This is a genomic window from Pseudomonas sp. ICMP 561, assembly GCF_002699985.1.
Taxonomy (GTDB): Bacteria; Pseudomonadota; Gammaproteobacteria; order Pseudomonadales; family Pseudomonadaceae; genus Aquipseudomonas; species Aquipseudomonas quasicaspiana.
In genome coordinates, this window is sequence record NZ_LKBT01000023.1 from 343520 (window position 1) to 401190 (window position 57671).

Here is a 57671-nt window from a genome sequence, read left to right on the forward strand (position 1 = left end):
CTGAAAGACCGCATCAAGCCCTCTCGCCAACAAGTTGCCTCCTACCTGACTCGGCGCCAATCGGTAGGAGCGAACTTGTTCGCGAGACGGTATATCTGAAAGACCGCATCAAGCCTTCTCGCCAACAAGTTGCCTCCTACCTGACTCAGCGCCAATTGGTAGGAGCGAACTTGTTCGCGAGACGATAGACCTGAATCACCGCAGCCAACACTCAACCGAAGTTCTGCTCAGAAACTCAACCGGTACGGACTCCACCAACCACACGCCATTGTCAGCCTGAAAAAACTGCATGCCTGCATTTCTCATGGCTTGGGTGTCTACGGTAAGCAGTACAGGTTTTCCATACCGCTTGCCTACCTCGACGGCAGTTTCTTGATGTTCCGACAGATGAACATGGTGTCTGCTGCCAGGGATCAGTCCTTGCGCCTCGATGGACGCCATGAAACGCTCGGCGGTGCCGTGATAAAGCACGGCGGGCGGCACCTTTTCGTCAAGTTGTAGCTGAACAAGTGCGGTGCTGTGACCTTGCGCAGCTCTTATACGCTGGCCGTCTTCGGAGACCGTGAAACGCTTCTTTTCATTGGTATTCACCACCTCGAGCAGCATCGGGTGATCAAACGTGTGACCGCGCTGTCCGGCGTTTTCTATCAGCTTTCCAATGTCTGCCCAGCCGTCGCGATCCAGCGTGAGCGCGATGGATTCAGGGCCGTGGCGCAGCACATAGCTGAGGAACTTGCTGAGGTCATCTCGTTGTTTTTTGTTCAAGGAAATGTCCTTATTCATGAGTGTTCAGGCGCGTTATTGTTCTTGGCGAAACGGGAACAGGCAAGCGCGTCTGTCTTTATTCCCCATTGGAATACGCCCATGAAAATCATGAATTTTATTTATCTCCATGAACCTCGTAGCGTGTCGTCTTCTGCATAAGGAGATGAACCCGTGAATAACCTGCGTTTGTATGTTGACTCGCAATTGACCAGCCCCTACGCCATGTCGGCTTTCGTAGTACTGCGCGAAAAGGGCATCGAATTCGAACTGATTCCTGTGGATCTGGAGGCGTCTGAAAATCAGTCAGCTGATTACGCCAGCCTTTCGCTAACGCAACGGGTACCAACACTGGTACATGGCAACTTTGGACTGTCCGAGTCGTCAGCGATCACCGAGTATCTGGAAGAGGTTTTCCCCGAGTCTCCGGTTATCCAAAAAATCCCAGGCAGCGTGCAAAAGCGCGGCAGGTTCAGGCATGGATTCGCAGTGACTTGATGCCCATTCGTCAGGAGCGCTCCACGCTGGTTGTGTTCTATGGCGTCAAGGCCGGCCCGTTATCGCCGGATGCCGAGTCCGCAACACGCAAGCTGTTCAGCGCAGCACAAGCACTGCTTGCCGACAGCCCAGAGTACTTGTTTGGCGAGTGGTCAATCGCCGATGTGGATCTGGCCGTGATGCTGAATCGGCTGATACTCAATGGCGACTCAGTGCCGCCAGCACTGGTGGAATATGCCCAGCGCCAATGGCAACGGCCGAGTGTGCAGGAATGGGTCGGTTTGCAGCGTCCGCCGTTGTAGCTGGGTGCCTGTGATGTCCGCTATTGCCAATAGCGGTCATCCGGCCTTGGCAAACGGCAAAAATATCTCAAACCTGGCGCCACCCAGCGTTGACGAGCCCACCGTAATATTCCCGCTCTGGCATTCAATGGCGCGTCGACTGATTGCCAGCCCCAACCCGAACCCGCCCGTGTCGCGATCACGGCTTCTGTCCATTCGGTAAAACGGCTCGAAGATGCGTTCCTGTTCGTGGGCGGGGATACCGATGCCGTCGTCCTCGACGCTGAACACCAAGCCGTTTTCAGGATGCCTGCGTGCACTCACTTTGACCTGCTTTTCACAGTATCGAATTGCATTGTTGATCAGGTTCTGGAGTGCGCGTGCGGTGAGGCGCGGGTCGAGTACGAACCGTTCGGGCGTAGTTTCAAATTGCAGAATCAGGCTGAAGTTCCGGCTTTCCTGCTCGTCGATAAACCCGCCCAGAACGCTGTCCAGATACGCCTGCACGGGCACCTCTTGCAGATCCGGAAGTTGATAGGGCGATTGCAGGCGAGTGTACGAGAGCAGCTCGTCAATCAACGAGTCCAGTTCCCGTACATGGCCGATCATTTGTTCAAGCCGCAGCTTTGTCGGCGGCTCCAGTGGGTCGGCCATGACCAGTGCCATGCCGAATTCCAGCCTCGATAAGGGCGTGCGCAGTTCATGGGAGACGGCATTCAGTAGCTCTTGCTGCTGATTGAGCAGGCCTTCGATGTCCTGAGCCATTTTGTCGAACACCTGGGCCAGGTCGCCGATGTTCGAGCGCGGTGATATTTGCGTGCGTTCAGCGAGGTTACCCTTGCCCAGCATCATCGCGGTGCGCTTGAGACGTTGCAGGTCGCGCCAGTGTGGTCGCACCCATATCAACATGCAGCCCAGCAGTGCCGCACCCACCAGAATATTCATCAGCCAGTAGATGATGTTGATATCGACCGGGGGATCCGGAGATACCAGCTTGATGACCTTATCACCGGGCAACAGCGTCAAGGCCGTGCCCCATTCGCCGTAATAGCCTCTGCGCACGGCGTTCTTGCCTTGCACGAGGTCGGCGCGCTCGCTGTCGTTCAGGCTCGCATCAGTCAGCGGGATGACCCTGAGCTGCAGAGGGGCAAAGTCTTCATGCAACTCGCGCTCGAGCGCGGGCCACTGGTCTTGCGGTGTGTGCATGAAACGCACCTGAATCAGCCGCAGCGTGCCTTTGATCTGCTGCTGGTTGTAGGTGACGGTGCGCTCATCAAACAGTTTCAGTACCAGTTCTGGCACGGTATACAGCGCTACGCCGTACGTCACCAGCATGATCAGGTAAAGCCGGGCGAGCATCTTGAACATGGCGATTGATCAACTGTGAAGGTCAGAAGGAGGACAGGGCGGTGAACGGGTTACTCATCCCATTCGGAACGGCTCAACAAGTAACCTTTGCCCCAGACGGTTTTGATCTTGCGCGGTTCGCCCGGAGCATCTTCAAATTTGCGCCGCAGTTTGGAAATCGCCACATCCACCGATCGGTCGACCCCGTTGAACTCGATGCCGCGCAGTTGCTGGATCAACTGATCCCGGCTCAGGACTTCACCTACGTGACGAGCTAGTACCAGGAGCAAGTTGTATTCACCTGACGATAATTCCACGTCTTGCTTGCGCCATTGCACCTGACGTTCAGTCTGGTCGATGAGCAATTGGCCGAGCACGATTTGCTGGCTGTTTTCACGAGGTGTGACGGCGGGTGTGCTGCGTCGCAACAGGGTGCGAATCCGGGCCAATAGCACCCGCGGCTCACAGGGCTTGGCAACGTAATCATCGGCACCGGTTTCAAGGCCGAGTATCTGATCGTCGCTTTGGTCGCGGGCGGTGAGCATGAGAATGGGCAAGCCGGGTTTTTCGTCGCGCAATTGCCTGCATACATGCAAGCCGTCCAGCCCAGGCAGCATCAGGTCGAGAATGACCAGGTCCGGGTTCAGCCGATGCATGCTTTCGAGCGCGCGGTCGCCACGGTTGATCACCGCCACGTTGTATTCGAAGCGCTGCAGGTAGCTGGCAATCAGCTCAGACAGCGCCGCGTCATCCTCGACAAGCATTATCCTGGTCATTCTTCGGGCCGTTTCGCAAAGTGAGCAGCATAACCACGGCATGCCGTATTGGTACGAAGCCTTAACACTTCTTCACATCTTTCCAACACTTGTTTACATGCGCCCTGGCGCGCGTCTTTAGCATGGCGTTATCTTCAGGGGAACGCCATCATGCCGTCTTTTTTTCGTCTCGATCCACGCCGTTTGCTGTTGTGTGCCGGTCTTGTTGCGCTGACCGGCTGTGGTGAGCCACCGGCCCAGCAGCAGATGCCACCGCCGCAAGTCAGCGTCGAGACCGTCAAGACTCAGCCCCTGACCATCACCACAGAGTTGAATGGACGTCTGGTTTCGCCGCGCACCGCCGAGGTTCGTGCGCGAGTAGCAGGTATCGTGCTGCAGCGGGTTTATCGCGAGGGCACTGACGTCAAACAGGGCGATATCCTGTTTCGCATTGATCCTGCGCCGTTTCAGGCGGATGTCGACAGCGCTGAGGCCGCTCTTCGCAAGGCAGAGGCCAACCAGTATCAAACCCGCTTGCAGGCAGAGCGTTACGCCGAGTTGGTGAAGATCAACGCCGTGAGCCGTCAGGAGTCGGAAAACGCCCGGGCCAGCTTTCTGCAGGCCGATGCGGACGTGGCTTCAAGCCGGGCGGCGCTTAAACGTTCACGCTTGAGCCTGGGCTATGCAACCGTTACCGCGCCGATATCCGGGCGTATCAGCAAGGCACTGGTCACAGAAGGCGCGCTGGTGGGGCAGGGCGATGCGACCCCGCTGGCAACCATTCAGCAATTGCAGCCCATTTATGCCGACATCAATCAGTCCACCCGCCAGATCAGCGAGCTGCGCAGTTCGTTGCGTCAGGGTCATTTGCAGCAACTGGAACAGGGCCAGATCACCGCGACGCTGATCCAGGAAGATGGCAGCCCTTACCCCATCAAAGGCAAGTTGCTGTTCTCCGACCTGACCGTTGATCAAAGTACCGGCCAGATCGTGCTGCGCAGCGAGTTTCCCAACCCGCAAAGCGAGCTGTTGCCGGGCAGTTTCATCCGGGTAAAGCTGGATCAGGCCCGCGTTGAGCAGGGTATTACTGTTGCCCAGCGCGCAGTGCAGCGCGACGCGGCCGGCAAAGCATTGGTCCTGGTCGTCGACGCGGAAGGCAAGGCTCAGGAACGCGCCGTCGAACTGGGTGATGTGCAAAACAACCGCTGGATCGTGAAAACCGGCCTCAGTGCGGGAGACCGGGTGGTGGTGTCGGGCTTGCAGCATGTTCAGCCTGGAGCGGCAGTGACTGCTGAAGAACAGGGTGCGCCAGCCTCTGCTCAGGAGCATAAGTAATGCCACAGTTTTTTATTGATCGGCCAGTATTTGCCTGGGTCATCGCGTTATTTATCGTGCTCGCGGGTCTGTTGGCGATACCTAACCTGCCCGTCGCTCAATACCCCAGTGTCGCGCCGCCGCAAATAGAACTGACGGCCACGTATCCCGGCGCGTCCGCCCAGACCATCGATGAAAGTGTGGTCAGCCTGATCGAGCAGGAACTGAACGGTGTTAATCACCTGCTCTATTTCAGTTCCAGCAGCAGCCAGAACACGGCCACCATGACCGTGACTTTCCAGCCGGGCACCGATCCCGAGCTGGCCAAGGTCGATGTGCAGAACCGGTTGAAAGTGGTTGAACCTCGCCTGCCTCGTGCCGTCACTCAGCAAGGCTTGCAGATCGAGGAAACGTCAGCGGGCTTTCTGATGATCGCGACACTGACCTCCATGGACGGGCGTCTGGATGAAATTGCCCTGAGTGACTATCTGACCCGTAATGTGGTCAACGAACTCAAGCGTCTTGATGGTGTGGGCAAGGCGCAGTTGTTTGGCTCCGAGCGCGCGATGCGGATCTGGATCGATCCGCAGAAGCTCGTGGCGTTCAACCTGACAGCGGCTGATGTCAGCCTCGCTATATCCGAGCAAAACGTACAGGTCTCAGCCGGGAGCATCGGCGACTTGCCGTCGTCATCCGATCAGGAGCTGACGGCGACGGTCATGGTTAAAGGGCAACTGAGTTCGCCGCAGGAGTTCGCTTCGATTGTGCTCAAAGCCAACCCCAACGGCTCCAACGTAACGGTCGGCGACGTGGCGCGGGTTGAAGTCGGTGGCCAGAATTACAACTTCGCGACCCGCCTCGACGGTAAGGCATCAGTCGCGGTGGGGGTGCAATTGGCGCCTGCGGGCAACGCCATGAGTACTGCGACCCAGGTCCGGGAGAAACTGGATGAGCTGTCGCGGTACTTCCCGGCCGGGGTGAAATACGACATTCCTTACGACACATCGCCCTTCGTCAAAGTATCGATCACCAAAGTCATCTACACCCTGGTGGAGGCCATGGTGCTGGTGTTCATCGTGATGTTTCTGTTCCTGCAGAACATTCGCTATACGCTGATTCCGGCCCTTGTGGTGCCCGTGGCGTTGATGGGCACATTTGCCGTGATGTATGTGGTTGGTTTTTCCATCAACGTACTGACGCTGTTCGGCATGGTGTTGGCCATCGGCATTCTGGTGGATGATGCGATTGTGGTGGTGGAGAACGTCGAGCGGTTGATGGTGCAAGAAGGCTTATCGCCCAAAGAGGCTACGCGCAAGGCCATGACCGAAATCAGCAGCGCGATCATCGGCATCACACTGGTGCTGACCGCGGTGTTTATTCCCATGGCCTTCATGCCCGGCTCGGTCGGCGTGATCTATCAACAGTTCTCAATCTCCATGGCCGTCGCCATTGTGTTCTCGGCGTTCCTGGCCCTTAGCCTGACACCGGCGTTGTGCGCGACATTACTCAAGCCTATTCCTGCTGATTCACATCACGAGAAGAAAGGCTTTTTTGGCTGGTTCAACCGACGTTTTGATCGTCTCAGCGACGGTTATGAAAGCTGGGTGAGCAAGGCCGTGCGCCAGTTGGGCCGTTACATGCTGGTGTTCGTGGTGTTGGTTGGCGTCATGGGCGTGCTGTTCACCCGTCTTCCATCCTCGTTCCTGCCGGTTGAGGATCAGGGCTACACCATCACGGATATTCAGCTGCCGCCGGGCGCCAGCCAGAACCGCACCATCGAAATCGCCAAACAGATCGAAGCGCATAACGCACAGGAACCCGGTATCGCCAATACGGTGATGATTCTCGGCTTCAGCTTTTCCGGGAGCGGGCAGAACGCAGCGCTGGCGTTTACCACCTTGAAGGATTGGTCGGAACGGACAGCACAGGATTCTGCGCAATCCATCGCCGACCGTGCCAGCGCTGTGTTTTTTGGCCTCAAGGACGCCATGGTATTTAGCCTTTTGCCGCCGCCGGTAGAAGGTCTGGGCACGTCAGGTGGGTTTGAAGTGCGCTTGCAGGATCGCGGCTCACAGGGTTACGACGCATTGCGGCAGGCGCGTGACGATCTGCTGGGCAGGATCAGTAAAAGTCCGATTCTGCAGAACGTGCGCGAAGCCTCGTTGGCGGAAACTCCTCAGGTCAACATCGAGGTGGACCGTCAGCAAGCCAATGCCATGGGCATTTCATTTGCCGACATCGCAAACGTGCTGTCGACGTCGTTGGGTTCTGCTTACGTGAATGACTTTCCGAATCAGGGGCGTATGCAGCAAGTGATTGTGCAAAGTGAAGGTGATCGCAGGCAGCAGGTGGATGACCTGCTGAAGCTGGAAGTCAAAAACAGTCAGGGTCGTATGGTCCCGGTGTCAGCCTTCGCCAAGGTCAACTGGAGCAAGGGACCGGCGCAGCTCAATCGCTACAACGGTTATCCCTCGGTGAGCCTGTCCGGTGAACCGTCGCCGGGTCATAGCACCGGTGAAGCCATGGAAGAAATGGAGCGTCTTGCTTCGGGGCTGCCATCCGGTTTTGCTCTGCAATGGACCGGCTTGTCGTTGCAGGAGCGTATCTCGGGTGGTCAGGCTCCGCTGTTGCTCGGCCTGTCGATGCTGGTGGTGTTTCTGTGTCTGGCAGCGCTCTATGAAAGCTGGGCGATCCCGGCTGCGGTGCTGTTGGTCGTACCGCTGGGGATCATCGGTGCGGTGCTGGCGGTGACATTGCGTGGCATGCCTAACGATGTGTTTTTCAAAGTGGGGCTGATCACCATTATTGGTCTGTCGGCGAAGAACGCCATCCTGATCATCGAGTTTGCCAAGAGCCTGCATGATCAGGGCATGGACCGGGTCGAGGCGAGCATTCAGGCTGCGCGCCTGCGGCTACGACCGATCATCATGACCTCGCTGGCCTTCATACTCGGCGTGGTGCCATTGGTCTTTGCTTCAGGTGCGAGTTCGGCCAGCCAGCAAGCCATCGGCACCGGCGTAATCGGCGGCATGCTGACGGCAACCCTGGCGGTGGTTTTTGTCCCGGTGTTCTTTGTGCTGGTCATGGGGATGGTGGAAAAGGTCAGGCCGAAGGCGAAAGTCGACGAGGGCATGACGCGTGATTAAGTTGTCGCTGCTCGCCGTTGCCGGTCCCTGAAACCGCGCAGCAAACGGGGACCTGTAGGAGCTTGCCCGCGATAGCGTCAGCACAGCCGATATATTTATTGACTGAAAGACCGCATCGCGGGCAAGCGCGCTCCTACAGATAAAAGCATTCCAAACCAGATAGTTTTTTTGGTGAGAGTGCGCCCGGTGTCCGTGAAGCACACATGAACCCTGTAGGAGTGAGCTTGCTCGCGATAGCGGTAGATCTGTTAAGAGGATGCCGACTGGTTATTCAGCAGATGATGCGTCGACCACCATCTGTTCGAATTGCTGAGTCAGTTTTTCAAACCGTGGCGCATCACAAACGGGGCAGAGGAAAGGCATTCTGCGCCCGGTGAACATCGAGGTGAATGCATCACACTTGACGCAACGCAGATGCGTTTTTACGTGCGCAGTCAGCGGTTCTGCGAGCTGCGCGTTTAACTTGCCTGCAAGGAAGGCGATCTGCGTCCGCTGGAACTGATTTGTCAGGCTCAAATACCGAAGGTTCGAGCAGCGAGCAAGGCTGGAGATATCGTCGGTCTCGAGCTTCATATTTGCTATGGAAAGCCTGTTGAGATTGGGAATACGCGATACCGACTCGATTGAGTCAAGGCGCAGCGGCGCCGATCCTCCACCCACATTTCCGGACAGGTGCAGTTCGGTGAGCTCGCTCAAGGTTTCAAGCCCGTCCAGTCGACGCAGTTTTGGGAAGTCTCCAATTGTCAGGTGCGTCAAACCTTTCAACCTGAAAACAGGTTCAAGCGATTCAATTTTAGTCGCCCATTCCAACCGTAACTGGCGCGTTCTGACAAGCGTCTCGATCCCGTCGAGTGTGGGCAGTTTAATGTTGTAAAGGCGTAACTCAGTCGCGATGCACCTGGACAGAATGACAGGCCATACTTTGGCTGAGATATTCCTCAGATCAAGCTCGTTTCTTTCTGCCAGCTCTTGTTCGGCGAATTCTCTATCGAGTAATAAAGCCATTGTCCGGATCTACCCAACTGTTTCATGACGTGAGTGAGTGTTTAGGGCGCCCGAGTATAGGCATGCTCGCGATTCACCGGATTGATTTCAGATCAGGTTCCACTGTTTGTAGAGTGAGCCCCCAAGCGTTACTCAATACGGGACACCCAGGTTGTGGTTATCCCGTCTGACTCAGGAGGTAGCTCGTTCAGCAGAACGGCTTCCTCGTCACCTTGATTAAGGAAAATGATGAAGTCTCCGGTCTCGAAAAGGATCTTGAAACCCACCAAGTGTCCTTTCTGATTTGGCCATGTATCAACCATTCCGATGACGTCTTCAACGGCAATATTGACCAGATGAGAGGCCTCAAGATCCTGAAGTAAGTCCTCTCTAAGCCACGAGCAGGTGTCTCCAGATTCAAGGTCGAAGGAGATGGGCGGTTCAAGCGGGAGCAAATCCGCACCCACGCTTTCACCGTTACTCAGCAGATACATTGACAGGTAACCGTGCTCGCCGAGTTGCCACTCGATCGACCCTTTACCGATCAGACATTTTTCGCCATTGAAATAATATTGATCATGCAAAATCCCTGGCACTTTCCGGCCAATCAACGTGCGCGCGTTAATGAGGTTCTGGGCGCTTCTGTCTGGTTTTGATGTCATGCGGGCGTTCACCACTGAATGATTCCTTGGAGTTTAAACCCGGCTTGAAGGACGACGCCCTCAGCCTATGGACGAGTAAGAGAATCTATTTTCAGACTCTTTTTCAAAATATTTCGACATGAAATGCACTGAACTAACGCGTCGGCACAACGATCATTTTCTTTGCGCAGTCAGCGCGACCCTGTCTGCCAGTGCATTTGCGCTGAGTATTGCTCAGGGTCGCTCAACGATAAGGAGCCGCCGTGACCGTTACTACTCACCCCCTTTACCGGACTACACCTAGCCCGCTACACGCGATCTTGCTTGCCGGTACCGTCCCGCTGTTTCTCGGTGCTTTGCTGAGTGACATCGCTTACGCCCAGACCTACCAGATTCAGTGGGCCAACTTTGCCTCCTGGCTGATTGCCGGAGGGCTGCTTTTCTGTGGCTTGGCGTTGTTGTTTGCACTGGTCAATCTGATCCGTGCAGACCACAAGGCAGGCCGTCCGGTCGCTTATTTCCTGCTCCTTCTGGTTACGTGGGCGCTGGGCCTGATCAACGCGTTCGAGCATGCGAAGGACGCTTGGGCGATGATGCCGACAGGGCTGATTTTATCTGTAGTCGTAACGCTGCTGTCCGTTGTTGCGGCGTGGACCGGGCTTACCAATCTGCGTTCGGGAGGTGCGGAATGAAGCATTCAGGCGCATTGACCGTTTTGAGCATGTCGTTGTTTTTGAGCGCCTGTGGTGGCGATGGCGAAAGCACCCAGGCACGCGGTCCTGATCCAAAGCTGCCGGAACCGCAACGCACGCTCCTGCCGAGCATGAAGATTGCCGAGCCGGTGGCCTGGGGTGATCAAAAGCCCACTGTTCCCGAGGGCTTCAGCATCACCGCGATTGCGACTGACCTGAGGATTCCGCGTCAGACGCTGGTCCTGCCCAACGGCGATATTCTGGTTGCAGAAGGACGTGGCGGCAGCGCGGCCAAGCTCAAACCCAAGGACGTGATTGCCAGTGTGATCAAGGCCAAGGGCAACACCCAAGTCAAAGGCGGCAACCGTCTGACCTTGCTGCGTGATGCTGATGGCGACGGCAATTACGAGTTGAAGACGCTTTTCGCTGAAGATCTCAACGCGCCTTATGGCCTGGCCTTTGCTAACGGCAAGCTCTATGTCGCCAATCAGGACGCATTGGTAAGTTTCGATTATCAGGACGGGCAGACCAAAGCCAGCGGTGCTCCCACCAAGCTCACCGACCTGCCTTCGCAGATCAACCACCACTGGACCAAGGCGCTGACGATTAGCCCGGATGGCCGTTACCTGTATGTCGGGATCGGTTCGAACAGCAACGTCACTGAGCGCGGTATGGAGGTCGAGATCGACCGTGCCATGGTCTGGCAGATCGATGCTGAGACCGGGGCGCACAAGCCTTATGCAACAGGCCTGCGTAACCCGACGGCACTGACCATTCAGCCTGAAACCGGGAAGTTGTGGACGGTGGTCAACGAGCGTGACGAACTGGGGCCTGATCTGGTGCCGGATTATCTGACGTCGGTGAAGGAGGGCGGTTTCTACGGCTGGCCTTACAGCTATTGGGGCCAGAACGTCGACCCGCGTGCGCAACCGCAGAATCCTGAAAAGGTCGCCTCGGCGATCAAACCGGATTACAGCCTCGGCTCGCACGTTGCGGCGCTCGGCGTAGATTTTTCCATCCCTGCCATGGGTGACAAGTTCGCCAACGGTGTTTTTGTCGGCGAGCACGGCAGCTGGAACCGTCCGAATCCGGTGGGCTACAAGGTGATCTTCGTACCGTTCAACAATGGCAGCCCTGCGGGTGAGCCGGTTGATTTTGCGACTGGCTTCCGCGGCGCGGACGGGAAAACCCGCGGTCGTCCGGTGGGTGTGACGGTGGACCCGAAAGGTGCGCTGATCATCGCCGACGATCTTGCCAACACTGTCTGGAGAGTGACGCGTAATCGTTGAGTCCAGTGCCCCGAGGTGAGAGATCGCTTCGGGGCCATATCTTGCAAACTCCTGTAGGAGCTGCCGAAGGCTGCGATGGCGATACTCCTGACGCACCGCTATCGCAGCCTTCGGCAGCTCCTACAAATCTGTGTTTGCTTCGCGACAGCCGCGATTCTCAAATAGTCAACGTCAGCTCAATACTTCCAGGTCACCGACGCCGTCAGGTTGCGCGGTGCGCCGTAGTTGGTTGAGCCAGCAGCCTGATACAGCGACAACAGGTATTTCTGATCGGTGACGTTGTTCATGTTCAACGACGTGCTCCAGTGATCATCGAAGTCATAGCTGGCCATCAGGTCGACCAGCGCGTAGGCGTCTTGCCGAACGTTGCTGTTGGTGTCGACTTCAGTCCCGCTTTGCCACTGGATGCGAGTCCCGACCCTGGCCTGAGGCAGGGCTGGCAGGCGGTAGGTCAAGCTGCCGCGCACGGTATGAGTGGGGATGTACTTGCGCGCCTCGTCGCCATTGGCGTCTTCGATTCGCACGAAGGTATAACCGCCCGTCAGTTCCAGACCGGGCAATGCTTCACCGGAGGCTTCCAGTTCCACGCCGCGGCTTTTGAAGTCGGCGCCTCGGTACACAAATTGACTGCCTTGTATTCCGGCGTACTCAGCGACGTTTTGTTGGTCGGTCTTGAACACGGCAGCCGTTACCGTCAGCCGCTCGTCGAGCAGACGGCCCTTCACGCCAACTTCAGTGCTTTTGCCTTCAAGTGGCTGCAGCACTCCGCCACTCACACTGAGGGAGTACTGAGGTTTGAAGATCTCGGTCCAGCTGGTGTACAGACTCCACTGAGGGGTGAGGTCATAGACCAGACCGGTGTAAGGCGTCACCTTGCCGTGTACGCGGGTATTGTGTGGCGAGCCATAGCCCAGGCCATCACCGTCAGCACTGAGCATGCGTGCGCCGGCGATCCAGTGCAGGTCATCGGCAACGCTGAAGCGCGCGCCGGCGAACAGGCTTTTCTGGGTATCAGTGAAGAGTTGGGTATTGAGGTCATTAGTGAAGTTAAAAGGCGGTTGCACAACGTTCCCGTCCAGCGCGTCCTCAAGGCTGGTTTTGATGAAGCCGGAAGCGTCCAGGTAGTGGCCGCGCTCCTTGTGATGGGTGCGGCCGTAATTGGCGCCTACGGTCAGTTGGTGCTCGCGCCCCAACAGGCTGAAAGGCCCGGACAACTGAGCCTCTCCAATGACCTGATGTTCAGTGCTGGTGGTCCGGTTGACGTAGGCAGAAATGTCAGTGGCTGCCGGTATGGCGTACAGCATCTTGGTGTCCTGATGCTGACTGACTCCGGTCAGGGTGATCTTGCTGGCCCAGCCGTTATCGAAGTCGTGGGTCAGCTCGGCGAAGGCACGTTTGGTGTGGATGTTCCAATAGGTCCAGTCCTGGCCAACGCTGGAGCTGCGGCTGCTGTAGTGAATACGATTGCCTGCGAAGTCGGCAATGGGCAGGGCGCCCCATGTGCTGCCGTTTGAGTAGCTGTCTTGCTGGGAGAACCCCACGGTCAACGTGTCGGCGTCGGACAGATCAAAAGCCAGCAGGCCTGCTGCCACGTTGACTTCATGGCTATAGCGGTCGAGGTAGGAGTTGCCTTTGTCGTGTGCCGTGATGAATCGTCCGCGCACGTTACCGCTGTCCGTTAGCGGGCCGGAAACATCCAGGCCCAGTCGACGGTTGTCCCAAGAACCGGCACTGGCATCGACTTTCGCCTGGAATGTATCGGTAGGCCGCTTGCGAACGAAATTGACGGTAGCCGACGGGTTGCCTGCACCACTCATGAGTCCGTTGGCGCCATGCAGCACGTCGATTTGTTCGAACTCGGTCATGTCCTGATCACCGAGCAGCACACCGCCAGAAAACGGCATGCCCATGCCATCGTATTCGAAGTTATCGATGGTGAAGCCGCGCGAGGTGAAGGCCGTGCGATCAGTCTCGAACTGTTCGACGGTGACCGAGGGCGCGCTGCGCAGGGCTTCTTTCACACTGTTGAGTTGGAAATCGTCCATTTGCTCGCGAGTGACGACAGTCACCGCTTGCGGAGTCTCCCTGTCGCTCAGGCCCAAGCGGGTAGTGCTGGAGACGGGTTTACCCTGATAGCCGAAACTCTGGATGCTGTCCGGGGTGATGCGGTATTGAATCTGCGTGGCGGGCAGGTTCATTGCGTTGGTGATCTTCGCCTGGGCGACCGGCACCAGATAGACCGTCATCGCGTCTGTGCGGGAAAAGCTGTAGCCGCTGCCTTGCAGCAACCCGGCCAGGCCTTCTTCCGCCGAGTACGAACCTACCACCGCATTACTGCGCAGACTCGCATCAAGGTCGCCATCCAGCAGCACGTTTTGCCCGGTTTGCTGGCTGAACACTAACAAAGCCTGGCGTAACTGCTGAGCGGGAATATTCAGTGACAGCTTGTCGACGGAGCTGCCAGCAGCATTACCTTGTGCCGCATGTGCCTGAATGGCTCCAACCAGCAGCGTGCAGGCAAGTACCGCGCCGTGGGCGCCAAGTCGCCATTGCATGCCGGTTTTACGCCCAGGAGTGTGGTGCTTTGCCATTCAGGTTGTTCCCTATGAGATGCGCATGGATATGCGAACAGCTATCAGTCACATCTAAGACGGATGACCTTTGGCAATACCTGAAGGTGTTTTGAAATATTTGTAGCGGGTGTCTGATGAAGGTCGAGGTTGGGGGTTGGAAAACTTCGTGGGACTTGGTTTAGCCGGAAGAATGCCTCGCGGCTGTCTTTGACGATCATGCGGCGTGAATGATGGTCACAAGGTCGGTGTAGCTCGTGATCCTCACTGCCAGGGCCTTGGAAAGCACATCCAGCATCTGGTCAGGTCGATTCAGGTTGAGAATCAGACTGACCCGTCGCGCCGCCAGTTGCGGGTCCGCGATGAATATTCTGCCTTCTCGCCAGCGTTGAAGTTCGCTGACGACCGCGCTCAGCGGTTTGTCGAAGAACACCAGTCGACCATTGCGCCAGGCGAGCACCTGATCCAGCTCCGCGTGCTGGATCTCCTCCGCCCGATTGGCACTGAAACGCAATGAAAGGCCTTCTCCCAGGTCGGTTTGCTGGCTCGCGGTAACCACGCGTACGGTGCCTCGACTCACGGTCAGCAACGTGTTCTCACTGTCGCATGACAGGCAGAACTCGCCGTTGTTGGCCAGTACCCGACCGGCTTCTGTGTTGATCGAAAGCTCGCCGACAGCGGCTGGCACAACGTTGAAAAATACTTCGCCCTGCAGCAGTTCCACGGCCCGTTGTGTGGAGGAAAAGTCGATGTTCAGCGCGGTGTTGCCGGCGAGTTCAACCGTAGACCCATCGGCCAGACGTACCGTGCGCCGTTCACCCACGGCGGTCCGCAAGTCCGCAAACGGTGACCCGATGCCCTTCAGCCAGAGCGTCGTTGCACTCGCTGTGACGGCGACAGCGCATGCCGCTACACCCAATCCGACAAAGCGACGCCGGGATAACTGAGTGCCGACCGCAGGAGCTGGCGGTTTAGCTACAAGGGCTGACGCTGCCCACAGTTTTTCAAGTCGGGCATACGCCTGAGCATGCAGGGGATCAGCGTCGAGCCATGCTGCCAGCGCTTCGTGCTCGGCCGGAGTCGCTGATCCGCCGTGCATCAGCGCAAACCACACGCTGGCCTGATGGCTCACGTCATCAGGCTGCGCAGCGGAGGGGTGAAGAATCGGAGGTTCAGCGCTCATAGGGCAATCAATTCAGGGTGGGCGGGTGCTGTCGGCGCAGTGTAATCCAGCACGCCTGCACTCGTCCGCTGCCGGCTTGCCAGGTTGCCTGGTTTCAGTCGAGTAAAGGGGCTCACTCGGGCATCCCGAGTTTCAACAAATCCAGGGCTCTGACCATTCGACTGAAGGCGGTTTTCGAGGAGATCCCGAGGCGTTCGCCAATCTCTACATAGGTCAGGCCTTCGACCCGCACCATCAGGAACACCTCACGACAGGGTTCCGGCATGTTCTGAATCACTTCATTGAGTGCCGACAGTTGTTGATTGGCAATGGCCGCCTGCTCCAGCGTCGGGGTTCGCTGTTCGGCTTCGCTCATGTCCTGCAGATCCAGCGGCTCGCCTTTGCGATGCTCCTGCCGTCGGGTGTGATCGATAAACAGGTTACGGGCACTGGAGAACAGGTAGGCGCGAAAGTTTTCGATGCGTGTCCGGCCCATCTGCTCTGACAGGCGGATGAAGGTGTCCTGCGTCAGGTCGGCAGCGGTCTCTTTGCAGCGCAAGCGACGATCCAGATAAGCCTGAATTTCTCCGCGATGGGCGAGATATAACGCCTTGAGATCTGAGCCGGACATGAGGCCACCTTAACTGGCATGGAAGCAAGCGCGGCAAAATATCACAAACGAGAATCATTTGCGATAGTGAGGTTTATTGGTTGCTTGCCAGGCAGGCGCCTCGGTCCGTCAGGCACGCCGCGTTACCGTTCTTCGCGGGCAAGCCCGGCTCCAACAGGGATCAGCGGTATCTGTTGGAGCGTTGCTTGGTCTGGGCGGCACTCCGACGAAGCAGGCACCTCGGTCTGCCTGGCAAACCGCGTTACCGTTTTTCGCGGGCGAGCCCGGCTCCCACAGGATTGCGCAAGTCTATGGGGGAGGTTCTATGTTCGCCTGCAAGCGTCGATCCCGGTGGGAGCGAATTCATTCGCGAAGAGGCCGGTGAATGCGCAGCCTTTGTATCGACTAAATACAGCCTTCCCGAATGAATTCGGTCCCACCGGTCCTGCATGAGCTTGAGATGTTACCAACTTGGGGAGTAATGCTTGCCTGCGATACAGGCGCCTCGGTCTGTCAGGCACACCGAGTTATCGTTCTTCGCGGGCAAGCCCGGCTCCCACATGGATCAGTGGGGTGCTTTTTGCTACGACCGGATCAGCTCCCGCACTCGGGAGGTGAGGGTGTCGATGGCGAAGGGTTTTGTCAGTACTTGCATCCCCGGGCCGAGTTGTTCGTCGCCGATGGCAGCATTTTCGGCGTAGCCGGTGATGAACAGGGTTTTCAGCGTGGGCCTGACTTCCCGGCCCGCGTCAGCCATCTGCCGACCGTTCATGCCGCCCGGTAGCCCTACGTCGGTGATCAGCAGGTCGATGTGTACGTCGGAACGCAGCACTTTGAGCCCGGCGACGCTGTCACCGGCCTCGATCACGCGGTAGTTGAGATCGCTGAGGACGTCCATCAACAGCATGCGCACCGTCGGCTCGTCATCCACGATCAGAATGGTTTCGCCAGAGTCCGCTGGCGCAACCGATGTCTTGTCCGACTCGCCTGGATCTTCAGTGGCTTCACCGTCGTAACGGGGTAGGTAAATGCTGATTTTTGTACCCACACCGACCTGCGAATGGATGCGCACCTGTCCGCCCGATTGCTTGGCGAACCCATAAATCATGGACAGGCCAAGACCCGTACCCTGGCCAATCGGCTTGGTGGTAAAGAACGGGTCGAAGGCTTTTGCGATGACTTCAGGCGTCATTCCAGTGCCGGTGTCCGTGACACTCAGCGCCAGATACTCGCCTTCGCGCATTTCGTGAGTGCTGGCCGCGTCACGACCCATGCACAGGTTCTCGGTCTCAATCGTGATGCGTCCGCCCTCCGGCATGGCATCACGGGCATTGATACACAGATTCAGCAGGGCATTTTCCAGTTGGCTGCTGTCAACCAGCGTTGGCCAGACATCCTCTTTGCCTGCAAATTGCACGGCGATGCTCGGGCCCACCGTGCGCTGGATGAGTTCACCCATGCCCACCGTCAAGGCATTCACGTTGGTTGGCCGCGGATCGAGTGTTTGCCGACGGGAGAAGGCCAGAAGGCGATGAGTCAACGCAGCGGCGCGTTTTGCAGCTCCCTGTGCCGTGCTGATGTATTTCTCGGTTTCGGTCCAGCGGCCCTGAGCGATTCTCGAGCTCATCAGCTCAAGGGCACCGGAGATACCGGCCAGCAGGTTATTGAAATCATGCGCCAGCCCGCCCGTCAGTTGGCCGACTGCTTCCATTTTCTGCGACTGACGCAGTTTCTCTTCCGCCTGCATCAGCTCGACGGTTCGCTCAGCGACACGTAGCTCCAGTGTTTCGTTGAGTGCACGCAACGCGGCAGTCGCCCGGTCACGTTCGGCTTCGATGGAGCGCCGGCTTTCTACGTCGATGACCACGCCCGGCAAGCTTGCCGGGCTGCCGTCCGCTGCCAGATCGACCCGTCCGTTGGCTTCGATCCAGTAATATTTACCATCGGCGCGCCGCACGCGGCACTGGTGAACGTAGGCACCACCCCTGGCCAACGCCGTGCGGATTGCTTCCTCATGACTGCTCAAGTCTTCTGGATGAACCGAGTCAGTCACTTGCGCGATGCTCAGCCCTTCAAGCCCCAGCTCCGGGTCAAGTCCAAAGGCATGTGAGAAGCCTTCGTCGATGGTGATGCGGTCGTTAGGTACGTCCCAGTGCCATGTGCCGATAATCGCGCCGGCCGCCAGTGCCAGTTGCACACGCTCCACGTTTTGCCGGGCAATCGCTTCGCTGACCCGCAAGCGTTCCTGCGCGTTGCGCCTCTCCGTGACGTCGCTGAAGATAATCGCGATCTGTCTGTCGGCCAGGTCCCCCACGCTGACGGCCCGCACGTCAAACCAGCGCTTGAAAGCTTCGGCATAGTTTTCGAACGTGGCCGGTTCCCCGGTCTTGGCAACATGCCCGTAGGTCTCGAACCAGAAGCGCTCCAGATCCGGAGCGAATTCAGTCACCCATTTGCCGCGCAGGTTGACCCCGGCCTGACGTTCGAAAGCGGGGTTGGCCTCGACGAAGCGGTAGTCGATCGGCTGGTCGTCGGCATCAAACTTGACCTGGACAATCGCGAACGCTGACTCAATCGTTTCCAGAATGGTTCTGAATCGGTCTTCACTTCGACGCAAGGCGTTTTCTGCAGTGCGCATCCGGGACAGGTCGAGCATTGCGCCGATCATCCGTACGGCCTGGCCTTCGGCGTTGCGTATCACATGCCCGCGATCCAGGACATCGGCGTAGGAGCCATTCTGACGACGGAAGCGGTAACTCTCAGTCCAGGCACAGTCGGTGCCATCGATCAGAGCATGGATAGAGTCGTGGATACGTACCCTGTCATCCTGATGAATCTGGGCGATCCACCACTCACCGGTGGTCTCGATAGTGGCCAGGGGGTGACCATAAGCTTCTTCCAGTGCTTCGTTCCACAGCACTTCGTTGGCGAGCAGATCCCAGTCCCAGATGGCATCGTTGGTCGCTTTAGCCGCCAGTCGATACCGCTCCTGGGTTTCTTCTATCGCCAGGCCTGCCATGTGCTCGTTGGTGCGGTCGCGCAAAATCTTGACGAAGCCAAGGTGGGCGTTGTCATCGTCATACAGCGGCATCATCTCGCCGGATGCCCAGAACTTTTTATGACCCTTGCGCAGATGCCACCGCTCATCCAGGGCCCGCCCGTCCTTTAGGGCGTAGCGCATTTCGCGCTCTATCTGGCCGCTGGCGCGGTCTGCCGGGGTGAAGAAACGTTCAGCTGTCTGGCCCAGCATTTCGTCGCTGGTCCAGCCCAACACCAGTTCGGCACCAGGGTTCCAGTCGGTGATGATCCCGTCCGGACTGGTCACGATCATCGCGATGTCGATGGCGCTTTCGAAGATCGCCTGCTGGCGCGTTTCGCTGCTGGCGAGCGCGGTGGGGCTGTCCTGCACTGAGGATGCTGCACTCGCTGCTGTGTCGCTGGCAGGTTCGGCGGGGCTGCAATTAATCGGCATTTCAACGGGATGCTGTGGATTGACTCCAGCGTCCTCAAGGACTTTGCGCAGGCGCACGACTTCAGCCTCAAGCTCTTCGCGAGTCAGATCTTTCAAAGCATTTCCCACGTTGGCATTGTTGCTCCTTGATGACCGCATCAGGTCAGAAATACCGGGTTCGCGCACGCACGAATCCTCTGTAGCGCAGCTGGCTATCCCGATTCTCTCTAATAAACAAAGGCGTTGATCAGGTCGTTAACGCGTTTATGACTTGTCCACATTGAAGTCGGTTCCAACGGTACGTTGAATCGCGGGCTAAAACGGGCCGTCGGGCGCGGGCGTATCTGACTGAATTCAGGTCACAGAAACAACAACGCCGCTTTCTCGTTATCGAGACAAGCGGCGTTTTCTTTAGACGAGCAGTCTTGTGACATCGCTCGTTTATTCAACTGAAGATCACAGTGTGCTGTTACTGCGCGGTTTTCAGCTTGATGACATCACCGGAGATAGTGGTGGTGTAACCACTCAGAACCCAGGCCCAGAACCAGTTTTCCTGAACTTGAGTGTTGATCATCGCGTCACCGCCTTTAGCGTCGATGGCGGATTTCTGGGCACGGACGAAGCGGCTGTTCTGACGGATCGGGATAATACCGAACAACATAAGGCCAGTAGCGCTTGCTTCGCTGTGACCCAGAACGGTGTATTGGTTGCTGTCGTAGTGCGGGGATTTGATCGCGGTGCCGGTGCAGCCTGCCAGGGCAAGACCAAGAACTGCGGACGCGGCAACTTTGCTGATGTACTTCACTGGTGAAAACTCCATAGCGGAAAACCCGGGATCCAATTTCTCGGGGGCGACACTTTAACCGCACTTCCTACAGATTGAAACGATGCTTCCTACAAGGGTTAGCGCTATGTCATGCATCGCTGCGTGGGGATAGAGCGTAATGCAAAGTTGCGGATCCGGATGGTTAATGTGCCTGGGCTGAATCGTTACGCGTGTCGACCACGCGAATGCTGTCGCGCCCCTCACGTTTGGAGGTGTAAAGCGCCGCATCACCCTGTTCGATCAATGCCGCCAGGCTGGCAGGAGGGTGCTCGAAGAGGTTGGCACCGATACTCAGGGTAACCGCCTGAGGCGTGATGAAAGTTTGTGAGGTGGTTGTGTGAAACTGGCCGCGCAGCTCATTGCCGAGCGCCAGCACCGTCTCGCGAGAGGCGTTACTCAACAAAATGACGAACTCATCACCGCCCAGTCGTGCCGCCAGCGCGCCTTCGGGCAGAACTGAGCGGACCATCTCGCTCAGGGTGACCAGCAATCGGTCGCCTGCATTGTGCCCGAACAGGTCGTTGACCAGTTTGAAGTTGTCGATATCAATCAGCAGCAGAGCGCCGGGTCGAGCGCTTGTCACCTGATCGAGCAGGCGCGGAGCCCGGACTTCAAGTGCCCGGCGGTTATACAGCGCCGTCAATGGATCTCGGGCGGCCAGCCGGGCGATACGCTTTTCTCGCCGGTAGCGTTCGGTTCCGGTCATGGAAAGTGCAATCAGCATGATTGCCATGGCGCCTTCAACGAGTGAAATCTGAATGATCTCGCCACGAAACGCGGCGAGGTCGATCAATGTGCCCGGCAATACTGCCGGTATCGCCTTGGCAATATAGAAAAGGCCATGAACCATTAGCACGTAACGTAGCTGAACGGCTCCGATACTCAGCGAGCTGCCATGGGGACGCAGGAGGGCGCTGGCTCTCAACGTCAACAGGGCTACCAGCAGAGAGTTGACCACCAGCATGACTTTCGACCACGACGGATCGGCTGGCAGTAGAAGCAGTACAAGCCAGGCCACGGGAATCAGGTACCAGGTCCGTGATAGACGCGTTTCCGTAAAACGTGCCACACCTAATAAAAACAGGGCGTGGGCCGCCACCAAGAGGCCGTTTGCCACCCATATGCCGATCAGCAAAAAACCGCTCGCGCGCAATAAGGCGAGGGTTGATCCTACGCTGATCGTTGCGAAACCGGCACTCCAGAACAGGAGTGAAGACTCACGCACAGTGCGCCACTCGACTGCCAGATAGAGTGAGGCCGCTGCGGCGAGTGCGATGGTGAGGACCAGCAGCGTGGGTGGATCGAGCGACATGAATCGGTGGGCCTTTCTGATGTTGGATAAGGGCATGATTGTATGCGTTTGCGCAGATATTTCAGAGCGCCGGATACAACATTTCTGCGAGGCAAAAACCATCGGTGCGATAAAAGTGAATTTCTCTGTCGGCGCTGGCTCGATAAGTAACGGCACTGCCTGAGTAATCCGATAACCCCTATCTTTTCTGCGGCGAGAGCTTTTATTGCCAGGAGTATTCGATGACCACATCATTCAAGACAGGCGACGCCGTGCGCTGGAACTCCGAAGCAGGTGAGATCCATGGCAAAGTGACCAGGATCCACACAAAAGACGTGGAGTTCATGGGCAAACACCGACCGGCCTCGAAAGATGATCCTCAATATGAGGTCAAGAGTGACAAGACCGGGCATCTGGCGATGCATCACGGCGGGGCATTGCATCGAGCTCGATGAATCAGCCGTCGCGCATTGCGACGACTTGCACACCAAGGGGTGTTACGCGCAAGACCTGGCAGCACTGCGCGCCGCCAGTGGCCGCGCCAGGCTGAGCAGCCCCAGCAACGCCAGTGCTGCGCCGACCCACAGCGGAGCACGCAGGCCATAGCCTGCATCAATGGCAGTGCCTCCAGCCCAACTGCCGAATGCAAGCCCGGCGGTTATCACCGAGGTGTGCAGTGTGTTGACCAGCGCGCCGGGCTCAGCGGCCTTCATCACACGTGCGACCATTGCCGGGTTGAGCGCCACGCCTGTCAGGCCCAGCAGGATGAAGCAGGTCAGGTTCAGCCAGAGGTGATCGCCCGCCAGCGCGAAGCCCGTCAACGCGAGCACCAGCAAAAGCAGACCCCAGCCGAGGGCCTGAAAGGTGTATCGGTCCGCGATGCGCCCGACGATCATGTTGCCCAGCAGATTAGCCAGGCCATACAAGGCCAGCATCGGGGCGACATGAGCCGGCTCCAGACCCACTTCCTGAATCAGGATCGGAGTGCAATAACTGAAGGCTGCAAAAGTTGCACCGATAATCAGGCCGCTGGTGACGTAAGCGCCCCATAGGCTCGGGTTTTTCAGTGTGGCCCACTGTCGGCTTAGCGCCGGTTCGCTGCCTGCTTCACTGGTCGGCAGGCGCGCCGCCGCAAGGGCACTACAGATCAGCGCCAGGCCTACGACCAGCCAGGAGCTGGCACGCCAGCCATAATGGTGCTCGACCCAGGCAGTCATCGGAACCCCTGCGACCGGGGACAGCATCAGGCCCGCGAGCACCACCGACACGGCGCGACCTCGAACTTCGCGCGCGACCATTCCTGCACACACCGTGAGGCATAGCCCGATGCACGCGGCGCTTGCCACGCCCATCAGGATTCGCGCAAAGGCCAGTACGGGGTAGCTTGTCGCTATTGCGGCCAGAATCCCGGCGGCTACATAGACCGCCAGCAGTCCAACCAGCGCACGCTTGTTGCTGATGCCCCGGCTGAGCAGTAATACCGTGACAGGAGGCCCGCCCAATGCCATGCCCAGGGCATAGAAGGCGATGAGGTTGCCTACTTGCGCCAGGCCGACCGAAAAGGCATCGGCCAGCGCAGGCATCATCCCGGCAACCATGAATTCTGCGGTCACCAGGGAGAAAATCGTCAACGCCAGCAGGTAGACGTCAGGCGGTAGTTTGGAGCGGTGGGTCATGCTGGTCATATCGGTTGCAGGTATCTCGGTCTTGAACAAGGCCCGCTACCCTAGGCAGAGTTGATCAAATGGTCAAATAACTGTTGGGTATAGCGCCTGCCTTGCAGACGGCCAGAAGCGGCCCATGAAGCCGCGCGGTGGCTCATCAAACAACATGCAAGCCATTGGACTGAAATGCATTTTCTGTAGGAGCTGCCGAAGGCTGCGATGCGTTTCTCCTGATACACCGCGATCGCAGCCTTCGGCAGCTCCTACAGATCCTGTGTTTAAAGTGCGACAGCCAAATCAGGTGTTCAGGTTCTTACTTGAGTTGATCAACTAGCGTTTTTGCTTTCAGCAGCGCTCAACACGCCTTTCAACAGCAGATGCTCAACTTCCGGCGTTCGCTGATTGACTGCCCCCAGATACTCGATAAGTTCAGCTGCACGGCTGCCACGCAAGCCAGCCGTGGTGATCTCGCCGTCGCGCACGTAGGTGTAGAGCCCGGAGACCGCGAAGGCTTTGAGCTGGGCGATGTGTTCAGATTGCGCTGCCAGGGTGGCCTGAAACACCGGGCTCTCGAAGAAACGACGTCGGGCCAGTGGGCTCTCGAAGGCTATTTCCATCACCACTAGTTCTGCGCGGGCGGTGTCGGCGTGATGCGCGACATTGGGGGCAGGGGGATGCATGCCATCGTTGTTGAACGGGTGATTCAGGTGCAGGCGTAACTTCAAGACTTCTTCCGCACCGGCCAACACCTTGGCCAGATCATTGGCAATGTATTCATGCAACGTGGCAAGGCTGGTGCGCGGGCTGAAATGCACGTGAATGCGGTCAAATCTGTCAGTGCCGTTAAATTTTTCGTCGTTCAGGCGATTGACCACGGTTGCCGAACCGTCTGGCAGGTCGTAGGCCAGGGTTTCCTCGAACATGTTCTGTTCGTCCGAGAACAGTATCGGGCAGACGGCCTGGAACTGTTTTTGATCTTGGGCGGAGGCGAATCCGATTTCGACGCCGCCATCCAGCTCGTAGTCGCCTATCTCTTTAATGCCATCGGCCAACGGCCACAGGTGAGCGTCCTGATTGCGGGAAAAGTGATGCTGAATATACAAGCCAAGTCCCGGTAGCCGGGAGCAGAGCGGGCCATGCACGTCACGCCAATAGGTGGCGAAAATGTCGTGGGGAACGCGCTCGCGTCGTTTTACTGTGGTGTAGCTGTTGATCTCAATCATGACCTGACCTTTAAGCGGGGAAGTTATCGGCATGAAGTTGAGAGTGGGAGGGTGTCGAGTCGTTCGGTTTTTCTGACGGTGGATTCAGCAAGTTGGCGCGCACATCCTTCAGAACTGGCAAACTTGCAGGCATCACCCGATAGCCTGGAGCTTTTGCCTTGACCCGCCTTGATCATCTCCAGTTGATGGCCAGATACAATCTCTGGATGAACGACAAGCTGTATTTCGCTGCTGCGAGCTTGCCGGCGGAAGCGTTGAGCGCAAACCGCAATGCATTCTTCGGTTCAATTCTGGGAACATTGAACCATCTGCTGGTGGCAGACACCATTTGGCTCAAGCGCTTCGCGCGGCACCCGGCAGGGTTTCCAGCGCTGGATAGAGTGTGTGGTTTACGTAATCCTCAGGCCCTGAACGAGCAGGTGTTCAACAACCTGGCAGAACTGACCTTACAGCGCAGATGGATTGATCAGGCCATCATCGAGTGGGCCACAGAGCTGCAAGAGGGTGATCTGGACGTTGTGCTGCACTACACCAATACCGCCGGGATTGCGGCAGCGCGAGATTTCTATGGCTTGCTGATCCACTTCTTCAATCATCAGACCCATCATCGGGGGCAGGCGACCACGTTGCTGACGCAGGCCGGACTCGATGTCGGCTCAACGGATCTGCTCTCGTTGATTGTGGATAGCTAGGTTGTTCATCTGCACGAAAACGGCATGAGGCGCCAGGCTTGGGGAACTCAATGTGCCATCATGTGCTCGTAGTACCGGAACCCACACAGGCCCTCTCTGTGACCGACATCAAGCCCACTTGATGTCCGCCGATAACCTGACATAAATACAATGCTGATTCGCTCCTCGCCAGACTGCTGCGGCTGCGATGCATCACCCCACTGAGGCTGCTTCATGAACACCCTATCGGCGAGTGACCGTGCGCAACTGTTGCGTGAAACCACCGCACAGTTCTGGCAGCACATCGTGCCCATCGTGCAGATTGCTTTTTGTATTCATCTCGTCCTGTTTGTCTTGTTCAGTGCGCTGAAAGTCCCTTTGCTGGCGGTGGGCAACGGCTTCAGCATTCTGGCGTATGTGGCGTGCCTCAGAGCCATCCGCGCCGGGCATTACAGCCTGGCTGGCATGCTGATGAGTGGAGAAATCATCCTTCACGCGTTGCTGGCGACCTGGGTGCTGGGCTGGAACAGTAATTTCTACTTCTACCTTTATTGCGTGATTCCGATCATCGCATTCAGTTTCCAGAGTGCGCGCCGGGTACGGCTGTTGCTTAACCTGGCAATTCTTGTGATATCGGTGGGCGGCTTCGCTCTACGTGGATACATGGGGATAAATTCTGGCGTGTCCCCGCAGCTACTGGATGTACTCGGCATCATCAATGTATTGACTGCGGTCGGTGTTTTATTACATGGCACCGCTCTGTCGGTACGCTTCACGCGGTCCATGCAACTGAGCCTGTTTCAGACCGCCAACCGCGACAGTCTGACCAACCTCTACACCCGACGCCGGGTGATGCTCGGTGTACGGCAGTTGGCCGACTCGGTGCCGTCAGCGATTATTCTGCTGGACGTCGACCACTTCAAACAGATCAACGACCGCCTGGGCCACGAGCAGGGTGACCTGATCCTTCAGCGGGTGGCTGACGCCATCAGCAGCAATGTGCGTGCGACAGATGTGGCGTCTCGCTGGGGCGGCGAGGAATTTCTGGTGTTGATGCCCGATGCCTCGGAACAGGCGGCGCAGGCCGTGGCTGATCGAATCCTGTCGCGCATCCGCGAATGGGTCGGGCAAGTGGATCAGGGGCCGCTGACCGTAACGGCAACCCTGGCTGTGAGCCAAATTCGTTCGGGAGAAAGCTTTGAAAGCGCCCTCAAGCGAGCGGATCAGGCGTTGTATCAGGGCAAGCAGCAGGGGCGTGATCAGGTGGTCCTGGCCGGGTGAGCGGTACGCGACCGTATGTTTGCCTGCAAGCTAGCTCTTGATCTTGTAGGACCGGCTTTAGCCGGGAGAGCGGCATGTCGCCAAAGAAAGTTTAGCGAACATTCGGACTTCCTCCCGGCTAAAGCGGAACGCCGCCCGGCCGGTCCTACGGAATAGCTCGGTCTATGTGGGAGCGAGGCTTGCCCGCGATAAGGGCGCCGCGGTTTATCAGATAGACCGCGATGCTTGTCTCGTCGGAATGCTGCCCAGACCAAGCCTCGCTCCCACAGGTTCTGGTGTGATCCTGCGATTTGCGAAGTGTCGTGGAGCGAATTCATTCGCGAAGGGGCCGGTACATCCGCAACTGATGTATCGCTTGAAATGCCGCCTTCCCGAATGAATTCGGTCCTACGGGTTAACGTACGTCGCCATGAATCAGCTCATCACGCGGGAAAGTGCAGCGCGTTGGTCAGATCGCCCATGGGCGTCTGCCCGCGAGCGGTCATCGCCTGATCGCGTTCCTTCAGACCATCAAGCTTTTCCAGCCCGTGAACCCGGGTGATCAGGCGCAGGATCGAGGCAGTATCGTAAACAGTGTGATCCACCGTGCCTTTACGGGCGAAAGGCGAGACTACCAATGCCGGAATGCGCGTGCCCGGCCCCCAGCGATCGCCTTGCGGTGGCGCTACGTGGTCCCACCAGCCGCCGTTTTCGTCCACCGTGATGACGATGACCATGTTTTCCCACTGCGGGCTGTTACGCAGCACCTTGATCACTCGGTCAATATGTCGATCACCAGCCGCGACGTCAGCGTATCCGGCGTGCATGTTCAGGTTGCCCTGAGGCTTGTAGAAGGTCACGGCAGGCAACTTGCCTGCTTCGGCATCGGCAAGGAATTTATTGCTGCTGACTTCATCGCCCAGCCCGCCATCGCGCAGGCGCTTTTTGCGCTCGGCCGGGTTTTGCGGGCCTTGCTGTACAAAGTAGTTGAACGGCTGATGGTGATACTGAAAGTTAGGGATCTTCGGGATGCCGGTAGAGTCCTTGAATTCATCCAACGTGACCTGCCAGGCACCCGCGTACCACGCCCAGTCGATGTCCTTTTTCGACAGCTTGTCGCCAATGTGCTCGTGAGTTTGCGGCACCAGCACGTTAGGCAGGTCAGGCTTGGAATAGTCCGGTTTTGCCGGATCACGCAGCCAGGTTGGCCAGAACGGCGGTGCCAGAGTGTTAACCGCAAAGCCATCGGGCGTTAGTGCGCTGGGGCCGAATTGCGGTGCGCCGGTCATGGCGCTGGCCGGGGACTGCTCCAGTGGCTTGAGGCGCGGATCTTTCGGGTTATCGCTCTGCAATTGGGCAATCTGTGATTTAGCCGCCGAGTTTGCAGCATTCGGGTAAATCGGCGCGGTGGCGGCAATCAGGTATTGGTGGTTGAGGAATGAGCCGCCAAAGGCACCCTGAAAGAAGTTGTCAAAGAGCACAAATTCCCTGGCAACGTCCCACAGACGCAACGAATACTGACTTTGTGCGTAGTAACCCATGGGCAGGCCGCCCGAATCGGCCCAGGCGACGAAGCGGTCATTCTTGCCGCCGTTGATCTGCATCTGGTTCTGATAGAACACATGCCACAGGTCCCGGGTCACGAGGCTCAGAGGCAAGTCTTCGCCGTTCATGCCTTTGAGCGGGAAGGGCGCATTCGGCAGGTTTTCCTGAAACTGCCCGCCAGCGGGATAACTCACTCCGTCAACCGTTTGTGGCCCCATTTGCAGAACGCCGCCCCAAGCCGGTGGCAGGGTCTTCAGCAATGAGCCATCCCGATCGCGCTGCTCATAGTCGGCGGGTTTCAGCGATGACAGCGGCTTTTCCACACCGGGAAAATTACCGAACAGATTATTGAAACTGCGGTTTTCGGCGTAGATCACCACGATGGTTTTGACGTTGTCGCGCAGTGCCTTATCAAGCGCCATACCGGTGAGAGGTGCGGCGGCAGGCGTTGATGCAGGTGGTTTTTCCTGAGCCGTTGCATAGCCGCTCAGTGTCATGCCGGCCCCTAATGCAGCCATGCCGCCCAGAAAGCGGCGGCGGCCAGGGTCGGTCTGCGAGTTATCGTCCGGTTTGTCGCTCATCGTGGATTACCTGCCCAGGATAAATGTTGCCAAATATTTCAGGCGAGCGTATCCATGCTATATGACGGTATTGCGACAGTGACTTATGCACGCTGGGTTGAGGGCTTTCTTCAAGTGCGTGGTGCTGTGTATCGATCAACGATTTGCTGGATTTCACCCGAGACCCTCATGCGTACCAGCGTGCGCAGAATTTTCTGCGTCGGCAGGCCTGGGTCATTACGGATGATGCAGCCGGCCGGCTGATCAGCGATCAGGGCGACGGATTTCAATTGTTCATCGGCGGGTAAGTCACGGTTGAGCCAGTCCAGCACCAGTTGGCTGGCTACTGCGTAGTGGTAGCGTCCCGCAACAAGTTTTCGCAGTGTCTGCTCCTGACTGCGGGCGTCCTCGCGAACCAGTTGGTGGTTATCGAACAGGTATTGCAGGTCGGGGTAGTTGTAGCCCAGCACGGTGCCAATGGTTTCGTTATCGAACTGTTCGGGGTAGGGCCCTGCGGCGGTTGCGGCGGAGGCGATCAGCAAGTCGCGCTGATAGAGGATCGGTAGACTCCAGAAGTAATCCCCCGAGAGATTCGGCACCCAGGCTTGTGCTGCATAGCAACGAATGTCGATTTCGCCACGCTCCAGCGCCCCCTGAACCCGTGGGCGCGGCATTACGCGGTATTCAGCTTCACGGCCTACCTGACGCGCGAGGCTTTGCATGATGTCGTACAGAATTCCGGATGTCGGTTGATGATTGTCCAGCTGGACCAGTGGCATCGACCAGCTGTCCGCTACCGAAAACCGCAGGGGCGGTTCTGTCGCCTCCACAGGCAAGGCAACCATCAGCAATAGCGTTACGAGACTGACGCGGATTCGTCGCATAGTAGGTCCCTCAACTACGAGCCATGTATAAAACGCTCTCTAAAGACCGGATTACGGCGTGTCTTCACATCCATTTGCACAGCTTAGTCAGAATAGAGGAGGACACCAGATGCAATTTTGCCCCTGCTCCGCTAGCATTAGCGGTCTTCCGCTTCCCAGTTGCGACGGTTTTCCATGAGTTATCAGGTTCTTGCACGTAAATGGCGTCCGCGCTCGTTCCGCGAAATGGTCGGCCAGACCCATGTGCTGAAGGCCCTGATCAATGCCCTGGACAGTCAGCGCCTGCACCATGCCTATCTATTCACCGGCACCCGGGGGGTGGGCAAGACCACTATCGCGCGGATTATCGCGAAGTGTCTGAACTGCGAAACAGGCATTACTTCGACGCCCTGTGGTACCTGTTCGGTGTGTCGCGAGATTGACGAAGGGCGCTTTGTCGACCTGATCGAGATCGACGCCGCAAGCCGCACCAAGGTCGAGGACACCCGCGAACTGCTGGATAACGTGCAATACGCCCCGAGCCGCGGGCGCTTCAAGGTCTACCTGATCGACGAAGTGCATATGCTTTCCAGCCACTCGTTCAACGCCCTGCTGAAGACGCTTGAAGAGCCGCCCCCGTACGTCAAATTCATCCTGGCGACCACTGATCCGCAAAAACTGCCCGCGACGATTTTGTCCCGATGCCTGCAGTTTTCCCTGAAAAACATGACGCCGGAGCGCGTGGTCGAGCATTTGACCCATGTGCTGGGCGTCGAAAATGTGCCTTTTGAAGACGACGCGCTGTGGTTGTTGGGGCGTGCCGCCGACGGCTCCATGCGCGATGCCATGAGCCTCACCGATCAGGCGATTGCCTTTGGCGAAGGCAAGGTCATGGCTACCGATGTACGTGCGATGCTCGGTACGCTGGATCACGGGCAGGTGTTCGATGTATTGACCGCCTTGATCGACGGCGATGCCCGCAGTTTGCTCGAAGCCGTCCGTCATCTGGCCGAACAGGGCCCTGACTGGAATGGCGTGTTGTCGGAAATCCTCAACGTGCTGCACCGCGTGGCGATTGCCCAGGCGCTGCCCGAAGGTGTCGATAACGGCCATGGCGACCGCGACCGGGTGCTTGCACTGGCTCAGGCATTGCCTGCCGAAGACGTACAGTTTTACTACCAGATGGGTTTGATCGGCCGACGCGATCTGCCATTGGCACCGGATCCGCGCGGCGGCTTCGAAATGGTCCTGCTGCGGATGTTGGCGTTCCGTCCCGCAGACAGCAGTGATGGCCCGAGGCAGCCGCTAAAGACAGTGGGAATCAACCCGGCCACAGTTGATTCCCCACAACAAGTGGCCGGTGCGACCCCTGTCGCGCCGGTAGCCGTTGCTCCCGTCCAGGCCGCCGCGCCTGTTGTTGCTGCGCCGGTCGCCGAGCCGATTGTCGAGGTTGAGTCGCAGGCAGTTGCGCCGATTCCTGTGCCTGCCGCTCGTGAACCTGGGCCGGTCGAAGAGGTTGACCTGCCGTGGAATGAGCCGCAAGCGTTGCCGCCGGTAGCCGAAGATCAACCCGAACCTGAGCCGAATACTACGCCTGCCCAGGAACTGGTCGCCGAGCCAGTACTGGACACCGTCGCTGAACAGCCGGAACTCACGCCGATGCCAGGTCCCGCGCCAGCCAGTCCGGTGCCGGATGCGCCGGAGGTTGAAGCGCCACAGCCTGAGGCCTTTGCCGAGCAGGCCGTGACGCCCGCAATGCTTGAAGCCATCCCCGATGCTTACGTGCCCGCGCCGATGGATCGCGATGACGAGCCGCCACCGGATGATGATTATGTTGAGCCGGATGTGGACATCGATCCCGCGTCCTATAGTTTCCTTGATGAACTGGCGCACGAAACCGTCACTGAAGAGGTCGAACCTGAACCGGCTCCGGCGGCCAAACCAGCGACGGGTCTGGCTGCTGAATGGCTGGACATGTTTAACAAGTTGCCGATTTCCGGGATGACCAGCAGCATTGCCTCCAACTGCACGCTGGTCGCGATGGACGGTGATGACTGGTTGCTGCACCTGGATCCGGGGCACAGTGCCTTGTTCAACGCAACCCAGTTGCGCCGTATCAACGATGGCCTGAATCAATTTACCGGGCGCACGATCAACCTCAAGATCGAGTTGATCAAGCCCGAGCAGGAAACCCCTGCGCAGGCGGCTTCGCGGTTGCGCGTGGAGCGTCAGCGGCAGGCAGAGGCGTCGATTCATGCTGATCCGTTCATCCAGCAGATGCTTGAACAGTTTGGCGCAGTGATCCGGGAGGATACGATTAAGCCCGTGGATGCCTCGGTAGCTCAGACTCATTAACTGACGGTGGGAGGCCGAATGGTTTCCTACCCGCTAACACAATCAACTTTCGAGGAGATATCCCATGATGAAAGGTGGCATGGCTGGCCTGATGAAGCAGGCGCAGCAAATGCAGGAAAAAATGGCCAAGATGCAGGAAGAACTGGCCAATGCCGAGGTCACCGGCCAATCGGGCGCAGGCCTGGTCAGCGTCGTGATGACCGGTCGCCATGACGTCAAGCGCATCAATCTGGATGACAGCCTGATGCAGGAAGACAAAGAAGTTCTGGAAGACCTGATCGCTGCCGCTGTCAACGACGCGGTACGCAAAATCGAACAGGCCAGCCAGGAAAAGACTTCCAGCATGACCGCTGGCATGCAATTGCCGCCGGGCATGAAGCTGCCGTTCTGATTGCAGGTTGTTCCCCAAAAATGCCAGGCCAAGTGCCTGGCATTTTTGTTTGTGCAAAAAGATCCGTATAGCGAAGCCCCTGTGGGAGATTCTATGTTTGCTTGCAATCCCGTAGGACCGGCTTTAGCCGGGAGAGCGGTATTTCTGACGAAGAGTATGTAGTGAATGTCCCGACGCCCTCCCGGCTAAAGCCGGTCCTACGGAATAGCGCGATCGCCTGTGGGAGCGGTGCTTGCCCGCGAAGAACGATAACGCGGTATGCCTGATACACCGCGGTGACTGATTCGCGGGCAAGCGCGCTCCTACGGATTTGGCGATCGTCTGTGGGAGATTCTATGTTTGCTTGCAATCCCGTAGGACCGGCTTTAGCCGGGAGAGCGGTATTTCTGAAGAAGAATATGTAGTGAATGTCCCGACGCCCTCCCGGCTAAAGCCGGTCCTACGGATAGCGCGATCGCCTGTGGGAGCCGGGCTTGCCCGCGATGCAGGCGCTGCGGTGGGGCAGATGAATCCGGTTGATTTTTTCGCGGGCGAGCCACGCTCCAACAGGGCTAGAGGTATTCAATCGAACGCCCCCGCCTCACGATGGTCTGCTTCTGCATACCCCATAGAATTCATTTCCAAGGAGCCGCTTTGATGACCCAAGAATTGATTCTTAACCAGCGAATTGTCCTGGCCTCGCGTCCGACCGGTGCACCGACCCCGGAGAACTTTCGTCTTGAGCGTGAAGCGCTGCCCGATCTGCAGGAAGGGCAGGTGCAGTTGCGCACCCTTTATCTTTCACTGGACCCCTACATGCGCGGACGCATGAGCGATGCACCGTCTTATGCCGATCCGGTGGAAATCGACGCGGTAATGGAAGGCGGTGCGGTCAGCATCGTCGAGCAGTCGCGTAATCCTGCATTTAAGGTCGGCGACCGCGTAGTTGGCCAGACCGGCTGGCAGACTCACAGCATCAATGATGGTGCTGCATTGAAAGTCATTCCGAAAGACCTGCCCAGCGATTCCATGGCCGTAGGCGTATTGGGCATGCCTGGCATGACCGCTTACATGGGATTGATGGACATCGGCAAGCCACAGGCAGGCGAAACACTCGTCGTTGCCGCGGCGTCAGGCGCTGTAGGCTCTGTGGTGGGTCAGGTGGCCAAGTTGCAGGGCCTGCGAGTGGTGGGCGTTGCTGGTGGCGCAGAAAAGTGCCGTTATGTTGTTGACGAGCTGGGCTTCGACGCCTGTATCGACCACAAGAGCGACAACTTTGCAGAAGAGTTGAAGCAGGCCTGCGGTAAAGGTATCGACATCTATTTCGAGCTGGTGGGCGGTAAGGTTTTCGATGCAGTACTGCCGCTGCTCAACCCCCGGGCACGGATTCCCGTGTGTGGCGTGATCGCGCAGTACAACGCCCAAGGCGTGCCGGAAGGGCCAAACGAGCTGCCGCTGCTGTTGCGTACGATGCTGACCAAGCGTGCCCGCATGCAAGGGTTTATCGTGTTCGAAGAATACGGTGATCGCCACGAAGAGTTTTTCCGTGAAATGACGCCACTGGTCACACAGGGCAAGATCAAATTCCGTGAAGACGTAGTGCAGGGCCTCGAGCAGGCGCCAGAAGCCTTTATTGGTCTGCTGGAAGGACGCAACTTTGGCAAGTTGGTGGTCCACGTCTCAGACGCATGACGTAACCCTTGATTGACGCTACAGGCAGGGCGCGGGTATAAACCGCGTCTTGTGTTTTTGTCGGACCTTTCTCCATGAGCTTCAGCCCACTGATTCGCCAACTGATCGATGCCCTGCGTACCCTGCCGGGTGTCGGTCAAAAAACTGCGCAACGCATGGCGCTGCAATTGCTTGAGCGTGATCGCAGTGGCGGTTCACGGCTGGCGCTGGCGTTGAGCCAGGCGATGGAAGGGGTTGGGCACTGTCGGCAGTGCCGCACCCTGACTGAAGACGATCTGTGCCCGCAATGTTCGGACAACCGCCGCGACGACACATTACTGTGCGTAGTGGAAGGGCCGATGGATGTTTACGCCGTGGAGCAGACCGGTTATCGCGGGCGCTACTTCGTGCTCAAAGGCCACTTGTCACCACTGGACGGGCTGGGCCCGGAAGCCATTGGTATTCCTCAACTGCTGGCACGCATCAACGAGCAGGGGACCTTCAGTGAAGTCATCCTGGCGACCAATCCTACGGTCGAGGGCGAAGCCACCGCACACTATATCGCGCAGTTGCTGACCAACAAAGGTCTGATCACCTCACGCATCGCTCATGGCGTGCCACTGGGTGGCGAGCTGGAACTGGTGGACGGCGGGACGCTGGCCCACTCGTTTGCAGGGCGTAAGCCGATTGCGTTGTAAGCACTGATACTTAACCAGGCCGCGCATCCATGTCTGGATTGAAATGCGATTTACTGTGGGAGCGAATTCATTCGCGAATGAATTCGCACACATAGACTGCGCTATTCCGTAGGACCGGCCGGGCGGCGTTCCGCTTTAGCCGGGAGGGCGTCGGGACATTCACTACATATTCCTCGTGAGAAATACCGCTCTCCCGGCTAAAGCCGGTCCTACGAGATTGCGGCCAACAGAATCCTCCGCAGATTCAAGTCTTACTCCGTCACCCCAAAGCTCGTCAGGCAGAACGTTGGAATCTGCAGGTCCTGAAGGCGCTTTGAACCGCCCAGTTCTGGCAGATCGATGATCGCAGCGGCTTCGTGGATCTTCGCGCCCATGCGGCGGATCAAGTTGGCAGCAGCGATAAGCGTTCCGCCAGTGGCGATCAGGTCGTCGAACATCACCACGGAGTCGCCATCGCACAGGCTGTCGGCATGCACTTCTAGAAATGCCTCACCGTATTCAGTCTGATAACCCTCTGACAGTACGTCAGCAGGCAATTTGCCTTGCTTGCGAAACAGGATCAGCGGCTTGTTCAGCTCATAAGCCACAATCGAACCGATCAGAAAACCCCGTGCGTCCATCACGCCGATATGGCTGAAGTCAGCCTCTATGTAGCGCTGCACGAAGCTATCCATCACAAGGCGCGTAGCCTTGGGAGACTGGAACAGCGGGGTGATATCGCGAAAGATGACGCCCGGCTTGGGAAAGTCCACTACCGGGCGAATCAAGGATTTAAAGCTGGCTTCGTCGAAAATCATCAAATGGGTCCAGGGCTGGAGGTTTGTATCGATGGCCTAGTCTAAAGGCGCCAGCCCTGAATCGCACCCCACAGACTCCGTGAAAACTACTGCAGGCTGGGCAACTTCGTTGCTACGCACACAATACTGCGTTAAAAACAGGCGAAAAATGCTCATTTAGAACACTAGAGTCGGGCGCGACCCCGGCCGTTTTTCGCCTGTTTTTGCCTTGTCTTGTCATCGCTCGCTACGTTTTCACGCAGTCTGTTCAGCTTTCGATAGCCCCGCCTGCCAGTGCGCAGAGCTGGATCGGATCAAGGATTCTGATCTCTTTGCCCTCAGCTGCAATCAATTCGTTTTGCTGAAAGCGGGTGAACACACGGGAAACGGTTTCCACCGCCAGCCCCAGATGATTACCGATTTCGTTGCGCGACATGCTCAGGCGGAACTGGTTGGCCGAGAAGCCCCGTGCACGGAAGCGTGCGGACAGGTTGACCAGAAATGTCGCGATGCGTTCGTCCGCGTTCTTTTTCGACAACAGCAACATCATTTGCTGATCGTCACGGATTTCCCGGCTCATGACCCGCATCAACTGACGACGCAGTTGTGGCAATTGCACGGACAATTCGTCCAGACGCTCGAAGGGAATTTCGCAGACCGAGGTGGTTTCCAGCGCCTGGGCCGAAACTGGATAGGCTTCGGCGTCCATGCCCGACATGCCCACCAGTTCGCTGGGCAAGTGGAAACCGGTCAGTTGTTCTTCGCCACCGTCGCTGATATTGAAGGTTTTCAGTGCGCCGGAGCGTACCGCGTACACCGAGCCGAACGTGTCACCCTGACGGAACAGGAACTCGCCTTTTTTCAGCGGTCGGCCGCGTTTGACGATCTGGTCCAGGGCATCCATGTCGTCGAGATTCAAGGAAAGTGGCAAGCACAGCGGAGCCAGACTGCAATCCTTGCAATGGGCCTGGGTATGAGCGCGTACTTTGACTGGCTCGGGCATCACTTTATTCCTTGTGGTTAATCACACATAAGTCATAAGGGTAACTCACCCGGGACTGTTCAGACCAGCGACGAGCCGCCGGATGGCTATCAAGCTTTGCGTGCATTGGTCGATAGTTCTGGTTAATCCGCATCCTTGAACAGGTCGCCGCTCATGTGGTCATCCGCGCTTACCGCCATCAGTCGGGCTTTTCTGGCATCCAATGCCGCCGCGCAGAAAACCGCTGCCGAAAAGGCCGCTCCACAGAGCACGCCGACTGCGCCAGCCTCGCAGAGCGTAGAAGTCAATCTTTCGCCTGCCGGCCTGGCTCGTGCGGCGTTAACGGGCTCGGCCAATGCTGATATCAAGCAAAGTGGTTTGCCTGACCCGGTGCAGAAGGCCCTCATTTCGTTGCGTGATACCCAGAAAAGGCTGGCGCAATCGAATACCGAGTTGCAAAAGACCCTGAACGACAAGTCCTTGAGCCCCGATATGCGCCAGGCCAAAGCGGCTGCACTGCAAACCGTTTCGGCGGTTTATCAGCGTCAGATCAGTACCTCCGCTGGTGATTTGTCCAACGTCATGAACGCGCTACAGCTGAAGTCGGACGATAAAGCCAAGGCCAGCATGCTGATGCTGGCCAAGATGTAAGCGAGCGGCCCGTCCTGTAGGAGCTGCCGAAGGCTGCGAAAGCGATCCTTCTGACACACCGACATCGCAGCCTTCGGCAGCTACAGGTCAGCGCCGTTCATATCACCCGTGAAAAACGCTGGCGATTCTGCTGGGTCAGGTAGGCATCGAACACCATGCACACCGAGCGCACCAGCAATCGGCCCGCGGGCAGCACCTGAATGCCTGTGGATTTCAGGCTGATCAGCCCGTCGTTGGCCATGCTGCTGAGCTGCGGCCACAAATCGTTGAAACAAGCCCGAAAGTCGATATCGAACCGGGTTTCGATATCGGCGAAATCCAGACTGAAATGGCAGATCAATTGCTGAATCACCGCTCTGCGCAGGCGATCGTCCTGATTGCAGATCAGGCCACGCTTGGTTGCCAACTGGTCACTGGCCAACTGGCTTTGATAGTCAGCCAGGTCGTTGCTGTTCTGGCTGTACAGATCGCCAATCTGGCTGATCGCGGAAACCCCTAACCCAACCAGGTCGCAGTGGCCATGTGTGGTGTAGCCCTGGAAGTTGCGTTGCAGGGTCAGTTCTTCCTGCGCAATGGCCAGTTCATCGTCGGGCAGGGCGAAGTGATCCATGCCGATGTAGCGGTATCCGGCTTTGGTCAATTGCTCGATGGTGTGTTCAAGCATCTGCAGCTTGGCTTCCGGCGGCGGCAGATCGTTGCTGTCGATGCGCCGTTGCGGCATGAAGCGCTCGGGCAGGTGCGCGTAATTGAACACTGACAACCGATCGGGTTGCAGGGCAATGATTTCGTCCACTGTGCGGGCAAAGCCCTGCGGCGTCTGTTTAGGCAGGCCGTAGATCAGGTCGATGTTGACCGAGCGAAACTGCAAGGTCCGTGCGGCTTCAATGATCGCTCGCGTTTCTTCCAGACTCTGCAAGCGGTTCACTGCACGTTGAACCTGCGGATCCAGATCCTGTACCCCAAGGCTGACCCGGTTGAAACCCAGCTCCCGCAGCAGCCCCATGGTCGACCAGTCAGCTTCGCGCGGGTCGATTTCTATGCCGTAGTCGCCGGAGTCATCGTCCAGCAGATTGAAGTGCTGACGCAGATGGCCCATCAACTGACGCAGTTCGTCATGGCTGAGGAAGGTCGGCGTGCCCCCGCCAAAGTGCAGTTGTTCGACGACCTGACCAGGATCCAGGTGGCTGGCGATCATCTGGATTTCATTCTCAAGCCTTTGCAGATAAACCTGGGCGCGACCTCGGTCCTTGGTGATGACTTTGTTGCAGGCACAGTAGTAGCAAATGTTGGCGCAGAACGGGATATGCACGTAGAGCGACAGGGGACGAATGGCCTTGCGGCTGTCGCGAAGCGCATGCAAGAAGTCGAAAGCGCCGACCTGAGTGTGAAATTGCACCGCTGTAGGGTAGGAGGTGTAACGCGGGCCCGCCAGATCGTAGCGGCGAATCAGATCAGAATCCCAACGGATGGCGTCGAGCATGTTGGCGTTCCCTGGGTAGGCTGGCAGTGTCGGTCAGTCTAGGGAAGTGCGCGCTCGATCCTTTGATATGGATCAATGGCCCATCAACCAGTGCTGATGCGGGCCGGGCAGTGTCCAGAGTCCGAAGGCAATCACCAGCAGGCCACCCGCCATGCGTACGCCACGCTGACGCAAAAACGCGGTCGTGCGCTCCGCCGCAAGGCCGGTGGCCAGCAGCACCGGGCAAGTGCCGACACCGAAAGCCAGCATCAGCAGGGCGCTGTCGATGGCATTGCCCTGACTCGCCGACCAGAGTAGCGTGCTGTAAACCAGACCACACGGCAGCCAGCCCCACAGGGCTCCGAGCAACAGCGCCCGAGGTAGGCTCGACACCGGCAGCAAGCGACTTGCCAGTGGCTGGATATAGCGCCACAGCCCGCGGCCCAGGCGTTCGATACGGGTCAGGCCGCTCCACCATCCGGCCAGATACAGGCCCATGGTGATCAACAGCAGTGCGGCGATGACTCGCAAGGTCGTTGCGCCAGGGCTGTTGGTCACGGCCCAGCCTGCCAGGCCGGTCAGCAGACCTGCGCAGGTGTAACTCAAGATCCGTCCAAGGTTGTAGGCCAGCAGCAGTCGGAAACGTCGGCTGCGTTGCTCCTTCGGAATCGCCAGCGTCAGCGCACCCATCAACCCGCCGCACATGCCCAGACAGTGGCCGCCACCGAGCAGACCGAGGATCAGGGCTGAGATCAGGAGGGGTGCGAGGTCGGTCATTTGCGGTCGCTTCGTAGGACCGGCTTTAGCCGGGAGGGCTGCTTCCCCGAAGACGCAAATGCAGTGATTGTACAGGCCCCCTCCCGGCTAAAGCCGGTCCTACGGGGTGGGTTTAGCTCAACCATCAGATTCATCTTTTTTCCTGCCCGCAACCTCATCCACCGCCGCTTGATGTTTCGGGTCCTGCTCATCAAAAAGAATGCTGTGGGCGGGGCCTTCCATGTCGTCGTACTGGCCGCTGTCCACTGCCCAGAAGAAGATGTAAATCGCCACGCCGACCAGCAGCAATGCCGCCGGGATCATGATGTAGAGCGCTGGCATAAAGCCTCCGGGGAGCACTGCCGATTATCGTCTGTGATGGGCGGCGCGCGAGTCAGGCGCAGGGCGTTGAGTACCACCGTCAATGAGCTGATGGACATGCCCACCGCAGCCCATATTGGTGTAATCCAGCCCAGCGCCGCGAACGGCAGCATGAGGCCATTGTACAGTCCGGCCCAGAGCAGGTTTTCGATGATTACCCGTCGAGTCCGACGCGCCAGAGCAAAGGCCTGAACCAGCGCCTGCAAGCGATTGGACAACAACACCGCATCGGCGCTGGTTTTCGCCAGGTCTGTGGCCGAGCCCATGGCGACACTGATATCGGCAGCCGCCAGTACCGGCACGTCATTCACGCCGTCGCCAAGCATCAAAACCTTGCGACCCTGACGATGCAACGCTTGCAGCACCGCCAGCTTGTCGTCAGGGCGCAGGCTGCCACGGGCCTCGTCGATGCCCAGTTCGGCGGCGACCTGGGCAACCATTGGCGAACTGTCACCGGACAGCAGCAGAGTTTTCCAGCCGCGCGTTTTGCAGGCTTGCAGCAGTTCGTGGGCGTTTTCACGCAGACGATCATCAAGAATGAACCAGGCCAGCGGCCCATTGCGGTCGCCCAGTAACAGATGTTGCCCGGAGTGCGTCGGTGCGGGGGGAAGATCGCTGGCGCTCAAGGCGCAGACAAAAGCCGGTTGCCCGATCCGCAACATCTGACCGTTGACGATGCCCTCAAGGCCCAGCCCGGTTCGGTTGAAGACTTCCCCGGCTGCAATGGGGGCGCGGCCGAACGCTTTTGCGATGGGATGCTCCGAGCGGTTTTCCAGCGCGGCGGCAAGGCTCAGGCACGCGTCGGCGTCCAGCTCACCCAGCGGCTGGATGCTGCGCAGCGCCAGTTTTCCTTCGGTCAGGGTGCCGGTCTTGTCGAAAATCACCGTGTCGATCTGGTTGAGTCCCTCAAGGACGTGGCCGCGGGTTAGCAACAGACCGAATTTGTGCAGCGTGCCGGTGGCGGCGGTGAGCGCTGTCGGGGTCGCGAGGGAGAGGGCGCATGGGCAAGTGGCGACCAGCATCGCGAGAATGATCCAGAATGCTCGCGATGAATCGATCTGCCACCAGACGACGCCGATAACCGCTGCTGCAACCAGTGAAAGCAACAGAAACCACTGCGCCGCCCGATCAGCGATTTCCGCCAGTCGGGGTTTTTCTGTCTGTGCCCGGTCGAGCAGGCGAACAATGGCTGACAAGCGCGTCTCGTGGCCCAGCGCCAGGACTTCCACTGTGAGCACGCTTTCAACGTTCAAGGTGCCCGCCGTGACTGCGTCGCCGGAACTTCGCGGCTGGGGCAGGTATTCGCCGGTCAGCAGCGATTCATCAATACTTGAGCGGCCTTCGATGATTTTGCCGTCGGCAGGCAGCACGGTGCCGGGCTGCACCAGCACCTGATCACCCAGGCGCAGTTCGCTGAGCAGAATCCGTTCAGACTGTCCCTGTTGATCGAGGCGCAGGCACGACGCGGGTAGCAGATTGACCAGTTGTGCAGTGGCCGCCGCAGTGCGTTCCCGGGCGCGGCGTTCCAGATAGCGCCCGGCCAGCAGGAACAGGGCGAACATGCCCACGGCGTCGAAATACAGCTCGCCGTTGCCGGTGATGGCGGTCCAGATGCCCGCGACGTAAGCCCCGCCAATCGCCAGGGATACGGAAACGTCCATGGTCAGGTGGCGGGTGCGCAGGTCGCGCACAGCACCACGAAAGAATGGCGCGCAACTGTAGAAGACGATGGGCGTCGTCAGAAACATTGCGACCCAGCGCAGGATGGTGTGCATGTCCGGGCTGAGGTCGATGTTGAATTCCGGCCATGTGGCCATGGTTGCCATCATCGCCTGGAACCACAGCAAACCGGCCACGCCGAGCTGTCGCAGCGCCAGGCGGTTTTTTTCAGCGAGTTTTACTGTGGCCCGGTCGGCCTCATAAGGGTGGGCAACGTAGCCAATGCTGCGTAATTGGCCGAGCAGCTCACTCAAGGGCATCTGGCTGTCTGACCAACTGACATGCAGTCGATGGCTGGACAGGTTCAGGCGTGCTTCAGTCACCGCAGGCAGTGCCCGCAAGTGACGCTCGATGAGCCAGCCACAGGCCGCGCAACTGATGCCTTCCATCAGCAGCGTCGTTTCTGCGAGTTCGCCCTGATGCCGAACAAACGGAGCCTGCACATCGGCGCGGTCGTACAGCGCCAGTTCATCCGGCAATTGCAGGGGCAGGGTGTCAGGGTTGGCCGACGCCTTGTCGCGATGGCTGTAATAACTTTCCAGCCCGCCAGCGACGATAGACTCAGCCACGGCCTGACACCCCGGACAGCACATCGCCCGGGTTTCTCCGAGCACGACGGCGGTAAAGCGACTGCCCGTCGGGACGGGCAGGGCGCAGTGGTAGCAGGGGGTGGGTGTGGTCATGGTCTTTGGGTCGCAGCAGAACAACGGTAGGAGCCAACTTGTTGGCGAGAGGGCATGACGCGGTTATTCAGGCACACCGCCTCGCGAACAAGCTCGCCCTCATCAAACAACAGCAAAATACTGGATTGGAATGCATTTTCTGTAGGAGCTGCCGAAGGCTGCGATGCATTTCTCCTGATACACCGCGATCGCAGCCTTCGGCAGTTCCTACGGGTTCTGTGTTTGCTGCGCGACAGCGCGGTGCCATGGACGCCGGGGCAGTTCCCGCCGCAATTGTGCGTTGCGCTCACTTACTCAAATCTTCCGCACCCTGAATCGCTTCATCGCCCAGTGCAAGGTCTTTGTCCTGGCTGATCTGTTCTTCTTCGAACAGGCGCCAGGTCTGACCGTTTTCAACACCCAGCAACTCGACAAACCGACGGCCCTCGATTTTATCGGTCAATTGCCCGATGTAGCGGTCAGGTTCGGAGCTGCTCTGCATCAAAACCATTTTCCGGTCTTTTTGCGGCTGGGTCGGGGAAATCAGGTTCAGTTCCAGGGTATGCGGCCTGCTGTTGCCTGTCAGGCGCACGTCTGCTTCGCCTGTCAGTTCATCCAGATGAACACTGGCCCGCAGCATGAGCGTCTGGGCCAGCAGTTCGCGGTCCAGTGAACGGTTGATGCCTTTGCCCGCTTCGTAATAATTGTCGTTGACCAGATTGTCAGGGTTATTCACTGCGATGGTCACCATGGTCAGAGACAGCGTCACCGAGCAGGTCAGAATGCCAATCAGGATCCAGGGCCAGATGTGCTTGTACCAAGGGCTTTGCGCAGTTGCGACGGACATGGGCAGCTCTCTTTAACGAACTTGCGGGCCGATAAAACGGCTCCTGGTTTCTGCGTGAGCATCGCCGTCGGCATCCTTGAGGATGAAAATCACCTCGTTGGTGCTGGATGGCAGTTTTTCGGGCGCGATGGACAGCTCCACGGGCATGCTGAAAATATCCCCGGCAGCCACTTTGAATTCACGCCGCCCCTGCAATTTCAGGTCTGGCAGGCCAGTGACGTCAAGCACATAGGTGTGATCCACCTGGTCCTTGTTCATGACCTTCAGGCTGTAGACATTCTCGATCCGGCCTTCGGCGTTTTCTCGATACAGCACGCGGTCCTTGCTGACGTCGAAGCCGACCAGCGAGCGCATCAAGAACGCCGAGACCAGCAGGCCGATCATTAACAGCAACACTGCCGCATAGCCGATCAGACGCGGCCGTAGCGTGTGAGTGACCTGACCGGAAAGATTATGCTCGGTGGTGTAGCTGATCAGCCCGCGCGGGTAGTTCATCTTGTCCATGATGCTGTCGCAGGCATCGATGCAGGCAGCGCAGCCTATGCACTCCACTTGCAGGCCGTCGCGAATGTCGATGCCGGTAGGGCAGACCTGCACGCACATCGTGCAATCGATGCAGTCGCCCAGACCTTGCGTCTTGTAGTCCTGATCCTTTTTACGCGGGCCACGTAGCTCGCCACGGCGTGGGTCATAGGACACGATCAGGGTGTCCTTGTCGAACATCACACTCTGAAACCGCGCATAGGGGCACATGTAAATACACACTTGCTCACGCAGCCAGCCCGCATTGCCGTAAGTCGCGAGGGTGAAGAAGCCAACCCAGAAATACGCCCAGCTGTCCGCCTGACCGGTGAAAAACTCGGTGATCAGGTCGCGAATCGGCGAGAAGTAGCCGACAAAGGTGAGCCCGGTGAGGAAACCAATCAACAGCCAGAGGCTGTGTTTAGCAAATTTACGCACGAACTTGTTGGCGCTCATGGGCGCTTTATCGAGCTTGATGCGTTGGTTGCGGTCGCCTTCGGTGACCTTTTCGCACCACATGAAAATCCAGGTCCAGACACTTTGCGGGCAGGTGTAGCCGCACCAGACCCGACCGGCGTACACAGTGATGAAAAACAGGCCAAACGCGCTGACGATGAGAATGCCGGAGAGCAGGATGAAATCCTGTGGCCAGAAGGTCGCGCCAAAGATGTAGAACTTGCGCTCCGGCAGGTTCCACCACACGGCCTGATGCCCATCCCGGTTCAACCAGACCGTACCGAAGTAAATCAGGAACAGCAGAGCGCCGCCGAGCATGCGCAGATTACGGAACAGGCCGGTGAACGCGCGGGTGTAGATTTTTTCCCGCGAGGCGTAGAGGTCGACCGTCTTGTGGCCGCCTTCAGACGGTGGTGTAACGTTGGCGACCGGAATGTTATTGCTCATCGGTGTGTCCCACGGCGGTGGAAAAATGCCTCTGTGGTCAGGAGCGTGCTGTTATGAAGGCCATGATACGCCTGCAGTCTTGGCTAACGGGTGCGGTTAATCCTGATGCAAACCGGTGTAGAGCGTGCTGATTCGGGTCAATTGATTTGCAGATGATGTGCAGGTTTTTGTTCGTAACGCGGTCATGGTAGGAGCCAACTTGTTGGCGAGGCGGTGTGTCAGATATATCGCCTCGCGAACAAGTTCGCTCCTACCTGTTCATTTTGAAGCCTGTTCAGGTTCTTGAGGTTTGTCCCCCCGCGACAAGCTATACACATACGCCGCCAGAATATGCACCCGGTCATTGCCCTGAATCGCTGCCTGTGCAGGCATCTGGCCCTGACGGCCGTAGCGTATGGTTTGTTGCAACTGCGCGTAACTGGATCCGTAGATGTACGACCCTGGATGGGTCAGGTCTGGAGCACCCAGCACTTGCGTGCCTTTGCCTTGCGGGCCGTGGCAGGCGACGCAGGTAGTGGTAAATATCTTCTGCCCGGCCACCGGATCAGCTTTGGCATCTTCCGGCAATTTGCGGCCGCTGAGCGCGGTCAGCACGTACGCCGACACATCGCGCACGCCTTGTTCCTGGAGGGCCTCCCCCCATGCGGGCATCACCGCGTGGCGGCCGCCCATGATCGTGGCTTTGATGGTTTCCGGGTTGCCGCCCCAGCGCCAGTCGGCATCGGTCAGGTTCGGAAAGCCATAAGCGCCTTTGGCGTCGGAGCCATGACACACCGAACAGTTGGACGCGAACAGGCGGCCGCCCATCTTCAGGGCCTGCGGATCCTTGGCGACTTCCTCGATGGGCATCGACGCAAATTTAGCGTAAATCGGCCCGAAACGCGCCTCGGCCCGCGCCATTTCCTTTTCCCATTCATGCACGGCCGTCCAGCCGGTTTGACCGTCGGAGAACTCGATTTTCTTGTCGGTATTCATGTAACCGTAGCCCGGCCAGAGACCTTTCCAGTTACCCAGTCCGGGGTACAGCACCAGATAGCCCAGCGCGAAAATAATCGTGCCGATAAACAGCATGAACCACCACTTGGGCAGCGGGTTGTCGTACTCCTCGATGCCGTCAAAGGCGTGGCCGACGGTTTCTTCGGTGGTGTCATCACGCTGGCCCTTGCGGGTGGAAAGCAGTAGCCACGTCAGAGCGAAGACCGTGCCCAGCGTCAGGACGGTGACGTACAGACTCCAGAACGTGCTCATTGCTTGCTCCTGAATGCTTTTTCCTGCTCGACCTTTTTGATCGCTTCGGGATCGTCCGCGAAGGGCAACAGGGTTGCATCATCAAACTCTGTCTTGCGCCGGGGGCTGAACACCCAGAGCGCCAGACCGATGAAGGCCACCATCACCACCAGGGTGCCAAGACCCCGAATCATCCCGATATCCATCCAGATCACCGCTTGCTTTTAATGACGGTGCCGAGGCCTTGCAGATAGGCCACCAGTGCATCCATTTCGGTTTTGCCTTTCACTGCCGCCTGAGCGCCAGCGATGTCTGCGTCGGTATAAGGTGTACCCAACGTGCGCAGGACTTCCATTTTCTTCGCGGTGTCCTTGCCATCCAGATGCTTCTCGACCAGCCACGGATAGGCCGGCATTTTCGATTCCGGGACCACGTTGCGCGGGTTGTACAAATGCGCCCGATGCCAGTCGTCCGAGTAGCGGCCGCCGACCCGCGCCAGGTCCGGCCCGGTGCGTTTGGAGCCCCACAGGAATGGATGATCCCAGACGCTTTCGCCCGCCACCGAGTAATGACCATAGCGTTCGGTTTCGGCGCGGAACGGACGAATCATCTGCGAGTGACAACCGACACAGCCGTTGGCGATGTAAACGTCGCGGCCTTCGACTTCCAGCGCGGTACGCGGCTTCATGCCTTCCACCGGCTTGTTGGTCACGTCCTGAAAAAACAGCGGGACGATTTGCGTCAGGCCGCCGATGCTGACGGCGATGACCATGCAGAGGGCCAGAAGGCCAATGTTCTTTTCGAGGAGTTCGTGCTTCATCGGTGAGCCCCCACCACGGCGATTTGTGCTGCGGCTTCTGCTTCTTCGGGGTTGGAAGCACGCACGGTGCGCCAGACGTTATAAGCCATGAGCAGCATGCCGCTGGCGAAGGTCGCGCCGCCGATCATTCGCACGATGTAACCCGGGTGGCTGGCTTGCAGCGCCTCGACGAAGGAGTAAGTCAGCGTGCCGTCGTCGTTGATCGCTCGCCACATCAGGCCCTGGGTGATGCCGTTGACCCACATCGACGCGATGTACAGCACGGTGCCAATGGTCGCCAGCCAGAAGTGCGCGTTGATCAGGCCGATGCTGTGCATCTGCGGCCTACCAAACACTTTGGGGATCATGTGATACGTCGCGCCTATAGTGATCATCGCTACCCAGCCCAATGCGCCTGCATGCACGTGGCCGATGGTCCAGTCGGTGTAGTGGGAAAGGGCGTTGACCGTCTTGATCGCCATCATCGGCCCTTCGAAGGTCGACATGCCGTAGAACGCCAAGGACACCACCAGAAACCGCAGGATCGGGTCCGTGCGCAATTTATGCCACGCGCCCGAGAGGGTCATCATGCCGTTGATCATCCCGCCCCAGCTTGGCGCGAGGAGAATGATCGACATCACCATGCCCAACGACTGCGCCCAGTCGGGCAGGGCTGTGTAATGCAGGTGGTGCGGACCGGCCCAGATGTACAGGGTGATCAGCGCCCAGAAGTGCACGATGGACAGGCGATACGAATAGATTGGCCGCTCAGCCTGCTTGGGCACGAAGTAATACATCATGCCGAGGAAGCCGGTGGTCAGGAAGAAACCCACTGCGTTGTGGCCGTACCACCATTGAATCATCGCGTCGGTGGCGCCCGCGTAGGCTGAGTAGGATTTGAACAGGCTGACTGGCAACGAGATGTGGTTAACGATGTGCAGCATGGCGGTGACAACAATAAATGCACCGTAGAACCAGTTGGCGACATAGATGTGTCGGGTCTTGCGCTTGACGATGGTGCCGAAAAACACCGCGCCATACACCACCCAGACAATGGTCAGCAGAATCGCTATCGGCCATTCCAGTTCAGCGTATTCCTTGGTGGTGGTGTAGCCCATCGGCAGGGTGATGATGGCGCTGACGATCACCGCTTGCCAGCCCCAGAACGAGAACGCCGCCATGCCATCGGAAATCAGCCGGGTCTGACACGTGCGTTGCACCACGTAATAAGAGGTGCCGAAGAGCGCGCAGCCGCCGAACGCGAAGATCACCAGATTGGTATGCAAAGGTCGCAGGCGTCCGAAACTGGTCCACTCCAGCCCCAGGTTCAGTTCCGGCCAGACCAGCTGTGCGGCGATGAAAACGCCAAGCCCCATGCCCAGGATGCCCCAGACCACCGTCATGACGGCGAACTGGCGGACCACCTTATAGTTATAAGCAGTCGGACTGTTTGCTGTGCTCATTATCAGGTTCCACGGTTCGACTATTTATCAGAGTGTGAACGTTATTAACCCATGAAACCCGGCGCAGGCATGCTCACTGGCCGTTTCAGGCATATTCCGACGCGGAGCGTAAAGGAAAAACCTGTCCCGGTGGACAGAAATTTTCTGGAGGGTGTAGCACGGGTAAAATCCGGGGTGGGAGTAACGGACATTAGCAGCATGCCAAGAGTAAGCGAACAGCCCTGGTTCGTCAGGCCGTTGAGCGTTTGCATGGCACGAATGTCGTGCACGTTTCTTTCACGTGACCTTTGGGTCCCGAAACGCTGGGCTCCCGGTTCTGTAGGAGTGAGCTTGCTCGCGATAGCGCCAGTTCAGTCGATAAATTCCTGGACCAGGAAATCGAATCGCGAGCAAGCTCACTCCTACAGTTCCTATGTTTGATCCGCGACAGCGCGGTGCCAGGAACACTGGGAATCCATCTCAAATCAGATTTTCATTTTTTGTTTGCTGCGAGCTGCTCCAGTGTCCATAACACCGCGCTGTCTGGCACCAAACGAGGGATCTGTAGGAGCGCACGAGCACCGCGAAGCCGCGATAGCGATGTACCACGCTGTCTCGCGGCAAACAAACATAGGACCTGTAGGAGCTGCTGAAGGCTGCGATCGCGGTGTATCGGGAGAAATGCATCGCAGCCTTCGGCAGCTCCTACAGAAAATGTATTTCAATCCAGTAGTTCGCATGTTGTTTGATGGGAGAACATCTGCGAATAAAAGGGACCACCGCACCCTGTTGCAGGGTGCGGTGTTGAAGGGGTCCACAGTGTTGCTCTTTTTGCTACCGCGCCGCTTTACCTTTGTCGATGAGTTGATCAGGACCCTTCGACAGGCTGTAAACATAAGCGGCCAGCAGCTGTACTTTGTCATTGCCCAATAAATCGGCCTGAGCAGGCATATGACCTTGGCGACCAAGACGAATGGTCTGCTGCAACTGCGCCAGGCTGGTGCCGTAGATGAAACCGCCCGGCTGTGTGAGGTTTGGGGCGCCCATGACTTCGGTGCCTTTGCCTGTTGCGCCATGACAGGCTACACACGTGGAGCTGAACACTTGCTGTCCGGCGGCCAGATCCGCCTTGTCATCAGCGGGCAGTGGCAGCCCTGCCAGTGAGTGGCGCACATACGCCGCAACGTTTTTCACACCGTCTTCGCCGATGATCGTGCCCCAGGCCGGCATGGCCGCGACCCGGCCCGCCATGATGGTGGTCTTGATCGTGTCAGCGGAGCCGCCCCAGCGCCAGTCGTTGTCGGTCAGGTTCGGGAAGCCGTAAGCGCCTCTGGCGTCAGAGCCATGGCAAACCGAGCAATTGGAAGCAAACAGGCGGCCACCCATTTTCAGCGCTTGAGGATCCTGGGCGACTTCCTCTACTGGCATGGCCGCAAATCTGGCGAAGATCGGCCCGAAACGGGCATCGGCCTTGTCCATTTCCTTCTGCCATTCGTTGACGCCGGTCCAGCCGTCTTCATAGCCGGGTGCGATGCCTTTCCAGTTGCCCAGCCCCGGATACACGATCAGATAACCGATCGCGAACACCAGCGTCCCGGCGAACAACATGAACCACCATTTGGGCAGCGGATTGTCATATTCCTCGATGCCATCGAAGCTGTGGCCCATGGTCTGGTCAGTACTGCCCTTGGTTTCGCCCTTGCGCGTGCCGATCAGTAACCAGGTCAGTCCTATCAGACTGCCAAGGGTCAGCACGCAAATGTAGGTGCTCCAGAAAGTGGTCATGGCTGGTTACTCCGCACAGCAGGCTGCTTTTTTGAAAGTGGCTCGATTACCGGGGGCGGCAAAGGCTCGTCCGCAAACGGTGCCAGACGGGCTTCGGCGAAGTCAGCGTTGCGTCGGCTGCTGAACACCCACAGCGACATACCGATGAATGCGATGGCCACGATCAGCGTGCCAAGCCCGCGTAGGTCCTGAATATCCATGGCTTACCTCTTGCTCTTGATGGCAGTGCCAAGCACTTGCAGGTAGGCAACCAGCGCGTCCATCTCGGTCTTGCCTTTGAGGGAGGCACCGGCGCCACTGATATCGTCATCGGTATAAGGCACGCCCAGGGTGCGCATCGCCTTGATCTTGGCTTCGGTGTAGCGGCTGTCTACCTGCTGGGTCACCAGCCAGGGATAGGCAGGCATTTTCGACTCGGGAACGACGTTGCGCGGGTTGTACAAATGCGCGCGGTGCCAGTCGTCCGAGTAGCGTGCGCCGACGCGAGCGAGGTCTGGTCCGGTGCGCTTGGAACCCCACAGGAACGGGTGATCCCAGACACTTTCACCCGCTACCGAATAGTGCCCATAGCGCTCGGTCTCGGCGCGGAACGGACGGATCATCTGCGAGTGGCAGCCCACACAGCCTTCGCGAATATAGATATCGCGGCCTTCCAGTTGCAGCGCGGTGTAGGGCTTCATGCCCTCAACCGGTTTGTTGGTGACGTCCTGAAAGAACAGCGGGACGATTTGCGTCAGGCCGCCAACGCTGACGGCCAGCACCATCAGAATCATCAGCAGGCTGACGTTTTTCTCGATCGTTTCATGTCTCATGGCGATCTCCTCAGGCCATCTGCGCAGCAGCGGCAGCTTCGACAGGGTTGGAGGCCTTTACGGTGCGCCAGGTGTTGTAGGCCATCAGCAACATACCCAGCAGGAAGATCGCGCCGCCTGCCAGGCGCACGATGAATCCGGGATGGCTGGCCACCAGTGTTTCGACGAAGGAGTAGGTCAAAGTGCCGTCTTCGTTGACCGCGCGCCACATCAGGCCTTGAGTGATGCCGTTGACCCACATCGATGCGATGTAGAGCACGGTGCCAATAGTGGCCAGCCAGAAGTGCGCGTTGATCAGGCCAATGCTGTGCATCTGCGGGCGGCCGAAGACTTTCGGGATCATGTGGTACAGCGCGCCGATGGAGATCATGGCGACCCAGCCCAGGGCTCCGGCGTGAACGTGGCCGATGGTCCAGTCGGTGTAATGGGAGAGGGCATTGACGGTCTTGATCGCCATCATCGGACCCTCGAAGGTCGACATGCCGTAGAACGCCAGGGAAACCACCAGAAAGCGCAGAATCGGGTCGCTGCGCAACTTATGCCAGGCACCCGAAAGGGTCATCATGCCGTTGATCATTCCGCCCCAGCTCGGGGCTAACAGAATCAGCGACATCACCATGCCCAGCGACTGCGCCCAGTCGGGCAGGGCGGTGTAGTGCAAATGGTGCGGACCGGCCCAGATGTACAGGGTGATCAGCGCCCAGAAATGCACGATGGACAGGCGATAGGAGTACACCGGACGTTCGGCCTGTTTCGGCACGAAGTAGTACATCATCCCCAGGAAGCCCGCGGTCAGGAAAAAGCCCACCGCGTTGTGCCCGTACCACCATTGCACCATGGCATCGGTGGCGCCGGAGTACAGCGAGTAGGACTTGGTCAGGCTGACCGGCAGTTCCAGATTATTGACGATGTGCAACACAGCAACCGTGAGGATGAACGCACCGAAGAACCAGTTGCCGACATAAATATGTTTGGTTGTGCGCGTGGCTAGGGTGCCGAAGAACACGATGGCGTAAGCCACCCAGACGATTGTGATCAGAATATCGATGGGCCATTCCAGCTCGGCGTATTCCTTGGAGCTGGTGTAACCCAGCGGCAGACTGATGGCTGCCAACAGGATCACCAATTGCCAGCCCCAGAACGTAAACGCCGCCAGTTTCGGCAGGAACAATGTTGTCTGGCAGGTGCGCTGCACCGAGTAATAAGAGCTGGCAAACAGCGCGCAGCCACCAAACGCAAAAATCACCGCGTTGGTGTGCAGCGGGCGCAAGCGACCAAAGCTTGTCCAGGGGAGATCGAAGTTGAGTTCAGGCCAGACCAGTTGGGCGGCGAGAAAGACTCCAAGTCCCATCCCGACAATCCCCCAGATCACCGTCATAATGACGAACTGGCGGACCACCTGATAGTTGTAGGCGGTACTGTTAGTGGTGTTCATTTATTTATATTTCCCATCCAGGCCAGGTCGGGTGCGCTACGCACAGGTTTAGCTCCGGGTTATTGGCAGACTCATCAAAAGCGAGGCAAGCATGAGCATTGGGCAAAGTGCCGGTATTGACGAAGATCAATGTGCACAACTGGCAAAAGACCACGGCTGGTTATGGAATCAGGCGGTCACAGACCCACGAAGCAAGCCCTTGGCGACGCTTGTTCTGGCTCACGGCGCGGGTGCGCCGATGGACAGCGACTTCATGAACGACATGGCTGCGCGCCTTGCCGGACAAGGCGTCAACGTGTTGCGTTTCGAATTTCCCTACATGGCGCAGCGCCGGGTCGATGGACGCCGTCGGCCGCCGAATCCGCAAGCGCAATTACTCGACTGCTGGCGTGAGGTGCATGCCAGTGTGCGACCCCATGTCACTGGGTGTCTGGCCATTGGCGGCAAGTCCATGGGCGGGCGTATGGCCAGCCTGATCGCAGATGAACTGCACGTGGATGCGTTGGTGTGTCTGGGTTATCCGTTCTATGCGGCAGGCAAACCGGAAAAACCTCGGGTCGCGCACCTCGCAGATCTGCAAGCGCGGACGTTGATCGTGCAGGGTGAGCGGGATGCCTTGGGCAACAAGGAAAGCGTCGAAGCCTACACGCTGTCCCCTGCGATTGAGGTGCTGTGGATTCCCGCCGCCAATCACGACCTCAAGCCCTTGAAGTCGGCAGGCATCAGCTATGAAGACTGCCTGGCGAACACCGCGAAGCGTATCGCGGACATGCTGGGTTAAGTCGGCAGGCAGTGCAGATCGAACTCACCTTCGGTCACTGCGAAGTCCAGGGCGGAAATACTGAAGCCGAACTCACCCCTCAGACGCTGCGCGGACAGGTCGGCCTCAAACAGCGTCAGTTGCCCGGCCTGAATATGCCCTGAGTGATAGATGATGTTCTGGCTGTTCGGCGTCTGGTGATAGACGACTTTGATGTACTCACTGGCCACCAGGTCGTGAGTGCCCAAAGGTAAATCCCGATCGAAGAACAGGCCGATACTGGCGCGTTTACGGCCGACCTTGCCTTGAGCGATAACCTTCCAGATCCACTGCCGAGGCGTCGGTGACAACTCCGGTCGTAGGATCAGACTCGCCGACAGCAACGACACTACCAAAGGGGATTGATTGACCACCGCCTGAAAACTGCCTTGGCAGGTTGGCGGGCTGACCCGCGATTTACGAGGCATTGCGGACGCGCTCATGTACGTGCTCCTTGCTGAGCAGTGTGTGATTTGGGGGATGCAGAGAAGGGCGTCGCACTTGACAGGTAGTGCGACGCCCGGAAGTCCGGTTTTCGGTCTGAACCCAGTGCATCAACCGTCAGCGAATACCTACGCCAAGGCTGATGCTGTGCTCCAGCACCTTGAAGTTAGCGCCGGTTACCAGATTTTTGATGAGGTACCACTTCATGCCCACCAGGTTCTGCGCTGCTACCGTGGACGACCAGTACAGCCCGTTACCCATTGGCCAGCGACTGCCATAAGCATTGAAGATCTGATTCAGTTCATCAATCGCCGGGACACGCGCGCCTTGACCTGCGGCGGCGGCAGTCATCTGCGCATACTTGCCAGAGCCCAGTCCTAAGCAGTGAATAACGCCAGTGACCGTGACCGTATAGCTCTTGGTTTCACCCAGTGCATCCGTCACCGAAATCCTTGCTGTACCGTTGCCCCGAACCGAGGTCAGGCCATGCTCATCCACATGAGCAATACGGGTGTCGCTGCACACATAGGCATAAGGCGCCTGCCCGCCACTGGCAATGCGCCGCACCGTCGTACCTTCTGGAAAGGACGGGAGGATATCCGGCCTGCCGGGAATCAGGTAAACCTTGCCGCCCAGGCTCACAGGCGACGTGTCGAAGTTCATACCCTGCTGAACCCGCAACCACAGCGGCGCAGAAACCACCGCCGTGCCCGCCCGCGTCACGGTATACGTCACACTCGCAGAGCTGCCGATGGTCTGGTTAATGAAGGCTTTCGGGATATTGAATAGCAACTGCGCATCGCCGCCGATCACCTGCGCAGGCGTGTCGTAACGGGCTGTGCCTTCCCAGGTCACGACCACACTGTCGCCACTGCTCATGTCCGCATAACCCACCCGCACCGTGGCACCGGATTCGGGGATTTTTGATGGGGTCAGCAGGCCGTCGGGGCCGACGGTGTCCATGGTTGGGGCGGGGAGGCGGGTAACCCCTGCCTGAATTTTCAGCAGCAACGTTCCGGAAACCTGCGCACTGCCATTGGCACGAAGGACGTCATAACTGATCGATACCGTCTGGCCCTTGTTCGCCTCGACCAGGGTCGCCGAGAACAGCATCTCAAGGTCCTTGCCTGCGTCGGCATCGGTAATCGTCTTTTCCTTGTTATCGCTTGCGTTGGGTCCGCGCCACTGCACCTCTACGCGATCACCACGCGCAAGTTGCGCCAAGGCACCTACGACCACCGTCGCGCCCTGCGTTGCGTTCACCGGATCAAGCGTATCGCCATTGGCTTCCTTGACCACCGGCAACGGCAGTTCAGGCAATACCCGAAGTTGTAGATTGATCTGTACCCCCTGAGCATTCACCGAAAGATTGCCCGCCAGATCGGTCACGGTGTAGAAGACTGGTGCTTCGATATCACCAATGTTCTCCAGAAATTCCCGGGAGAAATCCACCATGACTCGCTGCAGGCCCATGTCATCCCGGCCAACGATTGCCACAGGCCCTTCGACAGAGCCCCAGTAAGTGCGGATCACATCGCCTTCTTTCATATCGCTGTAACCTGCGATCTTGCCACGCAATTTGTTCCCCAAGGCCTCCAGCTCGGCTGAAGTCAGGCCGTTCTGGATGGCGGCCGGGAAGATGATGGGGGCGAGCAGGGGATTGCCGGGGGCGGTGCGGTCGATTTCGATTCGAGTGGTGAATGAATCGTCAGTGAGTTCGCTAAACGGATTTTTGGTTCTATAGCCGACGTAATGCAGGCCTTCATTCATGAGTGCAATAGGGATTTCAAGCGTCAGGCGCTCTCCTGGCTGCTCATCATCGATTGTTTTTTCCGGGCCTATGAGCATGTCATCAAACAGAAGTTGATAAGTAAATTGAGGGCGCGCCGCGCTCCACACATCTAACTCTACCATTAGCGGTTTATTTAAATACTCGATAGGGATGATTCCATTATCAAGTGCGCTTGGCACGGAGGGTGCCTCAAGTTCTGGCGAGGGAATATTTTTTTGATTAAGCATGATTTTTCCTAGTTATACCTGCAGGATGCAGCGGGCCCTTTGGCCCGCTGTGTCTATGTTTATCGAAATGTACAAGTCAGCTCGGCTGAGTCCAGCATATGAACAGGTGCGCGCGTCACAGTAGAGTTCACGGCACTTTGGTTACTGCCTGGTGGTGGCTCAACTTTTATACTCACCTCTGCGAATCCGGTACAGATCATTCTTAAGTTTCGATATGGCACGGTGAATGTGTAGCCATCAATGATGTCAAACTCATCCAGCTCCCGTGCAGCCGTATAATTCGACGCTTCAATGGGGGTGTTGTCATCATCAAAGCCTTTGAAAGTCAATGTTACTTTCTGATCTTTGGCAATGTTGATATAAGGTATTATCAGCAAGTCGGCGCCATTTGGGTTCAGTACAGGCGCAATGTAGCCTCCGGAGTTAAGTTTGAATTGAGGCCCCTCCAGTCCGTCTGGACCTCCAGGCAACTCTTCTCTGGATCGAACAACTACTGACTGTAGCGGAGCTTTCGCAGGGTTGGGGTTACCGTTTCGCACCAGAGTGAAATACACCGGAATTTCAGCGCCCGTGCCTTGAAGTTTCAGAATTTCGTTGTCAATCGGGATCATCAGATCCTTCTCCGCACTTACGTCGGTAGCTTTAATCTGATACCACTGAAGTTTTTGTTGATCACCCCAATAAAGATTCAGATCATCGCTAACCTGGAAGTCCCGGTTCCAGGCCACGATGCCACGACCGTTAAGCTCGTAATCATCCTCGTCAATAAAGTTGTCGGTGGTATTTGGGTTCTCAATACTGGTTCCTTGTACCGTCAGGGCTGTCAGAGGACTCGTCACAGGAAGCGTCAGGAACACATCGACAGTGGTGATGAGCGAGGTGCCGACGACTTCATTTTGTCGGGATACCTCATAAGAGACCTTCACCTCTCCGGGAGGTAGCGCATTGATGGTTTCAAACGGCACGCGCAGAGAAAGAACAATATCTTCGTCTTCATTGCCCGGCGGTAAGGACACGGGGAGCATAGGGTTGCTCTCTCCCCAGAAAAGTCGAATCTGATCCAGTGCATTCGCATTGTCGTAGTGAGGAATGTCTACCTTTACACCAACCAGAGCCTCTGCATGGTCAATCAGGTTACCCAGATCCGGGTCAATGATTGGGGCGGGATAGTCCGATGGAATTTCCTGCAGTCTCAAGAAAACTGGTACCGGATTCGACTCAATTGAAAGGTTTCCAGCCCGGTCATTTACCTTGTAAGTGACCAGTTGCTCCTGCTCACCCAGACTCTCCAGAAAGCTCTTGGTGAATGTCACCGAAACCTGATTGAGCCCCATGTCATCTTCATCGACGTTTGCGCTCGGTCCTGGGGTGTTACCCCACATTGTCTGAATATGGTCGTGTTTAGCCATGCCGGTATAGCCGGCAATATGAGCTTCCAGTCTGCCCCCCAGTTGTGCGAGTTCGGCAGCCGTGAGGCCGTTCTGCACTTCAGGAGGAAATTGAATCTGGCTCAACTCCGGGGAGCCTGGTGGTGTTTTATCAATAACCACCATATAGGGGAACGAGCGATTTGCTACCTCACTCAACGGGTTGTAAGTTCGGTATTGCAGCATGTGGACACCTTCATCCAACAGGCTGACCGGGATCTGTAGCGTGAGAGGGTCGCCCGGTTGCTCATCTTCGCTAATGAACTCTGCGTCGCCGTAAGGCACGTTGTTCCAGACTAGTTGATAGGTATAGCCGGGGCGTGCACCCGGCCAGACTTTTAGTGTGACGGTTACGGGACGTTCCAGTGCAGAGATCGGCAGCAGGCCTGGTGTGTCGTCGTCATGGAAGGCGACCGGTACATCTGGCTTCTCGTGAACAACTGTTTCCTGTTTTTCTTTTCGATACTGCGGGACAATGAGAGGTTTTCTCGGTGTAGCTTTCATTGTTTAATTCCTTTTTTGATATTATTTACGATTCGTATAGAGGTCCGCTTATAGCGTGCACCTCTGAAGTAATAACCTGGAAAATTCACAGCGACCTTTGTGTCGTTGCTTGATTTCAAGTTAGGGCGGAAGTAATCGTTTTTTTCTCAGGACGTCAACCGAAGGTGGTAGATAAATCTTACCTTTCTGGGATTTTCAGAAGTTTCCTACAAAATCCCTGTGTATGTAGGAAATAAGCTCATTGTTCTAGGAGTTTTCCTACTATTCTCTGCTAGCGTCAGGTAGTAGTCCCGTGATTAAGTCGAGAAGAATGCGTCTTCTGTCAAATAGGGAGACGAATTTGTGTCGCACGAAATGCGTTATTTACAAACTGGTGTGGGGCGTATCGCAGTCGCTTGTTTTATTGGAGCGGCGCCTGGTATGGATGCTTGGGCGAGTCACTCGAATTTGCCTCAAGAGCAACATATAACTGCTAATGAGCAGGGCTTTTTTATTGGGAGTGAATTGACGCAAGTGGTTCCGGTAGAGGGTGTTGTAAAGACGGTTGACGCTTCTACCCCGGTCGATTCGTATCATGTTACTAAGGGGGGGGTTCTCAATATAATTAATGGCGGCGTAGTCAATTCGGTATTGGTTATGGAGTCGGCTATCAATGTAAGTGATGGCGTAGTGAATGGAGGGATCAGGGTTGATATCGGTGAGGCGACTATTGAACGGTCGGTCATTCGTAATGAGACAGGATATGCATTGCGCTTGGGTGGTAGTGGCTCCGAGGCAATCGTGCGCTCCAGTGATTTATCAGGGTTAGGCAAGGCGATAAA

General features: G+C 57.6%; 48 protein-coding genes and 1 pseudogene (1 of these 49 cut by a window edge). 15 read left to right on the plus strand and 34 right to left on the minus strand.

Translation table 11 applies throughout. The features are described from left to right. Nucleotides 1-195: 195 nt before the first annotated feature. Nucleotides 196-765 (minus strand): RNA 2'-phosphotransferase, encoded by a 570-nt coding sequence (locus AO242_RS17945; RefSeq protein WP_218927845.1) that lies wholly within the window; start codon nt 763-765, stop codon nt 196-198. A 222-nt stretch (nt 766-987) separates the two neighbouring features. Between AO242_RS17945 and yfcF the strand changes: the two are divergent. Next, a pseudogene (gene yfcF / locus AO242_RS17950) lies at nt 988-1562 on the plus strand (glutathione transferase). Nucleotides 1563-1598: 36 nt separating this feature from the next. Here yfcF and AO242_RS17955 read toward each other — a convergent pair. Continuing rightward, a complete protein-coding gene (locus tag AO242_RS17955; RefSeq protein ID WP_099269780.1) occupies nt 1599-2909 on the minus strand; it encodes an ATP-binding protein in 1311 nt (436 codons plus the stop codon). Between the two features lie 50 nt (nt 2910-2959). Then, nucleotides 2960-3664 (minus strand): response regulator, encoded by a 705-nt coding sequence (locus AO242_RS17960; protein ID WP_099269781.1) that lies wholly within the window; start codon nt 3662-3664, stop codon nt 2960-2962. Between the two features lie 150 nt (nt 3665-3814). On the opposite strand from AO242_RS17960, the gene AO242_RS17965 reads away from it, so the two are divergent. Both AO242_RS17965 and AO242_RS17970 read left to right on the plus strand, forming a co-directional pair. Then, nucleotides 3815-4978: an efflux RND transporter periplasmic adaptor subunit gene (locus AO242_RS17965; RefSeq protein ID WP_099269782.1), complete on the plus strand. Its 1164-nt coding sequence runs from the start codon at nt 3815-3817 to the stop codon at nt 4976-4978. Next, nucleotides 4978-8103 (plus strand): efflux RND transporter permease subunit, encoded by a 3126-nt coding sequence (locus AO242_RS17970; protein ID WP_099269783.1) that lies wholly within the window; start codon nt 4978-4980, stop codon nt 8101-8103. Before AO242_RS17965 ends, AO242_RS17970 begins: the two co-directional genes overlap by 1 nt. 267 nt (nt 8104-8370) lie before the next feature. On the opposite strand, the gene AO242_RS17975 is transcribed toward AO242_RS17970, so the two are convergent. Both AO242_RS17975 and AO242_RS17980 read right to left on the minus strand, forming a co-directional pair. After that, a complete protein-coding gene (locus AO242_RS17975; protein WP_099269784.1) occupies nt 8371-9108 on the minus strand; it encodes a leucine-rich repeat domain-containing protein in 738 nt (245 codons plus the stop codon). A 128-nt stretch (nt 9109-9236) separates the two neighbouring features. Then, the gene (locus tag AO242_RS17980) at nt 9237-9764 is read right to left on the minus strand and encodes a hypothetical protein (RefSeq protein ID WP_257153458.1); all 528 of its coding nucleotides are present in this window, start codon (nt 9762-9764) and stop codon (nt 9237-9239) included. Nucleotides 9765-9991: 227 nt separating this feature from the next. Here AO242_RS17980 and AO242_RS17985 point away from each other — a divergent pair, with 227 nt between their 5' ends. Together AO242_RS17985 and AO242_RS17990 are read left to right on the plus strand one after the other, a co-directional pair. Then, on the plus strand, nt 9992-10420 hold the full coding sequence (locus tag AO242_RS17985; RefSeq protein ID WP_027899270.1) for a DUF2231 domain-containing protein: 429 nt from the start codon (nt 9992-9994) through the stop codon (nt 10418-10420). Further along, entirely contained in the window at nt 10417-11709 is a 1293-nt protein-coding gene (locus AO242_RS17990; RefSeq protein WP_099269785.1) for a PQQ-dependent sugar dehydrogenase, read from the plus strand. The genes AO242_RS17985 and AO242_RS17990 overlap by 4 nt, the downstream gene beginning before the upstream one ends. A 176-nt stretch (nt 11710-11885) precedes the next feature. Here AO242_RS17990 and AO242_RS17995 read toward each other — a convergent pair whose 3' ends face one another. The 6 genes from AO242_RS17995 to AO242_RS18020 all read right to left on the minus strand — a co-directional run bounded on the left by AO242_RS17995 (nt 11886) and on the right by AO242_RS18020 (nt 21640). Then, nucleotides 11886-14300 (minus strand): TonB-dependent siderophore receptor, encoded by a 2415-nt coding sequence (locus tag AO242_RS17995; RefSeq protein ID WP_257153459.1) that lies wholly within the window; start codon nt 14298-14300, stop codon nt 11886-11888. A gap of 196 nt (nt 14301-14496) precedes the next feature. Next, nucleotides 14497-15462, minus strand: a complete 966-nt coding sequence (locus AO242_RS18000) for a FecR family protein (protein WP_099269786.1) — start codon at nt 15460-15462, stop codon at nt 14497-14499. A 112-nt stretch (nt 15463-15574) separates the two neighbouring features. Next, nucleotides 15575-16072, minus strand: a complete 498-nt coding sequence (locus AO242_RS18005) for an RNA polymerase sigma factor (protein ID WP_099269787.1) — start codon at nt 16070-16072, stop codon at nt 15575-15577. A gap of 562 nt (nt 16073-16634) precedes the next feature. Continuing rightward, a complete protein-coding gene (locus AO242_RS18010; RefSeq protein WP_099269876.1) occupies nt 16635-19661 on the minus strand; it encodes a PAS domain-containing hybrid sensor histidine kinase/response regulator in 3027 nt (1008 codons plus the stop codon). Between the two features lie 310 nt (nt 19662-19971). After that, nucleotides 19972-20307: a hypothetical protein gene (locus AO242_RS18015; RefSeq protein WP_027899264.1), complete on the minus strand. Its 336-nt coding sequence runs from the start codon at nt 20305-20307 to the stop codon at nt 19972-19974. Nucleotides 20308-20470: 163 nt separating this feature from the next. Beyond that, on the minus strand, nt 20471-21640 hold the full coding sequence (locus AO242_RS18020; protein WP_099269788.1) for a GGDEF domain-containing protein: 1170 nt from the start codon (nt 21638-21640) through the stop codon (nt 20471-20473). Nucleotides 21641-21861: 221 nt separating this feature from the next. Here AO242_RS18020 and AO242_RS18025 point away from each other — a divergent pair, with 221 nt between their 5' ends. Further along, entirely contained in the window at nt 21862-22074 is a 213-nt protein-coding gene (locus tag AO242_RS18025; protein ID WP_027899262.1) for a DUF2945 domain-containing protein, read from the plus strand. 42 nt (nt 22075-22116) lie between these two features. Here AO242_RS18025 and AO242_RS18030 read toward each other — a convergent pair whose 3' ends face one another. Both AO242_RS18030 and AO242_RS18035 read right to left on the minus strand, forming a co-directional pair. After that, entirely contained in the window at nt 22117-23334 is a 1218-nt protein-coding gene (locus AO242_RS18030) for an MFS transporter (protein ID WP_306475056.1), read from the minus strand. A gap of 275 nt (nt 23335-23609) precedes the next feature. After that, nucleotides 23610-24506 (minus strand): hypothetical protein, encoded by an 897-nt coding sequence (locus tag AO242_RS18035; protein WP_099269789.1) that lies wholly within the window; start codon nt 24504-24506, stop codon nt 23610-23612. A 158-nt stretch (nt 24507-24664) separates the two neighbouring features. Here AO242_RS18035 and AO242_RS18040 point away from each other — a divergent pair, with 158 nt between their 5' ends. Next, on the plus strand, nt 24665-25198 hold the full coding sequence (locus tag AO242_RS18040; RefSeq protein ID WP_099269790.1) for a DinB family protein: 534 nt from the start codon (nt 24665-24667) through the stop codon (nt 25196-25198). A 213-nt stretch (nt 25199-25411) separates the two neighbouring features. Then, entirely contained in the window at nt 25412-26458 is a 1047-nt protein-coding gene (locus AO242_RS18045) for a diguanylate cyclase domain-containing protein (RefSeq protein WP_099269791.1), read from the plus strand. Nucleotides 26459-26880: 422 nt separating this feature from the next. Here the strand turns inward: AO242_RS18045 and AO242_RS18050 are convergent, their stop codons facing one another. Next, on the minus strand, nt 26881-28563 hold the full coding sequence (locus AO242_RS18050) for an acid phosphatase (RefSeq protein WP_099269792.1): 1683 nt from the start codon (nt 28561-28563) through the stop codon (nt 26881-26883). A gap of 110 nt (nt 28564-28673) precedes the next feature. Then, nucleotides 28674-29387, minus strand: a complete 714-nt coding sequence (locus AO242_RS18055) for a substrate-binding periplasmic protein (RefSeq protein WP_231666655.1) — start codon at nt 29385-29387, stop codon at nt 28674-28676. 213 nt (nt 29388-29600) lie between these two features. On the opposite strand from AO242_RS18055, the gene dnaX reads away from it, so the two are divergent. The 4 genes from dnaX to recR all read left to right on the plus strand — a co-directional run bounded on the left by dnaX (nt 29601) and on the right by recR (nt 34499). After that, on the plus strand, nt 29601-31760 hold the full coding sequence (gene dnaX, locus AO242_RS18060; RefSeq protein ID WP_099269794.1) for a DNA polymerase III subunit gamma/tau: 2160 nt from the start codon (nt 29601-29603) through the stop codon (nt 31758-31760). A 64-nt stretch (nt 31761-31824) separates the two neighbouring features. Beyond that, a complete protein-coding gene (locus AO242_RS18065; RefSeq protein ID WP_027900954.1) occupies nt 31825-32151 on the plus strand; it encodes a YbaB/EbfC family nucleoid-associated protein in 327 nt (108 codons plus the stop codon). Between the two features lie 636 nt (nt 32152-32787). Then, nucleotides 32788-33822, plus strand: a complete 1035-nt coding sequence (locus tag AO242_RS18070) for an NADP-dependent oxidoreductase (protein WP_099269795.1) — start codon at nt 32788-32790, stop codon at nt 33820-33822. Between the two features lie 74 nt (nt 33823-33896). Continuing rightward, nucleotides 33897-34499, plus strand: a complete 603-nt coding sequence (gene recR / locus AO242_RS18075; RefSeq protein WP_027900956.1) for a recombination mediator RecR — start codon at nt 33897-33899, stop codon at nt 34497-34499. Between the two features lie 251 nt (nt 34500-34750). On the opposite strand, the gene AO242_RS18080 is transcribed toward recR, so the two are convergent. Further along, the gene (locus AO242_RS18080; RefSeq protein ID WP_099269796.1) at nt 34751-35296 is read right to left on the minus strand and encodes an adenine phosphoribosyltransferase; all 546 of its coding nucleotides are present in this window, start codon (nt 35294-35296) and stop codon (nt 34751-34753) included. Between the two features lie 247 nt (nt 35297-35543). Next, nucleotides 35544-36278, minus strand: a complete 735-nt coding sequence (gene fnr / locus AO242_RS18085; RefSeq protein ID WP_027900958.1) for a fumarate/nitrate reduction transcriptional regulator Fnr — start codon at nt 36276-36278, stop codon at nt 35544-35546. Between the two features lie 153 nt (nt 36279-36431). On the opposite strand from fnr, the gene AO242_RS18090 reads away from it, so the two are divergent. Beyond that, a complete protein-coding gene (locus AO242_RS18090) occupies nt 36432-36908 on the plus strand; it encodes a hypothetical protein (protein WP_049827012.1) in 477 nt (158 codons plus the stop codon). Nucleotides 36909-37005: 97 nt separating this feature from the next. Here AO242_RS18090 and hemN read toward each other — a convergent pair whose 3' ends face one another. From hemN to ccoN (AO242_RS18160), 14 genes are all read right to left on the minus strand, one after another. Further along, nucleotides 37006-38388 carry an oxygen-independent coproporphyrinogen III oxidase gene (gene hemN, locus AO242_RS18095; protein WP_099269797.1) on the minus strand — a complete coding sequence of 461 codons (1383 nt, stop codon included), beginning with the start codon at nt 38386-38388 and terminating at the stop codon, nt 37006-37008. A gap of 72 nt (nt 38389-38460) precedes the next feature. Beyond that, nucleotides 38461-39144 carry a sulfite exporter TauE/SafE family protein gene (locus AO242_RS18100; RefSeq protein WP_099269798.1) on the minus strand — a complete coding sequence of 228 codons (684 nt, stop codon included), beginning with the start codon at nt 39142-39144 and terminating at the stop codon, nt 38461-38463. A gap of 117 nt (nt 39145-39261) precedes the next feature. After that, nucleotides 39262-39465, minus strand: coding sequence for a cbb3-type cytochrome oxidase assembly protein CcoS (ccoS, locus tag AO242_RS18105; protein WP_099269799.1), 204 nt, complete (start codon nt 39463-39465; stop codon nt 39262-39264). Next, nucleotides 39444-41906, minus strand: coding sequence for a heavy metal translocating P-type ATPase (locus AO242_RS18110; protein ID WP_099269800.1), 2463 nt, complete (start codon nt 41904-41906; stop codon nt 39444-39446). Before AO242_RS18110 ends, ccoS begins: the two co-directional genes overlap by 22 nt. A 286-nt stretch (nt 41907-42192) precedes the next feature. Continuing rightward, nucleotides 42193-42732, minus strand: coding sequence for a FixH family protein (locus AO242_RS18115; RefSeq protein ID WP_099269801.1), 540 nt, complete (start codon nt 42730-42732; stop codon nt 42193-42195). Nucleotides 42733-42744: 12 nt separating this feature from the next. Then, nucleotides 42745-44157: a cytochrome c oxidase accessory protein CcoG gene (gene ccoG, locus AO242_RS18120; protein ID WP_099269802.1), complete on the minus strand. Its 1413-nt coding sequence runs from the start codon at nt 44155-44157 to the stop codon at nt 42745-42747. A 258-nt stretch (nt 44158-44415) separates the two neighbouring features. Continuing rightward, complete coding sequence (gene ccoP / locus AO242_RS18125) at nt 44416-45405, minus strand: cytochrome-c oxidase, cbb3-type subunit III (RefSeq protein WP_099269803.1); 990 nt, start codon at nt 45403-45405, stop codon at nt 44416-44418. Next, nucleotides 45402-45590, minus strand: a complete 189-nt coding sequence (locus AO242_RS18130) for a cbb3-type cytochrome oxidase subunit 3 (RefSeq protein ID WP_099269804.1) — start codon at nt 45588-45590, stop codon at nt 45402-45404. Before AO242_RS18130 ends, ccoP (AO242_RS18125) begins: the two co-directional genes overlap by 4 nt. Before the next feature lie 5 nt (nt 45591-45595). After that, nucleotides 45596-46204 carry a cytochrome-c oxidase, cbb3-type subunit II gene (ccoO, locus tag AO242_RS18135; protein WP_027898346.1) on the minus strand — a complete coding sequence of 203 codons (609 nt, stop codon included), beginning with the start codon at nt 46202-46204 and terminating at the stop codon, nt 45596-45598. Next, nucleotides 46201-47646: a cytochrome-c oxidase, cbb3-type subunit I gene (ccoN, locus tag AO242_RS18140; RefSeq protein WP_099269805.1), complete on the minus strand. Its 1446-nt coding sequence runs from the start codon at nt 47644-47646 to the stop codon at nt 46201-46203. The genes ccoO (AO242_RS18135) and ccoN (AO242_RS18140) overlap by 4 nt, the downstream gene beginning before the upstream one ends. Before the next feature lie 813 nt (nt 47647-48459). Then, the gene (gene ccoP, locus AO242_RS18145) at nt 48460-49410 is read right to left on the minus strand and encodes a cytochrome-c oxidase, cbb3-type subunit III (RefSeq protein WP_099269806.1); all 951 of its coding nucleotides are present in this window, start codon (nt 49408-49410) and stop codon (nt 48460-48462) included. Further along, nucleotides 49407-49610 carry a cbb3-type cytochrome oxidase subunit 3 gene (locus tag AO242_RS18150; protein WP_099269807.1) on the minus strand — a complete coding sequence of 68 codons (204 nt, stop codon included), beginning with the start codon at nt 49608-49610 and terminating at the stop codon, nt 49407-49409. Before AO242_RS18150 ends, ccoP (AO242_RS18145) begins: the two co-directional genes overlap by 4 nt. 3 nt (nt 49611-49613) lie before the next feature. After that, nucleotides 49614-50222 carry a cytochrome-c oxidase, cbb3-type subunit II gene (gene ccoO, locus AO242_RS18155; protein ID WP_099269808.1) on the minus strand — a complete coding sequence of 203 codons (609 nt, stop codon included), beginning with the start codon at nt 50220-50222 and terminating at the stop codon, nt 49614-49616. Between the two features lie 10 nt (nt 50223-50232). Beyond that, a complete protein-coding gene (gene ccoN, locus AO242_RS18160; RefSeq protein WP_099269809.1) occupies nt 50233-51657 on the minus strand; it encodes a cytochrome-c oxidase, cbb3-type subunit I in 1425 nt (474 codons plus the stop codon). A gap of 91 nt (nt 51658-51748) precedes the next feature. Between ccoN (AO242_RS18160) and AO242_RS18165 the strand changes: the two genes are divergently transcribed. Beyond that, entirely contained in the window at nt 51749-52438 is a 690-nt protein-coding gene (locus tag AO242_RS18165) for an alpha/beta family hydrolase (RefSeq protein ID WP_099269810.1), read from the plus strand. On the opposite strand, the gene AO242_RS18170 is transcribed toward AO242_RS18165, so the two are convergent. The 3 genes from AO242_RS18170 to AO242_RS18180 all read right to left on the minus strand — a co-directional run bounded on the left by AO242_RS18170 (nt 52435) and on the right by AO242_RS18180 (nt 56850). Further along, entirely contained in the window at nt 52435-52899 is a 465-nt protein-coding gene (locus tag AO242_RS18170; RefSeq protein WP_099269811.1) for a hypothetical protein, read from the minus strand. The genes AO242_RS18165 and AO242_RS18170 overlap by 4 nt on opposite strands. A gap of 118 nt (nt 52900-53017) precedes the next feature. Then, nucleotides 53018-54919 carry a hypothetical protein gene (locus tag AO242_RS18175; protein ID WP_176560657.1) on the minus strand — a complete coding sequence of 634 codons (1902 nt, stop codon included), beginning with the start codon at nt 54917-54919 and terminating at the stop codon, nt 53018-53020. A gap of 59 nt (nt 54920-54978) precedes the next feature. Next, nucleotides 54979-56850, minus strand: a complete 1872-nt coding sequence (locus AO242_RS18180; RefSeq protein ID WP_099269812.1) for a hypothetical protein — start codon at nt 56848-56850, stop codon at nt 54979-54981. A gap of 354 nt (nt 56851-57204) precedes the next feature. On the opposite strand from AO242_RS18180, the gene AO242_RS18185 reads away from it, so the two are divergent. After that, nucleotides 57205-57671: the 5' portion of an autotransporter outer membrane beta-barrel domain-containing protein gene (locus AO242_RS18185; protein WP_257153465.1), read on the plus strand. It continues 1801 nt past the right edge of the window; the window shows 467 of its 2268 coding nt (coding positions 1-467); the start codon lies at nt 57205-57207; its stop codon lies beyond the right edge, outside the window.

Bases quoted from the DNA above. Each gene is read 5' to 3' on its own strand.
- AO242_RS17955 (WP_099269780.1), bottom strand. From the start codon at position 2,909: ATGTTCAAGATGCTCGCCCGGCTTTACCTGATCATGCTGGTGACGTAC.
- AO242_RS17960 (WP_099269781.1), bottom strand. From the start codon at position 3,664: ATGACCAGGATAATGCTTGTCGAGGATGACGCGGCGCTGTCTGAGCTG.
- AO242_RS17965 (WP_099269782.1), top strand. From the start codon at position 3,815: ATGCCGTCTTTTTTTCGTCTCGATCCACGCCGTTTGCTGTTGTGTGCC.
- AO242_RS17970 (WP_099269783.1), top strand. From the start codon at position 4,978: ATGCCACAGTTTTTTATTGATCGGCCAGTATTTGCCTGGGTCATCGCG.
- AO242_RS17975 (WP_099269784.1), bottom strand. From the start codon at position 9,108: ATGGCTTTATTACTCGATAGAGAATTCGCCGAACAAGAGCTGGCAGAA.
- AO242_RS17990 (WP_099269785.1), top strand. From the start codon at position 10,417: ATGAAGCATTCAGGCGCATTGACCGTTTTGAGCATGTCGTTGTTTTTG.
- AO242_RS17995 (WP_257153459.1), bottom strand. From the start codon at position 14,300: ATGGCAAAGCACCACACTCCTGGGCGTAAAACCGGCATGCAATGGCGA.
- AO242_RS18000 (WP_099269786.1), bottom strand. From the start codon at position 15,462: ATGAGCGCTGAACCTCCGATTCTTCACCCCTCCGCTGCGCAGCCTGAT.
- AO242_RS18005 (WP_099269787.1), bottom strand. From the start codon at position 16,072: ATGTCCGGCTCAGATCTCAAGGCGTTATATCTCGCCCATCGCGGAGAA.
- AO242_RS18010 (WP_099269876.1), bottom strand. From the start codon at position 19,661: ATGCGGTCATCAAGGAGCAACAATGCCAACGTGGGAAATGCTTTGAAA.
- AO242_RS18020 (WP_099269788.1), bottom strand. From the start codon at position 21,640: ATGTCGCTCGATCCACCCACGCTGCTGGTCCTCACCATCGCACTCGCC.
- AO242_RS18025 (WP_027899262.1), top strand. From the start codon at position 21,862: ATGACCACATCATTCAAGACAGGCGACGCCGTGCGCTGGAACTCCGAA.
- AO242_RS18035 (WP_099269789.1), bottom strand. From the start codon at position 24,506: ATGATTGAGATCAACAGCTACACCACAGTAAAACGACGCGAGCGCGTT.
- AO242_RS18045 (WP_099269791.1), top strand. From the start codon at position 25,412: ATGAACACCCTATCGGCGAGTGACCGTGCGCAACTGTTGCGTGAAACC.
- AO242_RS18050 (WP_099269792.1), bottom strand. From the start codon at position 28,563: ATGAGCGACAAACCGGACGATAACTCGCAGACCGACCCTGGCCGCCGC.
- AO242_RS18055 (WP_231666655.1), bottom strand. From the start codon at position 29,387: ATGGTTGCCTTGCCTGTGGAGGCGACAGAACCGCCCCTGCGGTTTTCG.
- dnaX (WP_099269794.1), top strand. From the start codon at position 29,601: ATGAGTTATCAGGTTCTTGCACGTAAATGGCGTCCGCGCTCGTTCCGC.
- AO242_RS18065 (WP_027900954.1), top strand. From the start codon at position 31,825: ATGATGAAAGGTGGCATGGCTGGCCTGATGAAGCAGGCGCAGCAAATG.
- AO242_RS18070 (WP_099269795.1), top strand. From the start codon at position 32,788: ATGACCCAAGAATTGATTCTTAACCAGCGAATTGTCCTGGCCTCGCGT.
- recR (WP_027900956.1), top strand. From the start codon at position 33,897: ATGAGCTTCAGCCCACTGATTCGCCAACTGATCGATGCCCTGCGTACC.
- AO242_RS18080 (WP_099269796.1), bottom strand. From the start codon at position 35,296: ATGATTTTCGACGAAGCCAGCTTTAAATCCTTGATTCGCCCGGTAGTG.
- fnr (WP_027900958.1), bottom strand. From the start codon at position 36,278: ATGCCCGAGCCAGTCAAAGTACGCGCTCATACCCAGGCCCATTGCAAG.
- AO242_RS18090 (WP_049827012.1), top strand. From the start codon at position 36,432: ATGTGGTCATCCGCGCTTACCGCCATCAGTCGGGCTTTTCTGGCATCC.
- hemN (WP_099269797.1), bottom strand. From the start codon at position 38,388: ATGCTCGACGCCATCCGTTGGGATTCTGATCTGATTCGCCGCTACGAT.
- AO242_RS18100 (WP_099269798.1), bottom strand. From the start codon at position 39,144: ATGACCGACCTCGCACCCCTCCTGATCTCAGCCCTGATCCTCGGTCTG.
- ccoS (WP_099269799.1), bottom strand. From the start codon at position 39,465: ATGCCAGCGCTCTACATCATGATCCCGGCGGCATTGCTGCTGGTCGGC.
- AO242_RS18110 (WP_099269800.1), bottom strand. From the start codon at position 41,906: ATGACCACACCCACCCCCTGCTACCACTGCGCCCTGCCCGTCCCGACG.
- AO242_RS18115 (WP_099269801.1), bottom strand. From the start codon at position 42,732: ATGTCCGTCGCAACTGCGCAAAGCCCTTGGTACAAGCACATCTGGCCC.
- ccoG (WP_099269802.1), bottom strand. From the start codon at position 44,157: ATGAGCAATAACATTCCGGTCGCCAACGTTACACCACCGTCTGAAGGC.
- ccoP (WP_099269803.1), bottom strand. From the start codon at position 45,405: ATGAGCACGTTCTGGAGTCTGTACGTCACCGTCCTGACGCTGGGCACG.
- AO242_RS18130 (WP_099269804.1), bottom strand. From the start codon at position 45,590: ATGGATATCGGGATGATTCGGGGTCTTGGCACCCTGGTGGTGATGGTG.
- ccoO (WP_027898346.1), bottom strand. From the start codon at position 46,204: ATGAAGCACGAACTCCTCGAAAAGAACATTGGCCTTCTGGCCCTCTGC.
- ccoN (WP_099269805.1), bottom strand. From the start codon at position 47,646: ATGAGCACAGCAAACAGTCCGACTGCTTATAACTATAAGGTGGTCCGC.
- ccoP (WP_099269806.1), bottom strand. From the start codon at position 49,410: ATGACCACTTTCTGGAGCACCTACATTTGCGTGCTGACCCTTGGCAGT.
- AO242_RS18150 (WP_099269807.1), bottom strand. From the start codon at position 49,610: ATGGATATTCAGGACCTACGCGGGCTTGGCACGCTGATCGTGGCCATC.
- ccoO (WP_099269808.1), bottom strand. From the start codon at position 50,222: ATGAGACATGAAACGATCGAGAAAAACGTCAGCCTGCTGATGATTCTG.
- ccoN (WP_099269809.1), bottom strand. From the start codon at position 51,657: ATGAACACCACTAACAGTACCGCCTACAACTATCAGGTGGTCCGCCAG.
- AO242_RS18165 (WP_099269810.1), top strand. From the start codon at position 51,749: ATGAGCATTGGGCAAAGTGCCGGTATTGACGAAGATCAATGTGCACAA.
- AO242_RS18170 (WP_099269811.1), bottom strand. From the start codon at position 52,899: ATGAGCGCGTCCGCAATGCCTCGTAAATCGCGGGTCAGCCCGCCAACC.
- AO242_RS18175 (WP_176560657.1), bottom strand. From the start codon at position 54,919: ATGCTTAATCAAAAAAATATTCCCTCGCCAGAACTTGAGGCACCCTCC.
- AO242_RS18180 (WP_099269812.1), bottom strand. From the start codon at position 56,850: ATGAAAGCTACACCGAGAAAACCTCTCATTGTCCCGCAGTATCGAAAA.